This is a genomic window from Ciceribacter sp. RN22, assembly GCF_024054295.1.
Lineage (GTDB): Bacteria > Pseudomonadota > Alphaproteobacteria > Rhizobiales > Rhizobiaceae > Allorhizobium > Allorhizobium lividum.
Genome location: NZ_JAMXLD010000001.1, coordinates 1766451 through 1822038 on the forward strand (window position 1 = coordinate 1766451; position 55588 = coordinate 1822038).

At 62.8% G+C, this 55588-nt stretch carries 56 protein-coding genes and 1 pseudogene (2 of these 57 only partly in view); 34 read left to right on the plus strand and 23 right to left on the minus strand.

Annotated elements, in window-relative coordinates:
• The 3 genes from NHF53_RS08795 to NHF53_RS08805 all read right to left on the minus strand — a co-directional run.
• Positions 1-658, minus strand: partial view of a hypothetical protein gene (locus tag NHF53_RS08795; RefSeq protein ID WP_252833862.1) — the 5' portion only. 140 nt of this gene lie to the left of the window's left edge; only the first 658 of its 798 coding nucleotides appear in the window; the start codon lies at positions 656-658; its stop codon lies off the left edge, out of view.
• Positions 659-934: 276 nt separating this feature from the next.
• On the minus strand, positions 935-1546 hold the full coding sequence (locus NHF53_RS08800; protein WP_252833863.1) for a transglutaminase-like cysteine peptidase: 612 nt from the start codon (positions 1544-1546) through the stop codon (positions 935-937).
• Between the two features lie 460 nt (positions 1547-2006).
• Entirely contained in the window at positions 2007-2618 is a 612-nt protein-coding gene (locus NHF53_RS08805; RefSeq protein WP_114363166.1) for a PilZ domain-containing protein, read from the minus strand.
• Positions 2619-2940: 322 nt separating this feature from the next.
• Between NHF53_RS08805 and NHF53_RS08810 the strand changes: the two genes are divergently transcribed.
• Complete coding sequence (locus NHF53_RS08810) at positions 2941-3693, plus strand: rhomboid family intramembrane serine protease (protein WP_252833864.1); 753 nt, start codon at positions 2941-2943, stop codon at positions 3691-3693.
• A gap of 170 nt (positions 3694-3863) precedes the next feature.
• On the plus strand, positions 3864-4298 hold the full coding sequence (locus tag NHF53_RS08815) for a CBS domain-containing protein (RefSeq protein WP_252833865.1): 435 nt from the start codon (positions 3864-3866) through the stop codon (positions 4296-4298).
• A gap of 21 nt (positions 4299-4319) precedes the next feature.
• On the opposite strand, the gene NHF53_RS08820 is transcribed toward NHF53_RS08815, so the two are convergent.
• The 3 genes from NHF53_RS08820 to folE form a co-directional block, all read right to left on the minus strand.
• Positions 4320-5279 carry a patatin-like phospholipase family protein gene (locus tag NHF53_RS08820; RefSeq protein WP_252833866.1) on the minus strand — a complete coding sequence of 320 codons (960 nt, stop codon included), beginning with the start codon at positions 5277-5279 and terminating at the stop codon, positions 4320-4322.
• A gap of 104 nt (positions 5280-5383) precedes the next feature.
• Complete coding sequence (gene hisI / locus NHF53_RS08825) at positions 5384-5845, minus strand: phosphoribosyl-AMP cyclohydrolase (protein ID WP_252833867.1); 462 nt, start codon at positions 5843-5845, stop codon at positions 5384-5386.
• 28 nt (positions 5846-5873) lie between these two features.
• The gene (gene folE, locus NHF53_RS08830; protein WP_112689740.1) at positions 5874-6479 is read right to left on the minus strand and encodes a GTP cyclohydrolase I FolE; all 606 of its coding nucleotides are present in this window, start codon (positions 6477-6479) and stop codon (positions 5874-5876) included.
• 278 nt (positions 6480-6757) lie between these two features.
• On the opposite strand from folE, the gene NHF53_RS08835 reads away from it, so the two are divergent.
• From NHF53_RS08835 to thrS, 4 genes are all read left to right on the plus strand, one after another.
• Entirely contained in the window at positions 6758-7204 is a 447-nt protein-coding gene (locus NHF53_RS08835; RefSeq protein WP_252833868.1) for an iron-sulfur cluster assembly scaffold protein, read from the plus strand.
• 2 nt (positions 7205-7206) lie between these two features.
• On the plus strand, positions 7207-7590 hold the full coding sequence (gene yidD / locus NHF53_RS08840) for a membrane protein insertion efficiency factor YidD (protein ID WP_252833869.1): 384 nt from the start codon (positions 7207-7209) through the stop codon (positions 7588-7590).
• 64 nt (positions 7591-7654) lie between these two features.
• Positions 7655-8074 carry a DUF2267 domain-containing protein gene (locus NHF53_RS08845; protein ID WP_252833870.1) on the plus strand — a complete coding sequence of 140 codons (420 nt, stop codon included), beginning with the start codon at positions 7655-7657 and terminating at the stop codon, positions 8072-8074.
• A gap of 151 nt (positions 8075-8225) precedes the next feature.
• Positions 8226-10214, plus strand: coding sequence for a threonine--tRNA ligase (thrS, locus tag NHF53_RS08850; RefSeq protein ID WP_252833871.1), 1989 nt, complete (start codon positions 8226-8228; stop codon positions 10212-10214).
• A gap of 95 nt (positions 10215-10309) precedes the next feature.
• Here thrS and NHF53_RS08855 read toward each other — a convergent pair whose 3' ends face one another.
• On the minus strand, positions 10310-11254 hold the full coding sequence (locus tag NHF53_RS08855; RefSeq protein ID WP_374591052.1) for a hypothetical protein: 945 nt from the start codon (positions 11252-11254) through the stop codon (positions 10310-10312).
• A gap of 109 nt (positions 11255-11363) precedes the next feature.
• Here NHF53_RS08855 and NHF53_RS08860 point away from each other — a divergent pair, with 109 nt between their 5' ends.
• Together NHF53_RS08860 and NHF53_RS08865 are read left to right on the plus strand one after the other, a co-directional pair.
• On the plus strand, positions 11364-11948 hold the full coding sequence (locus NHF53_RS08860) for a nitroreductase (protein ID WP_252833872.1): 585 nt from the start codon (positions 11364-11366) through the stop codon (positions 11946-11948).
• The gene (locus NHF53_RS08865) at positions 11948-12562 is read left to right on the plus strand and encodes a flavin reductase family protein (protein WP_252833873.1); all 615 of its coding nucleotides are present in this window, start codon (positions 11948-11950) and stop codon (positions 12560-12562) included. The genes NHF53_RS08860 and NHF53_RS08865 overlap by 1 nt, the downstream gene beginning before the upstream one ends.
• A 7-nt stretch (positions 12563-12569) precedes the next feature.
• On the opposite strand, the gene NHF53_RS08870 is transcribed toward NHF53_RS08865, so the two are convergent.
• The gene (locus tag NHF53_RS08870; RefSeq protein WP_252833874.1) at positions 12570-13394 is read right to left on the minus strand and encodes an aldolase/citrate lyase family protein; all 825 of its coding nucleotides are present in this window, start codon (positions 13392-13394) and stop codon (positions 12570-12572) included.
• Here NHF53_RS08870 and NHF53_RS08875 point away from each other — a divergent pair.
• Positions 13393-14565 (plus strand): DUF2336 domain-containing protein, encoded by a 1173-nt coding sequence (locus tag NHF53_RS08875; protein ID WP_252833875.1) that lies wholly within the window; start codon positions 13393-13395, stop codon positions 14563-14565. The two genes, NHF53_RS08870 and NHF53_RS08875, sit on opposite strands and share 2 nt — an antisense overlap.
• Positions 14566-14571: 6 nt before the next feature.
• Here the strand turns inward: NHF53_RS08875 and NHF53_RS08880 are convergent, their stop codons facing one another.
• Positions 14572-14982: a hypothetical protein gene (locus tag NHF53_RS08880; protein ID WP_252833876.1), complete on the minus strand. Its 411-nt coding sequence runs from the start codon at positions 14980-14982 to the stop codon at positions 14572-14574.
• A 63-nt stretch (positions 14983-15045) separates the two neighbouring features.
• On the opposite strand from NHF53_RS08880, the gene NHF53_RS08885 reads away from it, so the two are divergent.
• Positions 15046-15195: a hypothetical protein gene (locus tag NHF53_RS08885; RefSeq protein WP_252833877.1), complete on the plus strand. Its 150-nt coding sequence runs from the start codon at positions 15046-15048 to the stop codon at positions 15193-15195.
• Positions 15192-15647 carry a GNAT family N-acetyltransferase gene (locus NHF53_RS08890; protein ID WP_252833878.1) on the plus strand — a complete coding sequence of 152 codons (456 nt, stop codon included), beginning with the start codon at positions 15192-15194 and terminating at the stop codon, positions 15645-15647. Before NHF53_RS08885 ends, NHF53_RS08890 begins: the two co-directional genes overlap by 4 nt.
• Before the next feature lie 37 nt (positions 15648-15684).
• Here the strand turns inward: NHF53_RS08890 and NHF53_RS08895 are convergent, their stop codons facing one another.
• Positions 15685-16884, minus strand: a complete 1200-nt coding sequence (locus NHF53_RS08895; RefSeq protein ID WP_254007924.1) for an AI-2E family transporter — start codon at positions 16882-16884, stop codon at positions 15685-15687.
• Between the two features lie 228 nt (positions 16885-17112).
• Positions 17113-19173, minus strand: coding sequence for a DNA topoisomerase IV subunit B (parE, locus tag NHF53_RS08900; RefSeq protein ID WP_252833879.1), 2061 nt, complete (start codon positions 19171-19173; stop codon positions 17113-17115).
• 203 nt (positions 19174-19376) lie between these two features.
• Here parE and NHF53_RS08905 point away from each other — a divergent pair, with 203 nt between their 5' ends.
• The 4 genes from NHF53_RS08905 (at position 19377) to NHF53_RS08920 (ending at position 23476) form a co-directional block, all read left to right on the plus strand.
• Positions 19377-20255 carry an alpha/beta fold hydrolase gene (locus NHF53_RS08905; RefSeq protein WP_252833880.1) on the plus strand — a complete coding sequence of 293 codons (879 nt, stop codon included), beginning with the start codon at positions 19377-19379 and terminating at the stop codon, positions 20253-20255.
• A gap of 142 nt (positions 20256-20397) precedes the next feature.
• Positions 20398-21168, plus strand: coding sequence for a triose-phosphate isomerase (tpiA, locus tag NHF53_RS08910; protein ID WP_114363180.1), 771 nt, complete (start codon positions 20398-20400; stop codon positions 21166-21168).
• Between the two features lie 91 nt (positions 21169-21259).
• Positions 21260-21703 (plus strand): preprotein translocase subunit SecG, encoded by a 444-nt coding sequence (gene secG, locus NHF53_RS08915; RefSeq protein WP_252833881.1) that lies wholly within the window; start codon positions 21260-21262, stop codon positions 21701-21703.
• Between the two features lie 135 nt (positions 21704-21838).
• The gene (locus NHF53_RS08920; RefSeq protein ID WP_308218640.1) at positions 21839-23476 is read left to right on the plus strand and encodes a CTP synthase; all 1638 of its coding nucleotides are present in this window, start codon (positions 21839-21841) and stop codon (positions 23474-23476) included.
• Between the two features lie 172 nt (positions 23477-23648).
• Here NHF53_RS08920 and NHF53_RS08925 read toward each other — a convergent pair whose 3' ends face one another.
• Positions 23649-24734, minus strand: a complete 1086-nt coding sequence (locus NHF53_RS08925; RefSeq protein WP_256481254.1) for a radical SAM protein — start codon at positions 24732-24734, stop codon at positions 23649-23651.
• Positions 24728-25012: a hypothetical protein gene (locus NHF53_RS08930; RefSeq protein ID WP_252833883.1), complete on the minus strand. Its 285-nt coding sequence runs from the start codon at positions 25010-25012 to the stop codon at positions 24728-24730. The genes NHF53_RS08925 and NHF53_RS08930 overlap by 7 nt, the downstream gene beginning before the upstream one ends.
• 156 nt (positions 25013-25168) lie before the next feature.
• Here NHF53_RS08930 and NHF53_RS08935 point away from each other — a divergent pair.
• A pseudogene (locus NHF53_RS08935) lies at positions 25169-25381 on the plus strand (CTP synthetase); the annotation flags it as partial.
• Between the two features lie 129 nt (positions 25382-25510).
• On the plus strand, positions 25511-25942 hold the full coding sequence (locus tag NHF53_RS08940; RefSeq protein ID WP_252833884.1) for a hypothetical protein: 432 nt from the start codon (positions 25511-25513) through the stop codon (positions 25940-25942).
• A 12-nt stretch (positions 25943-25954) separates the two neighbouring features.
• Here NHF53_RS08940 and NHF53_RS08945 read toward each other — a convergent pair whose 3' ends face one another.
• The 6 genes from NHF53_RS08945 to NHF53_RS08970 all read right to left on the minus strand — a co-directional run bounded on the left by NHF53_RS08945 (position 25955) and on the right by NHF53_RS08970 (position 32846).
• Positions 25955-27196, minus strand: coding sequence for a TadE/TadG family type IV pilus assembly protein (locus NHF53_RS08945; RefSeq protein ID WP_252833885.1), 1242 nt, complete (start codon positions 27194-27196; stop codon positions 25955-25957).
• A gap of 185 nt (positions 27197-27381) precedes the next feature.
• Positions 27382-28605, minus strand: coding sequence for a gephyrin-like molybdotransferase Glp (gene glp, locus NHF53_RS08950; RefSeq protein WP_252833886.1), 1224 nt, complete (start codon positions 28603-28605; stop codon positions 27382-27384).
• Positions 28606-29094, minus strand: coding sequence for a cyclic pyranopterin monophosphate synthase MoaC (gene moaC, locus NHF53_RS08955; RefSeq protein WP_252833887.1), 489 nt, complete (start codon positions 29092-29094; stop codon positions 28606-28608). It abuts the gene before it with no gap.
• Complete coding sequence (gene trpC, locus NHF53_RS08960; RefSeq protein WP_252833888.1) at positions 29091-29906, minus strand: indole-3-glycerol phosphate synthase TrpC; 816 nt, start codon at positions 29904-29906, stop codon at positions 29091-29093. The genes moaC and trpC overlap by 4 nt, the downstream gene beginning before the upstream one ends.
• A 9-nt stretch (positions 29907-29915) precedes the next feature.
• Positions 29916-30938 carry an anthranilate phosphoribosyltransferase gene (trpD, locus tag NHF53_RS08965; protein WP_252833889.1) on the minus strand — a complete coding sequence of 341 codons (1023 nt, stop codon included), beginning with the start codon at positions 30936-30938 and terminating at the stop codon, positions 29916-29918.
• Between the two features lie 21 nt (positions 30939-30959).
• Positions 30960-32846, minus strand: coding sequence for a peptidylprolyl isomerase (locus NHF53_RS08970; RefSeq protein ID WP_252833890.1), 1887 nt, complete (start codon positions 32844-32846; stop codon positions 30960-30962).
• A gap of 248 nt (positions 32847-33094) precedes the next feature.
• On the opposite strand from NHF53_RS08970, the gene NHF53_RS08975 reads away from it, so the two are divergent.
• Positions 33095-35752, plus strand: a complete 2658-nt coding sequence (locus NHF53_RS08975; RefSeq protein ID WP_252833891.1) for an HAD-IC family P-type ATPase — start codon at positions 33095-33097, stop codon at positions 35750-35752.
• A 58-nt stretch (positions 35753-35810) separates the two neighbouring features.
• On the opposite strand, the gene gltA is transcribed toward NHF53_RS08975, so the two are convergent.
• Positions 35811-37100, minus strand: a complete 1290-nt coding sequence (gene gltA / locus NHF53_RS08980; RefSeq protein ID WP_114363191.1) for a citrate synthase — start codon at positions 37098-37100, stop codon at positions 35811-35813.
• A gap of 277 nt (positions 37101-37377) precedes the next feature.
• Here gltA and NHF53_RS08985 point away from each other — a divergent pair, with 277 nt between their 5' ends.
• Positions 37378-39870 carry a ComEC/Rec2 family competence protein gene (locus NHF53_RS08985; RefSeq protein ID WP_252833892.1) on the plus strand — a complete coding sequence of 831 codons (2493 nt, stop codon included), beginning with the start codon at positions 37378-37380 and terminating at the stop codon, positions 39868-39870.
• On the opposite strand, the gene lexA is transcribed toward NHF53_RS08985, so the two are convergent.
• Positions 39851-40564 carry a transcriptional repressor LexA gene (gene lexA, locus NHF53_RS08990; protein WP_252834947.1) on the minus strand — a complete coding sequence of 238 codons (714 nt, stop codon included), beginning with the start codon at positions 40562-40564 and terminating at the stop codon, positions 39851-39853. The two genes, NHF53_RS08985 and lexA, sit on opposite strands and share 20 nt — an antisense overlap.
• A gap of 216 nt (positions 40565-40780) precedes the next feature.
• Between lexA and NHF53_RS08995 the strand changes: the two genes are divergently transcribed.
• The 15 genes from NHF53_RS08995 (at position 40781) to NHF53_RS09065 (ending at position 53791) form a co-directional block, all read left to right on the plus strand.
• Positions 40781-41677: a VOC family protein gene (locus tag NHF53_RS08995; protein ID WP_252833893.1), complete on the plus strand. Its 897-nt coding sequence runs from the start codon at positions 40781-40783 to the stop codon at positions 41675-41677.
• Positions 41677-42525, plus strand: coding sequence for a 3-deoxy-8-phosphooctulonate synthase (kdsA, locus tag NHF53_RS09000; protein WP_252833894.1), 849 nt, complete (start codon positions 41677-41679; stop codon positions 42523-42525). Before NHF53_RS08995 ends, kdsA begins: the two co-directional genes overlap by 1 nt.
• Before the next feature lie 176 nt (positions 42526-42701).
• Positions 42702-43976, plus strand: a complete 1275-nt coding sequence (gene eno / locus NHF53_RS09005) for a phosphopyruvate hydratase (protein WP_114363195.1) — start codon at positions 42702-42704, stop codon at positions 43974-43976.
• A gap of 146 nt (positions 43977-44122) precedes the next feature.
• Entirely contained in the window at positions 44123-44443 is a 321-nt protein-coding gene (locus NHF53_RS09010; RefSeq protein ID WP_252833895.1) for a septum formation initiator family protein, read from the plus strand.
• Positions 44444-44587: 144 nt separating this feature from the next.
• Positions 44588-45637 (plus strand): pyruvate dehydrogenase (acetyl-transferring) E1 component subunit alpha, encoded by a 1050-nt coding sequence (pdhA, locus tag NHF53_RS09015; RefSeq protein WP_252833896.1) that lies wholly within the window; start codon positions 44588-44590, stop codon positions 45635-45637.
• Positions 45638-45654: 17 nt separating this feature from the next.
• On the plus strand, positions 45655-47037 hold the full coding sequence (locus NHF53_RS09020) for a pyruvate dehydrogenase complex E1 component subunit beta (protein WP_252833897.1): 1383 nt from the start codon (positions 45655-45657) through the stop codon (positions 47035-47037).
• A 15-nt stretch (positions 47038-47052) separates the two neighbouring features.
• Positions 47053-47340: a hypothetical protein gene (locus tag NHF53_RS09025; protein ID WP_252833898.1), complete on the plus strand. Its 288-nt coding sequence runs from the start codon at positions 47053-47055 to the stop codon at positions 47338-47340.
• Between the two features lie 9 nt (positions 47341-47349).
• Positions 47350-48678, plus strand: a complete 1329-nt coding sequence (locus NHF53_RS09030; RefSeq protein ID WP_252833899.1) for a pyruvate dehydrogenase complex dihydrolipoamide acetyltransferase — start codon at positions 47350-47352, stop codon at positions 48676-48678.
• Positions 48679-48697: 19 nt separating this feature from the next.
• A complete protein-coding gene (locus NHF53_RS09035; RefSeq protein WP_252833900.1) occupies positions 48698-49351 on the plus strand; it encodes a pYEATS domain-containing protein in 654 nt (217 codons plus the stop codon).
• Positions 49348-49986, plus strand: a complete 639-nt coding sequence (locus NHF53_RS09040; protein WP_252833901.1) for an SGNH/GDSL hydrolase family protein — start codon at positions 49348-49350, stop codon at positions 49984-49986. Before NHF53_RS09035 ends, NHF53_RS09040 begins: the two co-directional genes overlap by 4 nt.
• 91 nt (positions 49987-50077) lie before the next feature.
• A complete protein-coding gene (locus NHF53_RS09045; protein WP_252833902.1) occupies positions 50078-50317 on the plus strand; it encodes a YdcH family protein in 240 nt (79 codons plus the stop codon).
• A gap of 77 nt (positions 50318-50394) precedes the next feature.
• Positions 50395-51840, plus strand: coding sequence for a dihydrolipoyl dehydrogenase (gene lpdA, locus NHF53_RS09050; protein WP_252833903.1), 1446 nt, complete (start codon positions 50395-50397; stop codon positions 51838-51840).
• A gap of 66 nt (positions 51841-51906) precedes the next feature.
• Positions 51907-52155 (plus strand): GlsB/YeaQ/YmgE family stress response membrane protein, encoded by a 249-nt coding sequence (locus NHF53_RS09055; RefSeq protein ID WP_114363203.1) that lies wholly within the window; start codon positions 51907-51909, stop codon positions 52153-52155.
• A 91-nt stretch (positions 52156-52246) separates the two neighbouring features.
• A complete protein-coding gene (lipA, locus tag NHF53_RS09060) occupies positions 52247-53212 on the plus strand; it encodes a lipoyl synthase (RefSeq protein WP_252833904.1) in 966 nt (321 codons plus the stop codon).
• Positions 53213-53341: 129 nt separating this feature from the next.
• On the plus strand, positions 53342-53791 hold the full coding sequence (locus NHF53_RS09065) for a type II toxin-antitoxin system RatA family toxin (RefSeq protein WP_252833905.1): 450 nt from the start codon (positions 53342-53344) through the stop codon (positions 53789-53791).
• A gap of 256 nt (positions 53792-54047) precedes the next feature.
• On the opposite strand, the gene NHF53_RS09070 is transcribed toward NHF53_RS09065, so the two are convergent.
• Positions 54048-55319, minus strand: a complete 1272-nt coding sequence (locus NHF53_RS09070; protein ID WP_252833906.1) for a glycosyl hydrolase family 8 — start codon at positions 55317-55319, stop codon at positions 54048-54050.
• 1 nt (position 55320) lies between these two features.
• Positions 55321-55588, minus strand: the 3' portion of a protein-coding gene (locus tag NHF53_RS09075; protein WP_252833907.1) for a CinA family protein. Its footprint extends 230 nt past the window's final position; the window shows 268 of its 498 coding nt (coding positions 231-498); the start codon falls outside the window, past its right edge — the gene reads right to left on this strand; the stop codon is at positions 55321-55323.

The following is a 55588-nucleotide window of genomic DNA, read 5'->3' on the forward strand; positions in this document are numbered from 1 at the left end:
AGAACCGGTAGAGGACGCTGAGGTCGCGGCCGACATGGATGTCCCTCTGGCAGTCGCCGCTGCTGGCCGGCGTTCCTTCGGGAGGGAGGATGCAGCGGACCGCGAAATCAGACTCTCCTGGGCGCTGGGCGGTGAGGAGGACCTCGTTGCCATATCCGGCATCGGACTTCAGGCTGTGCAGGGTAAGTCCGTGTGGCCCGTTTTCGGGTGGCCCCTCGAAAAGATGGCTGTAGATCGGCTCCACGCGTCCGGACATGTCGCGGGACATCGTGCTCTGCGACAGCTGTACGAAGATGAGTCCGTCAGGCTGGGTGACGTCGTCGAAGCGCGCGCGCAACTCACCGCGATACCCCGACATTTCCGGCCAAAGCAGGTAGAGATCGGCGCGTTCCGCGGGGCCGTCACGGCGCTGGGCCTCGAAGCGGATCGTGTTGGCGGTCAGGCGAAGCTGATCCTGCCCGATTGTTATCAGAAAGGCCTGCGTGCTGTCGCTGTGTCCCGCAAGTGCCAGTTCGGCACCCAGTCGTCGGCCGCCGAGATTGATCACAACGGAGAGCGCGGCAAGGACCGCGATGAGCGCGGTCGCCGTGTAGACGAACCGGTTGGATATCAGGGGCAGATGCTCGGAGGTTTGTCCAGGTGCAGCCGACTTCTTCATGTGACGTCCCGTCCGCCGGCAGTCGTTGATGCAGTCTGCTACGCGAGACCGAAGGGAAGGCCCGCCGACGTCGGTGGGCGGAGCATCACGCGCTGCGAATGATACAGTGCCTGAAGAAATAGTCGGATGATGGTTAATACCGCGTAAATGCAGCGGATGCGCTTGTGCTTTCGCCCGGAAGGCTAAAACCGGTCCCGCGGGGCACGGGACCGGCTTTTGGTTCGGTCAAGGGACGGGGTGGCGGAATGACCGAACCGTAAGCGCGTATCTGGCGCGTCAGTTCGAGCCGACGCTGCCGACCGCAGTCGCGCGACCGTCCTGCAGTTTGACCCAGCGGCCGGGATCGTCGGCCGATTGACGCTTCAGGTAAGTGTATTCCGTGTCCGACCAGAGCAATACCTTGTTGCGCATGTTGTCGAGAATGAAGTCGCCGCGGTCGGTGCGAACCGTCAGGACGGCGTGGCCTTCGCCGTTCGGCTGCAGGACGACCGTCATCAGGAGATCGGCCGGCGAGAAGCCGCGGTCAATAAGGAGCTTGCGCTTCAGGAGCGCGTAGTCCTCGCAGTCTCCGACCGAACGTGGGTAGGCCCAACGCTCCTCGACGCCATAGATCTCCTCGTCCGTCAGCGGTTCGATGGAGGTGTTGACGGTGTAGTTGACATCGAGAAGGGTTCGCCAGGCCTCCTCCGTCAATACCGCCGGACCGGTGTCGCCACCCTTGGCGCGGCATTCGTCCGGATAGCTCCGGCAGAACTCGTAATGCCCGATCGGCGGGTTCGCCTTGCCGACCACACGCATGTTGGACGGCATTGCCGCGGCCGGCAGCGCGATAGCGCTGCTCAGAAGGACCACCAGAACTCCAACACTCAGACTTGTTTTCTTGGTCATTTGTCGTCTCCCCGTGTTGGGAAGACAATGACAGGCGCGGTTTTACTCTGCGCAAAGATGCGAAGTAAAAATCGCCGATTACTTGAGTATAATTATGAGGAAAATAGAAGAAAATAAGAATAAATCTGTATTTGTATTTGATTATATTTTGCATAAAATTTTACATACTCTCACGTGCGCGGATGCAGGGCGTCATCCGCATGAGGCGCCAAGTGACTGAAAAGAAATAGAAATTCGTGAATTTGTGCCGCAGCTCCGGCTGTGACGGTTCCGACGATCACGCCGCGCAGGCGATGGACGCCTGCCGTCAAGCGATACCGGAAGCCGTCACGCGCGGAAAATCGAGGGACGCGAACGCCCCTTTCATGTTCAGGATTTCTTTAGCGTAATTGAAAGTGGTGAGCGCGCGGCGAAACCGGCGTGTTTCCTGGGAGGGGCAGCTCGCCGCGTCTCCGCGCGATTAGAGGAACTCGGTGAGAGCTTCGCGGGACTGCAGGGTGAGGAACTCGATCGCCACGCCCTCGACGAAATGTCGGACGACGCGGCCGCGCATGTTGCCCACGCGCACCGCCGTGCCGATCGGCGGGCGAATGTCGATGTCGATGGCAGCCCCCGAGAGCGACAGGTCCATGAGGCGGCACGGATAGCGCCGGCCGTCTTCGAGGACGAGCTCGGTGCGCGTCTGGCGTGGCGTGAGGCGATCGTGACGGCGATCCTCGGGCAGGCCGAGCTCGTGCTTGTTGGCGATCCAGGTGAGCTGCGCGGCGAGCTTCTCGCGCTTGCGGCCGGTCGCCACGATCGACATGACGAAGCCGTCCTCGGTCAGCTTGATGGTATTGCCTTCCAGGCGCCCGAGGTGGTCGATATAGGCGATGACCTTCTCGCCGGGTGCTGGACGGCCCGCACAAGCGAACCGCACGTCCCCCGGAGACATGTCGACAACCTGACAGACGTACTCGTCGTAGCTGGCGAGCATCAACCGTCCCTGAAGGCTGACGCTGACACGCTGGAACGCCCGACGCCCGGCGGGAGAAACTGCACTACCGGTCTGGGATGCCTGCGAAGTGAACATGGTGTCGATTCTTGGCGGTTCAGCTATGGTTAAATCCTTACCGCCGAGCGGTTAACAGAAAGTTTTGCGAGCGTTGTGCCAATCCGCAGCCAAGAGGTGAAACCGCCGCGGTTAATCTTGTTTTCGAAACTGGATTGCATGCTAACATTGCCTGTGGCACATCGTGCCCATTGATTTCGAAGGGTCTCCTTCGGCACCAACTGTCGAGCGCGGCTTTCCTGTGCATTCGATTGGCCGTCCGGTTATCAAGCCGGACGGCTTTTTTTTGCCCCTTGTCTGCTGTAAGGCTCCGATGGCGAGTGGTCACAGGGATGCGCCAGACATGGATGAAATGCCGAAACGGCCTTCGGGCGACGACTGGCCGGGTGGCGATTCAGCCGACGGTGGCGGGGCGCGCACGCCGGTCTTCAACATGCCGACCGGCATTCTGCTTTGCCTTGCGGGACTGGCCGCGATCTATTTCATCCAGTCGACGCTGTTGTCGCCGAATTCTGCCGAGTGGCTCGTCATAGAGTTCGGCTTCTCGCCGCTGCGTTACGTCTACGGCTTTTCCGAGCAGGGTTACGAATGGCTGTGGACGCCGCTGACCTATTCCTTCCTGCATGGCAGCCTTGAGCATCTCGCCTTCAATGGCCTGTGGCTTGCGGCCTTCGGCACGCCGGTGCTGCGGCGGATCGGCGGATGGCGCTTCGCAGCGTTGTGGGTGGTGTCGGCCGCCGGCGGAGCGCTGATGCACGCGCTCGTGAACTGGGGGCAGCCGACGCTGATGATCGGTGCGTCAGGGGTCATATCCGCACTCATGGGAGCGGCCTGCCGCTTCGCCTTCGGGCCGGGAAGATCGGTTCGTGTCCAGCCTGACCGGCCGCTCCCGAGACTTTCCATTCCCGCGGCGCTCCGTCAGCGGACGGTGCTGGTCTTCATCGCCGTCTGGCTCTTCGGCAATCTCGTGATTGCGATCGGGCTGCCGCTGGTGGGCGCGCTCTCCGGGGCGGTTGCCTGGGATGCGCATATCGGCGGCTTCCTCGTCGGTTTTTTGGGATTTGCCGCCTTCGACGGCCCGCAGCGGCGTGGCTGAACCGGTCTGACGATCGCAGAGGCGCAAACCCCTTGTTTGGCAGGGTTGGCCGAACCGTCGAACTTGTTGCAAACTTCCTTGAATAGGGGCACCATTTTCAGTGTTCCGTCGCGGCCGGGAGGGGCTGATGGCGGTCCATTGAATGCCAGCGATCTGGAAAAGGAGGAACCATGTCTGCAACGGTCAGGAGTATGCTCGAAGAGAAGGGCCGCAACGTCGTCACCATTGCGCCCGATACCACCCTTGCTGACGCCGCGCGCATCCTGGAGGAGAACCATATCGGCGCTGCCGTGGTTTGTGACGCGAAGGGAAATATCGCCGGAATCTTCACCGAACGTGACCTCGTTCGGGCCGTCGGTCGCAGCGGTTCGATCAGTCTGAGCCAGTCGGTCGCCGCCGTGATGACCAAGAACGTCCACTGCTGCAGCGAGGAGACGACCGTCAACGAGTTGATGGAGGTGATGACCGGGCGGCGTTTCCGTCACGTTCCGGTGGAGAAGGACGGCAAACTCGCCGGCATCATCTCGATCGGGGACGTGGTGAAGTCCCGCATTCGCGACATCGAGACAGAGGCGGAACAGATCAAGGCCTATATCGCCGGATAACGGGCCGCTGCCGCCGGCGGCTCAGCGGATGGAGGCTTCCTGCATCCGCTTGAGTTCGCCCAGGCGGAGCTTTGCCTCCTCATAGCCGCGGTCGATCGCTTCGCCGGCGCGGTGAAACTCCGAAAGGCCGATATCGTTGACGCGCGGTTGCAGGGCCAGATCCGGCGGGTCACCGGCAAGCCGGGCGCGCGAGATGCGATCCTGGATGATGTTGAAGGCCTGAACCATGACGCCGGTCATGCCGAGGCGGCCGTGATGCTTCCGCGGCTCTCCTTCGGGCGACGCGATTTCGCCGGCCTTGTGCTTGACGACGGCCGAGCGGCCGAAAAGGTCGTAATGGAGGTTTACAGCCATCACCAGCGGCTGCTCGTAGGCGCGGCAGACCGAAACCGGCACCGGATTGACCAGTGCTCCGTCGATCAGCGTGCGGTTGTTGCAGCGAACCGGTTCGAAGATGCCGGGAAGGGCGTAGGAGGCGCGCAGGGCCGTGATCAGCGGTCCGCCGTCGATCCAGACCTCATGGCCGGTCTTGAGCTCGCAGGCGACTGCGATGAAGGGCTTCGGCAGATCCTCGATTGCAAGCCCCTGCAGATGTTCCTGCATCCGCTTTGTGAGGCGCATGCCGCCGAGGAGGCCGCCACCGCCGATCGTGAGGTCGAGCAGGGATGCGATGCGTCGCATCGTCAGCGAGCGGGCAAAAAGTTCGAGCTCATCGAGCTTGCCGGCAAGATAACAGCCGCCGACCAGTGCGCCGATCGAGGTGCCGGCGATCATGCTCACTTCGACGCCTGCTTCGTCGAGCGCCCTGAGAACGCCGATATGCGCCCATCCGCGGGCGGCTCCGCCGCCGAGCGCGAGCGCGATCGGCGCCTTTTTCGGTGGTGAGGGAACAGGGCCGGGATCGATGACGATCGGCTCCTGGCCGCTTCCCTGCACGGGCCCCGCGGCAGACGGATTGTTCCTCGTATTCCAGTTCAGCATCTACGCACACCCTTGGCTGAACGCTCCCAATGCCTGGATTAACGCACCGGAGACTTACCAAACCGTTTAACGAAAGGGCGCCGATGTGTCGTCCTGGATCGAAGTCAGCCCTTTGATGCGTCTCCGTAGACTGCGTCCGGGTCGAAGTGCCGGCCGTGGTCGACGATCTCAAGTCGCGCTTCGCCGTCGGCCGATGTCGCACGCCTGTAGAAGCACGAGCGGCGGCCGGTGTGGCAGGTGGCATCATGTCCGGCGACCTCGACCTTCAGCCAGACGGCGTCCTGGTCGCAGTCGACGCGCATTTCCCTCACATGCTGGAGATTACCGGAGGTTTCGCCCTTCTTCCATATCTTGTTGCGGGAGCGGCTGAAATAGTGCGCGATCCCGGTTTCCAGCGTCAGGCCGAGTGCTTCGGCGTCCATGTGGGCCACCATCAGCAATTCGCCGTCGCGCGCATCGGTCACGACTGCGGTCACGAGGCCGTTGGCATCGAATTTCGGCGTAAAGGCACCCTCCGCCTCCAGCGCGCCCTTGTCTGCCGGGGGACGTTCGAACGTGATGGTCATGACCTGTCTTTCGGACGTGTTACGGGGGTCAACGGCCACGCACCATGGACATGAAGCGCGCCTGTTCGGCGGCGTTGTCCTTGAAGCTGCCGGTAAAGGTGGTGGTGAGCGTGGTGGAGCCGGATTTCTGGACCCCGCGCATCGCCATGCACATGTGCTCGGCTTCGACGAAGACAGCCACGCCGCGCGGGCTGAGGCCATGGTTGATCGCATCGGCGATCTGCGCGGTCATCGCTTCCTGCGTCTGCAGACGGCGGGCGAAGACCTCGACGATGCGGGCGATCTTCGAAAGCCCGAGCACGCGGCCGGACGGCAGGTAGGCGATATGCGCCTTGCCGATCACCGGCAGCATGTGGTGCTCGCAATGGGAAAAGAAGGGGATGTCACGGACCAGCACGATGTCGTCATAGCCGGCGACTTCTTCGAAGGTCGTGCCCAGCACGTCCTCGATGTCGGCGTCGTAACCGGCGAAGAGCTCGCTATAGGCCTTCACGACGCGCTTCGGGGTATCGATCAGCCCTTCGCGGGCGGGATCGTCGCCGGCCCAGCGCAGCAGCACGCGAACGGCTTCCTCCGCTTCCTCGCGGGTCGGCCGAGCGCTCTCCTGCGACAGTTTCTTGGCGAATGCGTCCATGCCTTCGGTCTCCCGGTCCGTCGACGGCCCGACGGAGTTTTGTGTTCTTCCAGCCTGTAAATGCGTAACTCGGCTCATGATGGCAAGCCCATATCTCTCGATTGTCCGTGGCCGTGCGCGACAAGGCTCTTGTTTTCTTTGGACCGCGTTTGCACTTCTTATATAGTGAGACCGACGCGGCATGTGAAGGAATGACGGTGCGACACACTGTTGCCGGGGCGTCGACAGTTGCCCGGAACGAGCCGCTAATAGCATCGCATTCTAAGGTTCGATAGCGCATGGACGACATTTACAACAGCAAGATCCTCGAATTTGCCGGCAATATCGCGCGGATCGGAACCTTGCCGGATGCCGATGCGGTCTCCGAAAAGCACTCCAAGCTCTGCGGCTCGAAGGTCAGGGTCTACCTGAACATGGATGGTGGCGTTGTCACCGATTTCGCCCATGAGGTGAAGGCCTGTGCCCTCGGTCAGGCGTCCTCCTCGATCATGGCGCGCCATGTCGTCGGCGCCACCGCAGACGAGATTCGCCGGGCGAGGGAAGATATGCTCGCCATGCTGAAGGCCGACGGCGATGGGCCGACGGGCCGTTTCGAGGACATGCGGTTCCTGAAGCCTGTGAAAGACTACAAGGCGCGGCACGCCTCCACCATGCTGACTTTCGACGCCGTGGTAGATGCAATCGACCAGATCGAGGCAAAACGGCCGGCCGCGGTGGCGGGCTGACGATGTGCAATGCTCCCGAGTGTGGCGGCGGTCACGATCATGAGCCGCCGGTGCGCCGCGGTCGCAATTGGTCCGGCCCCTTCGCCAGGACACCCGGCCGGCTCCTCGGCATGGGGTTCATCCGCCTTTATCAACTGACGCTCTCCGGCTTCGTCGGCAATTCCTGCCGCCACATGCCGACCTGCTCGGAATACGGCTACGAGGCGATCGCCCGGCATGGGCTCTGGGCGGGCGGCTTCCTGACGCTCTTCCGCGTCGGACGCTGCGGCCCGGGTGGTACCTGGGGCTACGATCCGGTGCCGGAGACGCTGGACGAGCGCTACGACTGGTGGGCGCCCTGGCGCTACTGGCGGGTGGGCCTGCACCGGTCGGACATAAGCCGTTGAGAGCGAAACACGGGGTGCGTCTCCACGGCTGACGCGTCCGCTGCGAGAGGGAGGAAACGACGTCATGACGGTTCCGATGGAATATCGGCAAGCCACAAGGGATTTCGAGAACTTCCTTGTTTCCGTTCGTGACCGCGCCGGCCTCGGCACCACCAACCAGGCCTTCACCATGGTGGATGGCGCGCTGCGCACGTTTCGCCGTCGCTTGGAGCCGGCGCAGGCAATTGCCTTCGCGCAGATACTGCCTGCCTGCCTTCGCGCGCTCTTCATTCGCGAGTGGGAGTTCGACGAACCGCGAAAAGCCTTCGGCACGAGGGAAGAGATGACGCGGGAAGTGAAGGCGCTGCGGCCAGACCACAATCTCTCGACCGAAAGCGCCATCGCGGATGTGGCGGCCGTTCTCAGGGAGACGCTCGGCGATGCGGTGCTGGATCAGGGCCTTTCCGGCCTGCCCGACGGGGCGAAGCAGTTCTGGTTCAGCTAGAGTATCCTTGCCTTGACCGACACGGATACTCTGGCCGGCTGTCGCCTTTACTCCCGGCGGATTTCCCGGTATCACGCGCGACGTCGCGGCTGGTCGAATCCGGCCCTTTCACCACCCGCATTCGTTGGCGGGACTGGATAAGGAGAACTTCATGTCTGCTTCCGTTTCCCTGAAATTTCCCGATGGTTCCGAGCGCAGTTTTCCTGCCGGCGCGACCGGTCGGGACGTCGCCGAATCGATCTCGAAGTCGCTGGCCAAGAAGGCCGTCGCCGTCACGCTGAACGGTGTGATGACCGATCTTGCCGATCCGGTCACCGACGGCGCGAAGATCGAAATCGTCACGCGCACTGATCCCCGTGCGCTGGAGCTCATCCGTCACGATGCCGCCCACGTCATGGCCGAGGCCGTGCAGGAGCTCTGGCCGGGAACCCAGGTGACGATCGGCCCGGTGATCGAGAACGGATTCTATTACGATTTTGCCAAGGACGAACCCTTCACGCCCGACGATCTGCCGAAGATCGAGAAGAAGATGAAGGAGATCATCCAGCGCAACAAGCCGTTCACCAAGGAAGTCTGGCCGCGCAACAAGGCGAGAGAAGTCTTCGCCGCGAAGGGTGAAGCCTACAAGGTCGAGCTCGTCGATGCGATCCCGGAGGACCAGGACCTCAAGATCTACTATCAGGGCGACTGGTTCGATCTCTGCCGCGGCCCGCACATGGCTTCCACCGGACAGATCGGAACGGCCTTCAAGCTGATGAAGGTCGCCGGCGCTTACTGGCGCGGTGACTCGAACAACCCGATGCTGACCCGCATCTACGGAACGGCTTGGGCGGAGCAGGAAGATCTCGACAACTACCTGCACATCCTGGCGGAAGCCGAAAAGCGCGACCACCGCAAGCTCGGCCGCGAGATGGATCTCTTCCATTTCCAGGAAGAAGGCCCCGGCGTCGTCTTCTGGCACGGCAAGGGCTGGCGCATGTTCCAGACGCTGGTCTCTTACATGCGTCGCCGGCTTTCCGGTACGTACCAGGAAGTCAACGCACCGCAGGTGCTCGACAAGTCGCTGTGGGAAATCTCCGGCCACTGGGGATGGTATCGCGACAACATGTTCAAGGTGACGGTCGCCGGCGAGGACCACGAGGACGACCGCGTCTTCGCGCTGAAGCCGATGAACTGCCCGGGTCATGTGCAGATTTTCAAGCATGGGTTGAAGTCGTACCGCGAACTGCCCGTCCGGCTTGCGGAATTCGGCATCGTTCACCGTTACGAACCGTCCGGCGCTCTGCATGGCCTGATGCGTGTGCGCGGCTTCACGCAGGACGACGCGCACGTCTTCTGCACCGACGACCAGATGGCGGCGGAATGCCTGCGCATCAACGACCTGATCCTCTCGGTCTACAAGGACTTCGGCTTCGACGAGGTCGTCGTGAAGCTCTCGACCCGTCCGGAGAAGCGCGTTGGTTCCGACGAGCTCTGGGACCGCGCCGAGGGCGTCATGATGGAAGTGTTGCAGAAGATCGAGGCACAGTCCGGCGGCCGCATCAAGACCGGCATCCTGCCGGGCGAGGGCGCCTTCTATGGCCCGAAGTTCGAATACACGCTGAAGGATGCGATCGGCCGTGAGTGGCAGTGCGGTACGACCCAGGTCGACTTCAACCTGCCGGAGCGTTTCGGCGCCTTCTACATCGACCAGAACTCGGAGAAGACCCAGCCGGTGATGATTCACCGGGCGATCTGTGGCTCGATGGAGCGCTTCCTCGGTATCCTGATCGAGAACTTCGCCGGGCACATGCCGCTCTGGATCGCTCCGGTCCAGGTGGTTGTCGCAACGATCACCTCGGATGCCGATGCTTACGGCAACGAGGTGGCGGACGCCCTGCGCGAGGCCGGAATGACCGTGGAGACCGACTTCCGTAACGAGAAGATCAACTACAAGGTCCGCGAACATTCGGTGACCAAGGTTCCGGTGATCATCGTCTGCGGCAAGCGCGAGGCGGAGGAGCGCACGGTCAATATCCGTCGCCTCGGCTCGCAGGAGCAGGTCTCGATGTCGCTCGGCGAGGCGGTTTCCGCGCTCTCCTGGGAAGCGACGCCGCCAGACGTCAAGCGCAAGGTCGAGGCGAAGAACGCCCGCGCCTGATCAGTCCGCGATCATGAATGAACGCCGGCAGGCTCTTCGGGGGCTGCCGGTTTTCTTTTGTGCTTTTCGTGGTGTGCGGGGAGCTGAAAGGCGTGTCAGTTCAGGATCAGTTCGACGTCGATGTTGTGGCCGGCTTCGACGGTGAAGTCCTTCTGGTAGATCTTGTCCTTGTTGCGGGCGATCGCCGTATAGCCGCCCTCGGCGAGGACCATGACCGGGAAGGCGCTGACACTTTCGGCGACCACGTCGCCGGAGGCCGTGAGAATCGACCAGGCGGTATCCGCGATCGCCTCGCCACCGGCCTCGGACACCAGCTTGAAGCTGATCTGCGAGGCGCGGTGCTGGATGGTCGCTTCCGTGAGCTTGCCGGCCTCGACCTTCAGGTCGGCCCGCACCACGGCGTTGACCGAACCGTATTCCGAAACGACGTGGTAGGTCCCGGTGTTCAACCGCACGATGGTGTTCGGTTTGACATTGGCCATCACCAGCCCGCGCTCGCCGTCTTCCTGCGTTTCCGAAGAGTAGACGCTGAATTTCAGATCGGCCGTCGGAATGCGGGTATCGTCGCCCGAGACGGCGTTCAGAAGTATGCCGCCGGCGTCGAGCACCAGGACCTGCTTGTCGACGTCGCCGCTTTCCGGAACCGTGAGTTTCTTCGTGGCGCCGGCACGGCCGAACGAGACGTTGACGAAATAGTCGCCTGGCGAAAGCTGGAAATCGGCCGATCCTCCCTCGGAACTGGCGACGAGCGGCAGTTTTCCGTCATCGGCGGGAATGGGACTGAAGACGCGCCAGGAGAGGCCCTGCTGAACCGGCTCGCCATCGCCGGTGAGCTTGGCCTCGAAGATGATGTTCTTGGCGACCGGAGGCTTCAGCGTCGCGCCAAAATCCGGGGAGAAGGCCTTGAGCTTCGGCATTTTGGCGGTGCTGTCGAGTTGTTTGAACGACTTGAACGCATCGTCCGCTCCCGTCGACGGCATCGCCGGCAGGCTGACCGCCAGCATGAGGGCCAGGCGGGCGACAAAACGATGAACTCTCATGGGATGCACAATCAGTTGACTTCCTCACCAATGGAAGCAACTTCAATCCGAATGCGATGGCAATTTCAAGACTTGTCCGTCGTGCTAGCCGAAGGGAAAGCAAATCAACATGAAAAATGACATCCGCCTTGCCGAATATCTGGCGACTCGCCGCTCCGTCCCCGCCTTCCAGATGTGTGAACCGGGACCGTCGAGAGAGGAGATCGAAGCGATTCTGACGCTGGCCGTCAGGGTTCCCGATCACGGCAAGCTGGCCCCGTGGCGCTTCATCGTCTATCGGGGCGCCGAGCGGGTACGGATCGGCGATGCGCTCCTTGCCATGGCGATGGAGAAGAACCCCGACCTGAGCGGCGAGATGCAGGCCGTCGAGAAGACCCGGTTTACCCGGGCGCCGGTCGTGATCGCCGTTGTCAGCCGTGCCGCTCCGCACCAGAAAATCCCGGAATGGGAGCAACTGATGTCGGCCGGTGCCGTCTGCCTCAACCTGCTGATGGCGGCCAACGCGCATGGCTACGTCTCGAACTGGCTTACCGAGTGGTTCGCCTATGACGAGGGTGCCTATCCCTTGCTCGGCGTGGCTCCTAGAGAAAAGGTCGCCGGTTTCATCCATATCGGCTCGACGACCTTCCCCATCACCGAGCGTCCGCGCCCGTCACTCACGGACGTCGTAACATGGGTCGGTGGAGACGAATGATGTTCTATACGACCGATACGAACCAGCACGGCCTGCCGCACGATCCATTCAAGGCGATCGTGACGCCGCGGCCGATCGGCTGGATCGGCTCGAAGGGGCGAGACGGCTCGATCAATCTCTCGCCCTATTCCTTCTTCAATGCCGTCAGCGACCGGCCGAAGATCGTGATGTTCTCATCGAGTGGACGAAAGGACACGTTGCGCAACGTCGAGGAGACCGGCGTCTTCACAACCAGTTTCGTCGGCGCAGAGATCCTGAAGCCGATGAACGAATCATCGGTCGTCGTGCCCTATGGTGTCGACGAATTCTCGATCGCGGGCCTCACGCCCGTCGCGGGCAAGCTGGTCGATGCGCCCTATGTCGGCGAGGCGCTTGCGGCCTTCGAGTGCAAGGTTACGGAAATCCTCCGGCTGAAGACGGCTGCCGGCGGATTCTCCGACAGCTACGCGGTCTTCGGCGAGGTCGTCGGCATCCATATCGATGAACGGGTGCTGCGCGATGGCCGTTTCGACGCCGCGCTGGCAAGGCCGATGGCGCGGATGGGTTACATGGATTACGCCGAGGCGTCGGCGACTTTCGAGGTCTTGCGGCCGGCGCAGCCCTCGCAAACCTGACGCTGTCTCACGAGAAGAGGCGATTGACTGTCGCGACCTGTTCCGGTCGCTCGCAGATCATCGCCGAAAACCCATCCCGCAACGCGGTCCTACACGCCTCGGACACGCGGTCCTCGTCGGCCTCCGCTCCCAGCCAGTCAATGGCGGAGACGCCGGCCGACGCCGCGCCGAGCAATATGAGCCCGCGTGCGGTCGCCAGGCCGCAGGGAAGGGGCATCGAGTCGAGGGAGGCGACTACCCCGAGGTTCGCGGCAAGAGCCGTGGGACTCCATGCAAGTGCCGCCAGACGTCCGGACTTCCCGGCAAAGCTCATCGCCGACAAGGGGCCTGTCGGATTGTCGCCGGCGAGCGCAAGGATCGCCGTGCGGCCGACCACACGGCCCGCCTTCGCTTCTTCTACCGACAACATCACATCCGCCTTCTGCACGTCCGCGCCACAGGTCGCGCCGCAGAGCAGGATTGCGTCCGGTTCGCGGGGGACGATGAGGGCGAGGGCCAGGGTGAGCGCCTCCGTGTCGTGAGCTTGCGGAACAAGCGCGAGAAGTGCGGGTGGAGTCGTCTGCGTGCCCATTCTTCGGACGAATGCTTGGACAGCATTCTCCATATTCGCGGTCTCACTCAGCCGATCTCCCCGCATGTCGATCGCAACGGCGTCGGCGCCGGCAAAGTCTCCGCGCTCGGCAAAAAGCCCCTGCAAAAGCACGGACCTGACGCGCTGGCCGCCGAGCTCAAATCGCCCGTATGTTTTCAAGGGAAACCTCGTGGTTAACGGATATGGTGAACCAATCTTAAACACTTTGGCGATAACGTGAAACCGTGGCTGAAAGGCCATGGGGACTCGCTTGCATCCGCTGGGGCTGGAATTGATCGTAGAGACATTTCTTCGTTGGGTTGAGACCGCAAGGGCGGTGGATCGCGCGCGGGCGGCCAATGCTCTTGCACGGGCGTTCCTGCGCTCGAGAATGGCCGCCGAAGAGCGTCGCGCCGCCAAGGTGGCGATGACATATCTGCTGGACGATCCGTCGCCGCGGGTTCGCCTTGCGCTCGCCGAGGCGCTTGCTGATTCACAGGAGGCGCCGCGTCCACTGATGATCTCGCTTGCGGAGGATCAGCCGGAGATCGCCTCTTTGGTGATCCTTCACTCGCCGGTTTTGAGCGAATCGGACCTTGTCGATCTCGCCGGCCGGGGATCAAGTGCAACCCGCATGCTCATCGCCGCCCGTCCGCGTATCGGCCGGGGACTTGCCGCCGCGCTCGCGGAGATCGGCGATGCGGCGGAGACGCTGGTACTGCTCGAGAACCCGTCGGCCGCGATCGCACGCTTTACGCTGAAGCGGATCGCCGAACGGCACGGCGGTGATGAGAATGTCCGGGCACTGCTGCTCGATCGCGACGACCTTCCGGCCGATGCCCGCCAGCTGCTCGTCCAGCATGTGACGGAAGCGCTTACCAGTTTCGGCCTTGTCAGGGCGGCGGTCGACAGCCGTCGCATCGATCATCTGATCCGCGAGGCGGGCGCCAGTGCGACGATCACCATTGCCGCCAACGTACTGCCCGACGAACTTCCTTCGCTGGTCGAACATCTGCGCGACACCGGCCGCCTGACGCCTGCTTTCCTCATGCATGCCCTGTGCTCGGGGCGCACCGACTTTTTCGCTGCCGGCATGGTGAGCCTGTCAGGTGTCGATGAACGACGCGTCCGGTCGATCCTCGCGACGGGGCGTTTCCATGCGGTTCGCGCGCTCCTCGAAACGACAGGGCTGCCGCGGGAGGTAAGCCCGGTTTTCGTCGAGGCGATCATGCTCTGGCGGAACGCGATCCAGGCGGCCTGTGGCAGCGAAATGGAGAGCGTTTCCGCTCGTCTGATCGAGCGTTATCGCAAAGAACCGCCGGAAAGCGAGACCGCAAGAGCGCTTCTCGACATGGTCGAGAAGCTCGCGATCATCGACCAGCGTCGTCTTGCCCGTGATTACGCGACCGGGCTTGCGCTCACGGCGGCCTGAGAAGACTCAGGGCGTCAGTTTCTTGGCGACCCAGGAATAGCTGTCTGCGACCACGTGCAGAGGTTTTTCGAACACCATCTTGATCCGTTCGGTTCCGGGCAGAACGCCGCGGATTTTCGCCACGGCCCTGGCCGTAAGGCTCTCCTGTTGCTCCACCGGCGGCTTTGCTGTGTCGGCAGGCGGCGCTTCGGCTGTCTTGGGGGCAGTTGCGGCCTCGTTTCCGGCATTCTCCGGAGGCTGGCAAACGGCGATCACCATGGGGTAGCTGGCGCCCGAATAGCCTTCGAGGACTTGCTCCGACGCGGCGTGGCAAAGCTCGATCGAAACCCATTTCTGGTCGGCCGTGTCGATATAGTGGCACTGGCTGACACTGTCGTCGCAGCCGAGAATGGTCATCATGATGGCGGCTGTTTTCATGCGGCTGGTCCCCTGAATCTGCATCGCGTTAAGATCTGTTAACGCCGGCATTCGAGCGACACCATGGCGAATGCCGATCCTGAACGGAATTTAATGAACAACGGCGTGCCCGGCCGCCACTTGATCGATGCGGCGAAAGCCGCCATTGCTTGCCTGCCTCGGCCAGTGTGCCGGGCCTTGGCCAATGTTGAAACCAGGTTTGTTCTTCCATGACCGTGACGATCACTGCCGAACCGCCCCGCCAGGCGGACGTCCTGCGCCTTCTCGAACTGTCGGACGCCTACATGGCCTCGCTCTATCCGGCCGAGAGCAATCATATGCTGGACATATCGTCATTGGAGAAGCCCGGCGTGAACTTCTTCGTCGCGCGTCACGACGGCCGTATCGTCGGATGCTGCGCGCTGGTGGAGGCGGGTGACGGCACTGCCGAGATCAAGCGCATGTTCGTCGATCCCGAGGCTCGTGGCCTGTCGATCGGCCGCCGCCTCATGGAGATGATCGAGGCGCTCGGACGGGAGAGGGGCATTTCGGCAATCCGTCTCGAAACCGGCATCAGCCAACCGGAAGCGCTCGGCCTCTATCGACGCTTTGGCTATGGAGAAATTGGGCCCTTCGGCGATTACAGGCCCGATCCTTTGAGCCTCTTCATGGAGAAGCGCCTCTGACGGCTGCCGGCGCGGGAACGGGCTTTGCGAACCGCGCTCACGGAGCCGAGGCCTTGCGGATCAGGGGCGTCTCGGGCGGGAGCTCATCGATCACCGGCTCCATGCCAGCCGCATCGCGCGGCTCGGACAGCTCGACCTCGCGCATCCATTCCCGCCAGATGGAGACGATGAGCGCCATCAGCACCGGGCCGATGAAAAGGCCGAGGAAGCCCATGGTCTTCACGCCACCGACCAGGCCGAAGAAGGTCGGCAGGAAAGGCAGCTTGATCGGTCCGCCGACGAGACGCGGCCGGACGGTCTTGTCGACGACGAAGAGTTCCACCGTGCCCCATGCGAGGAGCCCAAGCCCAGCGACATAGGAGCCTCGCGCCAGCAGGTAGGTGGAGACGAGGGTAAAGGAGAGCGGTGCGCCGCCGGGGACAAGCGCCATGACCCCGGTGAGGACGCCGAGCGTCACGGGTGACGGCACTCCGGCGAGCCAATAGGCGGTGCCGAGCACGATGCCTTCGCCGATGGCAATCAGGGTCATGCCGGTCACGGTCGAGCTGATGGTCGCAGGCACGACACGGGAAATGCGTTCCCAGCGGGTCGGGAGGATTCGCTCCCCGAGCATGTCGAGCTGGCGGGTGAAATTCGAGCCATCCCGATAGACGAAGAACAGGGCGATCAGCATGAAAAGCAGGGTCAGCACCAGGTGGAAGGCTCCATCGCCTGCCGCAATCAGCGCCCGGTAGATGTTGCCGATGTTGGCGCCGCTGACGATCTGGATGAGTTCGCCGATGGCACCCGGTGATCCGATGTGCTCCTGCCATTTTTCCCCGAGCCAGGGCCCGACGCCCGGCAGCGCGGTGATCCAGTCGGGTGGCGGCGCGCCGGAGCGGTTGACCTCGAGGGCCCAGCCGATCCACTGCCGCGTTTCGCCGATCGTATAGCTGACGGCGATGCCGATCGGCACGACCAGGAAGGCGATGATGAAGAGGATGGCGAGCGTCGCGCCGAGCGTGGTGTTGCCGCCGATCCTGCGCAGGAGCTCCTTGTAGAGCGGCCAGCTCGCGAATGCGATGACAAGCGCCGCCAGCACCGGCACCACGAAGCCGTGGAAGAAATAGATGCCGGCGATCACGATCAGGACGAGGAGCCAGCGGGCTGCGGAAATCGGCGGAATAAGGGCCGTCCGGCTCGGCGCCACCGGCCCGAGCCAGCGTGGTGCGTTCGGTTTCTTGTTGTTCTCGGTCATGCTCACGACGATAGGCACTCGATCTCTTCGGCCTTGCGATGAAGGCGTGGCCCGAGCGCCGCAGACTTGCGGGCGGGCGCTACACACTTGTTACACCACGGCAGCGTTCAAGCTCAAACAGTGCCGGGCGACGGCTGTCGACCTTATATCAGGGATGTTTGTGTCTGACTAATGACATCTCTCCCGGACCTGCGAATGCTCACCATCGGCCTCGCGGCACTCCTGCCGCTAGATGTCGAGGTTCTCGGCGAAGATCGCACGCTCCTGGATGAAGCGGAAGCGGGATTCGGGCTTCGAGCCCATCAGTGCGTCCACCGCGTCGCGGGTACCCTCGAAATCGACGTCGTCAATCTCGACCCGCAGCAGCGTGCGCTTGCCGGGGTCCATGGTCGTCTCCTTGAGCTGGGCCGGCATCATCTCACCCAGACCTTTGAAGCGGCCGACTTCGACCTTCTTGCCCTTGAAGACGCTCTCCATCAGCTCTGCCCGGTGTGCATCGTCACGGGCGTACACGGTCTTCGCACCCTGGCGGATGACATAGAGCGGCGGCACGGCGAGATAGAGGTGATTGCCGCGGATGAGCTCCGGCATTTCCTGATAGAAGAAGGTGATGAGCAGCGAGGCGATATGGGCGCCGTCGACGTCCGCATCGGTCATGACGATGATGCGTTCGTAGCGAAGGTCTTCGTCGCGGTATTTCGTGCGCGTGCCGCAGCCGAGGGCCTGGACGAGATCGGCGATCTGCTGATTGGCCATCAGCTTCTCGCGGCTGGCGTTGCCGACGTTCAGGATCTTGCCGCGCAGCGGCAGGATCGCCTGATTGGAACGATTACGCGCCTGCTTGGCCGAGCCGCCGGCCGAGTCACCTTCGACGATGAAGAGCTCGGCGCCTTCCGCGGTGTTCTGGGCGCAATCGGCAAGCTTGCCGGGCAGGCGGAGCTTGCGCACCGCCGTCTTGCGGTTGACTTCCTTCTCCTTGCGCCGCCGGAGCCGTTCCTCGGCGCGCTCGATCACCCAGTCGAGCAGCTTCGCCGCTTCGGCCGGATTGTCCGCGAGGTAATGGTCGAAGGGATCGCGCAGCGTGTTCTCGACGATGCGCTGGGCTTCGACGGTCGCGAGCTTGTCCTTGGTCTGGCCGACGAATTCCGGCTCGCGGATGAAGACGGAGAGCATGCCGACGGCGGAGATCATTACGTCGTCGGTGGTGATCTGCTGCGCGCGCTTGTTCTGCGTCAGTTCCGCATAGTTCTTGAGCCCCTTGGTGAGCGCGATGCGCAGGCCCGCTTCGTGCGTGCCACCTTCCGGCGTCGGGATCGTGTTGCAGTAGGAGTGAAGCGCGGGGTCGCCGCCATACCACGTGACGGCCCATTCCATGGCGCCGTGGCCGCCGGTCTTCTCCGTCCGTCCGGCGAAGATCTCGCGGGTGACGGTGAAGTCCTTTCCGATGGTTGCAGCAAGATAGTCCTTGAGACCGCCGGGGAAATGGAAGACGGCCTTGTCCGGGACGTCGCCGCCTTCCGGCACGAGGCTCGGATCGCAACTCCAGCGGATTTCGACGCCGCCGAAGAGATAGGCCTTGGAGCGGGCCATGCGGAAGATGCGCGCCGCCTCGAACTTCGCCTTGTCGCCGAAGATCTGCGGGTCCGGGTGGAAGCGCACGCGTGTGCCGCGGCGATTGTGGACTTCGCCGAGTTCTTCGAGGCCACCGAGCGGCACGCCGCGGGAGAAGCGCTGGCGATAGAGTTTCCGGTTGCGGGCAACCTCGACCTCCAGGCTGTCGGAGAGTGCGTTGACGACGGAAACGCCCACGCCATGGAGACCGCCGGAGGTCTCGTAGGCCTTGCCGTCGAACTTGCCGCCGGCATGGAGCTTGGTCATGATGACTTCGAGCGTCGACTTGCCCGGCACCTGCGGATGGTTCTCGACCGGGATGCCGCGGCCGTTGTCGGTGACCGTCAGGAAGCCTTCGGCGTCGAGATGGACATCGATGAAGTCGGCATGGCCGGCCACCGCCTCGTCCATCGAGTTGTCGATGACTTCGGCGAAGAGGTGATGAAGCGCCTTTTCGTCGGTGCCGCCGATATACATGCCGGGACGCATGCGCACCGGCTCCAGTCCTTCGAGCACGCGGATCGAGGACGCGCCGTACTCGTTATCGGTCGACGAAGCGGGCGCGGCGCGCGGCTTCGCGGCCTCGTTCGAAGGCTCGGATGGCGTGGTCGGGGCAGGGGTCTGCTCGGGCCTCGGGCCGAGCGGCATGCCGGCAAAGAGATCGCTGTTGTCGTCCATGGCGTCGTTCAATAATCTATTTCGTTGGGCGGAACCAGCATGGCGTCCACGCCTGATCGCCCTTGCGAATCACTTAAATTGTGCCAGAAAGGCGGCGCAGGCGCGACGTGGCCGGACCGGCGCCGCGTTCGTTCAGGCAAGCTTTGCGGTCGCCGGCCGGCAATGGCAAGGCGCGTTCCGGCAAGGAGGCGACGGTCGTCGAGATGTCCACAGCTCATTTCCGCCTTGCTCGCGCTTTCGGTGCATTGCTGTTCCTTGCAGGCGCGACGAACGCCGGTTCCGAAGCGCTCCAGCCCTTCAAGGACGAACTCTTTTCCAGCCAGACGGTGATCGAGACCGGCGATGGCGGCGACTTCAAGGTTGTCGACTATCAGGAGATGCGCGACATCAACGGCCGCGACCAGATCCCCGAACGCAGAGTGAAGTCCGCCTATGTGTCGCTCGGGGTGCGGCGCCAGCAGGTCGACGAGACCCTGGAGCTCGGCACACGGAAGCTCGCAGTCACGCGGACCGGCGTCGCCGAAGGGAGCCGCTTCACCGTGATCTTCATCCACGGACGCGGCGGCGACCGCAGGCTGGGCGCGAACGACTTCACCTTCGGCGGAAACTTCAACCGGTTGAAGAACCTCGCCGTCGAGAACGGCGGCACCTACTATGCACCGAGCGTTCCCTCTTTCGACAGCGACGGGGTAGCGGCGATCGCCGATCTGATCCGCTTCAGCGCAGCACAGTCCTCCGGAAGGCCGGCCGTGCTTGCCTGCGCCTCCATGGGCAGCTTCATCTGCTGGGGGATTGCGCGCGATGCGGCAAGCGTCGAGAGGCTCGCAGGCATGGCGATCCTCGGCGGCGCGACCGATCCGGCCTTCATCGGCAGCGCCGCCTACAAGCGGAAGCTTCCGCTGTTCTTCACCCATGGCAGCCGCGACAGCGTCTATGTGGCCGACGACCAGGTCGCGCTCTACCGGCGCCTGCATGGCGAGAAATATCCGACACGCTTTACCCTCTTTCAAACCGGCTCCCACGGTACACCCGTGCGCATGAGCGACTGGCGGGAAATCCTCAACTGGATCCTGGCCCGGTAAGGCGACAGGCGCTCGCTCCCGACCGTGGGGTCACCTATTGCGATATCGGCCGCTTTGTCCTGCAAATCCAGCGTGGCCGCTTTCCTTTCATCGCCGCATTTGCTAGTCGGGCAGGGACGTTAGAGAGGGGTAGGAGTTTGCCATGACACCGAATGTTCGTCCGCTTGTCGCCGGAAACTGGAAAATGAACGGCACGCGTGCCTCGCTCGACCAGATCAAGGCGATTGCGGAAGGCGTGAAATCACCCCTGTCGGAAAAGGTAGAAAGCCTGATCTGCCCGCCGGCGACGCTGCTCTATGTCGCGACGGCGCTCTGCGACGACAGCCCGCTGGCGATCGGCGCGCAGGATTGCCACCAGAACGTCTCGGGTGCCCACACGGGTGACATTTCGGCTGAGATGATCGCGGATTGCTTCGGAACCTACGTCATCGTCGGCCACTCGGAACGCCGCACCGACCATGCCGAGACCGACGATCTCGTCCGGGCGAAGGCGGAGGCCGCCCATGCGGCCGAACTCGTCGCGATCGTCTGCATCGGCGAGACCGAGGCGGAACGCAAGGCCGGTCGCACGCTCGACGTGCTGAAGGGCCAGCTTGCCGGATCGCTCCCGGACGCAGCAACGGCGGCGAACACCGTCATCGCCTACGAGCCGGTCTGGGCGATCGGCACCGGTCTCACACCGACGGTCGAGGACGTCCGGGAAGCCCACGCTTTCATGCGTTCCGAACTCGTGAAGCGCTTCGGTGCCGAGGGCGAGAAGATGCGCATTCTCTACGGCGGCTCGGTCAAGCCTTCGAACGCCAAGGAACTGATGGCGGTCGCCAATGTCGACGGCGCGCTGATCGGCGGAGCGAGCTTGAAGGCCGCCGACTTCCTCGCCATATACGGCGTCTATGGCGAACTCCTCGCCTGATTTGGTGCCGAGGGGCTTTCTTTGATGCGACCTCTCATGTAAAGAGCCGCCAATCCTTTCAGATTTTGCCCATGGGCAGGATGGAACATCCATGCAGACCGTTTTGATTGTCATTCATCTCATGATCGTGCTGGCGCTCGTCGGCGTCGTGCTCATCCAGCGGTCCGAAGGCGGCGGCCTCGGCATCGGCGGCGGCTCCGGTTTCATGTCGGCACGCGGCACCGCGAACGCGCTGACCCGCACGACGGCAATCCTGGCGACGCTGTTCTTCATCACCTCGCTCGGCCTTGGCATTCTCGCCCGCTACGAGGCGAAGCCGACCGACATCCTCGACCGCATTCCGGCTGGTACCTCCAACGGCTCCAACGTTCTCGACCAGCTCGGCGGCGCGCAGGCTCCGGCCTCGGGCACGACGGTCCCCGCTTCGGGCACGACTGCTCCGGCCGCCGGCACTACGGCTCCGGCCACAGGCACGCAGGGTGAGGCCCCGGCCCAGAAGCCGGCCGACCCGAACGCCGTTCCGACCGGCAACTGATCGGGCTTTCAATCTCCACTCCGGCGGGCTCTCGGGTCCGCCGGTTTTCTTTTGTCAAGTATTTCGCCTCGCCTCAGAAAAAAGACGGGAAACGATCTTTTTTGGCTAGCGGAATCAGTCTCGAAAAGGTATCCGGTGACTCCCATGGCGCGATATGTATTCATCACAGGCGGCGTGGTTTCCTCTCTAGGCAAGGGCATCGCGGCCGCGGCACTCGGAGCATTGTTGCAGGCGCGGGGCTACCGCGTGCGCCTGCGCAAACTGGACCCCTATCTCAACGTCGACCCGGGCACGATGAGCCCGACCCAGCACGGCGAAGTGTTCGTCACTGACGACGGGGCGGAAACCGACCTCGACCTCGGTCACTATGAGCGTTTCACCGGCCGTTCAGCGACGAAGACCGACAACATCACCACCGGTCGGATCTACAAGAACATCATCGACAAGGAGCGTCGGGGCGACTACCTCGGCGCGACCGTTCAGGTCATTCCGCACGTCACAAACGAGATCAAGGACTTCGTCGTCGAGGGCAACGAGGACTACGATTTCGTGATCTGCGAGATCGGCGGCACGGTCGGCGACATCGAGGCGATGCCGTTCATCGAGGCGATCCGTCAGCTCGGCAACGAGCTCCCGCGCGGCACCGCCGTCTACGTCCATCTGACGCTGATGCCCTATATCCCGGCGGCCGGCGAACTGAAGACCAAGCCGACGCAGCATTCGGTCAAGGAGCTGCAGGCGCTCGGCATTCATCCCGACATCCTGCTGGTCAGGGCAGACCGCGAAATCCCGGAAGCCGAGCGCCGCAAGCTCTCGCTCTTCTGCAACGTCCGTCCTTCGGCCGTCATCCAGGCGCTTGACGTCGCGAACATCTACGACGTGCCGATGGCCTACCACAAGGAAGGCCTCGACAACGAGGTGCTGGCCGCCTTCGGGATCGAGCCCGCGCCGAAGCCGCGGCTGGAGCAGTGGGAAGAGGTCTGCAACCGCATCCGCACGCCGGAAGGCGAGGTGACGATCGCGATCGTCGGCAAGTACACCGGCCTCAAGGACGCCTACAAGTCGCTGATCGAGGCGCTCTATCACGGCGGCATCGCCAATCGCGTCAAGGTCAAGCTCGAATGGATCGAATCGGAGGTCTTCGAGAAGGAAGATCCGGCTCCGTATCTCGAAAAGGTCAACGGCATCCTGGTGCCGGGTGGTTTCGGCGAGCGCGGATCGGAAGGCAAGATTCTCGCCGCCCAGTTCGCGCGCGAGCGCAAGGTTCCCTATTTCGGCATCTGCTTCGGCATGCAGATGGCGGTGGTTGAAGCGGCCCGTCACCTCGCCGGCATCGAGAAGGCCTCCTCGACCGAATTCGGCAAGACCGACGAACCGGTTGTCGGCCTGATGACCGAATGGATGAAGGGCAACCAGCTTGAGAAGCGCGCCGCCTCCGGCGACCTCGGCGGCACGATGCGCCTCGGCGCATACAAGGCCTCGCTCAAGAAGGGTACGAAGATCGCCGAGATCTACGGCTCGACCGAGATTTCGGAGCGTCATCGCCACCGCTACGAGGTCAATGTCGATTACAAGGACCGGCTGGAAGCATGCGGCCTCGTCTTCTCCGGCATGTCGCCGGACGGGCTGCTTCCGGAGACCATCGAATATGCGGATCATCCGTGGTTCATCGGCGTCCAGTACCATCCGGAGCTGAAGAGCCGTCCACTCGATCCGCATCCGCTGTTTGCGAGCTTCATCGAAGCGGCGGTCGAGCAGAGTCGTCTGGTCTGATAGGCGACTGCTGTCCGGCCGCATTACTTGCACAGAATGCAGTCGTCAGACCGATCCGGAAGGAGTATCCGATCGTCTCGGGGAACAAGGACACGCCTGGCAAATGGTATCAGCCGGCGTGTCATTTGCGAGGCCGTTTGACCTTCTAATCTCTGCTATGGCCTTGCTCTGGTCACTGGCAGAAGACGTGAGGGCTATCGATGCCTTCGAAGTATCGCCCGATGCCAGGGATGCAATCGACATACTTATGCACGCAGGTCTTGCAAGCATGGTATTCATCGATATAGGCACGCGACATCATTAGTTCGCGGAATCTCTCGAAAGGCCGGCTGGCGAATATCTCCCGCAACGTTGCTTGCCGTATGTTGTTTCCGGAAAAGGTGATACCGATGCGTTCTGCACCCTGGCGAACGTCGGGGAGCATGTTGGAGACCTGCTGGGACGGAAAGACGTTTCCGTCGTGCTGGACATAGAATTCAGTAATGCCCGAGAAGTCGAGCTTTGCCGGGAAGGTGACTTGCGTACCGATCTCCCGTTCGACTTCGTCCTTCAGCCTGTGCGTGATGAAATCGGGGCGTACGAGCAAGGGATGTGACTGCTGCTGTAATGCCAGCATCTCCGAAAGGACATCGGTCGCTGCCCGACGCAAGTCCGCCTCGGATATGCTGATTTGCTGCCAATTTACCGCTGCCCTTCCTCCGCCATGGATTTGTGCGATGGTCAGAAAATCGGCAGAGGCGGACTTGGCGAAGTTGAATAGGTCGGTTACCTTCCGGTGGCTCTTGCTGTTGATGGTGGCGCTCAAGCCGAGCGTGCCGGCAATACCACTCCCGCGGACATCTTCTATCTTCCGTAAGATGCGGCAAATCTTCGCGAAAGTGCCGCGCCCCCTGAAGTAGTCGTGGCTTTCGGCATCGGGTCCATCGATGCTGAGTGACAGTACGCAACCAAGCTCGAAGCAGCGCCGAATTAGCTCTGACGTCAACAGTAGACCATGTGTCGTTACCGCCGAACGAAGCCCGAGCGCGCGGCCGAATTCGATAAGCTCGACAAGGTCCCGCCGCAAGAATGGCTCTCCACCCAGAAAGGTTACATAAAGGCCACCTTCATCGGCGAACTGCCGCAGAAAGGACTTCCATTCCGATGTGGTCAAATCCCTCTCGGCTTGCCCCAAGAACATCGACGCCTGGCAATGAAGGCATCTCAGATTGCATTCGCCCGTGATGTCTATTCGGACGACTTCCGGATAGCTTACCATCCGGTGCCAGGTGCTCCATTGCCGCTGTTGGCCATCGGAATAAGACCGGCCGTGCGAACGTCGGCCGCCGCCGCCTTCACTTCGAGAACGTGCGCCTGATCGACAGTGTAGGCCCGGATCTTCGCGACGCTTTCGAGGAAATATTTGCGGAAACGTGGGGTTAGGTCGGAGATGTTTTGCTTGTTCAGCATTTCTTCCGCGTCGGGCGAACTTGCATATTCAAACATAAGCTTTGGCGTCGCTTTGAGGGCATTTACAAATTCGGCAGTCGTCGGCATTGCTATTCTCCCCGAATTGAAACGATCACGACTAAGAGTATACAGGGTAATACTTGCATTTGCAGCGCAAGGTTGTCAATCGCATTTGATTCTGCCGTCTTTGGTTGTCTTTGCAATGCGTTTGCGATTTGAGCAACATTGGGCGGAACTGCGGCCAATCCATGCTACAAGGACCGGCTGGAAGCATGCGGCCTCGTTTTCTCCGGCATGTCGCCGGACGGACTGCTTCCGGAGACGATCGAGTATCCGGATCATCCGTGGTTCATCGGCGTGCAGTATCATCCGGAGCTGAAGAGCCGTCCGCTCGATCCGCATCCGCTGTTTGCGAGCTTCATCGAGGCAGCGGTCGAACAGAGCCGTCTGGTCTGACGAACGGCCATATCGCCGAGACTATGACGAAACCCGGCTGCGACAGCCGGGTTTTCTATATGCAGGCGTCGAAGCCAAGGTCCATGCAAGCCTCCTGCGACATTCTACTCGCAACCCTTGGAGGTTCTCATGCGTATCGCTGCAATGCTCACGTTCTCGTCGCAGGACCTTCCAGGTACGGCGATGTCCCGGAGTTCGGGAGACGACACCTTCTCCGCGCTTCTGGATGAGAAGAACAATCCTGGTCCCTTCGTCGGCGAGGAGGACCTAGAGGCACGCAAGAATGAACACGAGGCCCGGCAGAAGGCGGAAGAGAGTGCCGCTCGGGCTGACGTCATTTCGCAATTCCTCGAATACTCGGAGATGACTCTCGTCGAGAGGATCCGCGCGACCTATCTCTCCGACCACAACCTAACGGAAGAACAGCTTGCGGCGCTGCCGGACGACCAGCGCAAGGCGATCGAGGACGAAATAGAGGAGGCCGTCAAACGGCAACTCGGTTTCGAAGGCGAGAGCGGCGGTTCATCGGCGATGGTCGCCGCCGAAGGCGATCATCGCTGACGAGACTGCGCGTCAGTTGACCAGCCGGGCGCCCGCCGCGGTGCCGCCCGAACCGCCGCCCGACGAGGCAAAGGGCTCGATCTGCCAGTTGGCGGCGTTCATGATCATGCTGTTCACGACCATCGAAATACGGTTCACCTGATTGGTGGTCGAGTTGTAGGTGACGTCGCGGTTCGGCAGGTAGATTATGCCTTCCAGCGTCTCGCCGAGTGATCCGTTGAAGATGTACTGCTGCGAATAGAGATTGTTTGCCGGGTTGCTCGTCTTCTCGAACATCAGGATGCCTTTGTAAGTACCGCTGGTCGGCGCGATGCCGCGGAACTTGACGCCGCCGTTGATGCGGATCTCGCTGTACACGTTGGGGAAATAGAAGGTCACGCCCTCGGCGACCACAGTCGCGTTGCTGTTGATGATCATCCGGCCCCGGATGATGTGCAGGCCGGGTTCGAACGTGATCGTCGGACTGCCATTGAAGCCCGTATCGCAATGGAGGCCGGGCTTCAACGAGACCACCTGGTCGTTGATCCAGCCGCTGCTGGTGCAGTTGGAAGGCACGCTCGGCTCGGGCAGCGCGCCGGCATAGGGATCTGGATCGACGGAACAGCCGACCTGCATGTTGGAGATGGTTCCGCCGTTCTTGATGTAGTTGGTGCCCTTTACGCAGAACTTTGCGGTATCGATCGTCGAACCGGCATTCATGATGAAGGCGGGGGCGGCCTTCGAATGGACGTGGATCTCGCAGGCCTTGGACGTGATGTTGGCACCCGAGTTGATCAGCACGTCCTGGCCGCGACTTGCTAACACGTAGATGCAGGGGCCTCCGGCCGTCGCCGACGTGGCAGCGATGGCCGTCGCAGTGACTGACACGTCGAGGGACGAAAGGCCGATAAGGCTCAGGAACGGGCTGTCGCTGTTGCCGGCATACACGCCGCTGAGACTGCCGTCGCTATTTCTGGTGAGCGTCAGGGCCTTGCCGTAGTCGACGCCCGCATCCCCGCCTGAGGCCAGGAACTGCTTGGCCGTCTCGAACTGGCGACCGGTGTCCGTCTCGTGCACTGCGGCCAGCACCGCGCTATCGAGCAGTCCCTGCAGCCGCTCCTTCTCGAGATAGGCGCTGGCCACATCGATTGCGCCGCCGGCGACCAAAAGGAGCACGGTCACGAGGAGGGCCGTTATGATGCCGAAGTTTCCGGAGCGGTTTTGGAGTAGTCCTCGAAAGACGTGAAGAAGAAGCGAAAGTCTGTTCGTCTGCATTATCTTGCTATCTAAAAAGCCATTCATGAAAAGATGAACGCCGGTGGCGGGAGCCAACTGGAGATCATTCTCACAGCCTGACAGCTGGTCGTGAAGATTCGACCAAGATATATGGTTATCGATATTGAACGATATGGTCCCGAGCCGGGCGGCTCAGAGGTTTCGCTCGTCGGAGCGCATGCCGCTCAGCCTTCGAGCGGCCTCAGCAGCAGAACGGAACAGGGGGAGCCTGGGGCAAGTTCCGGCGCATGCGGTGGCCGGATGATCAGGCAGTCCGAATTGGCGAAGGTCGTCATCATCGACGAGTCCTGCTTTTCATATGCCTCCGCGACGAGACGACCTTCGTCATCCCGGGTGAGCCGTGCCCGCAGGTGGTCCTGCCGCCGGTCGTTGGCGCGCAGGACGTTCGCCGTTCTCGCGATCGCTTCACGGTTGCGCGGCGCCCGGCGTGCGAGTTTGCAGACCAGCGGTTCGAGGAACAGCAGGCCGCAGACCATGCTCGAAACCGGATTCCCGGGGAGGCCGAGGACGTGTATGTCTCCGAGCGAACCGACCATCAGCGGCTTGCCCGGCCGCATCGCGATCTTCCAGAAATCGAGGCGCATCCCGGCGTCGACCAGCGTCTTTTGAACGAGGTCGTGGTCGCCGACCGATGCACCGCCGAGCGTCACGAGAGCGTCGGCTCCCGCCTCCTGAGCCTTGCGGACGGCGGCGGTGATCTGCGCCTGATCGTCAGGCACGATGCCGAGATCAATGACGTCTGCGCCGTTCTCATGCGCCAGTGCGGCAATGCCGAAACTGTTTGATCCGACGATCTGGTCGGGGCCGGGCCGTTCTCCCGGCCGCACGAGTTCGTCGCCGGTCGCCAGAATGGCGACGAGCGGGCGCCGATAAACGACGACCTCGTGATGGTTCAGCGCCGCGGCAAGCGTCAGGCGTGCGAAGTCCAGGGACTGCCCGGCCGTAAGGACCGTTTCCCCCTCGGCGAAGTCCTGCCCGCGGGGCCGGATATGACGGCCTGCAATGGCAGCAAAAGTCGTTCGGATGCAGCCGTCTTCGAGCTTTTCGGTGTCTTCCTGGATCAGGACGGCATCGGCGCCTGCCGGCACCGGCGCTCCCGTGAATATCCGCACGGCTTCTCCTGCGCCGACCGTCCCGTCAAAACCGTGGCCGGCGGAGGCCGTGCCGATCACGCGAAGAATGGCGCCGGGGACGGCGGCATCCCTGCTCCTCAGCGCATAACCGTCCATGGCGGATGCATCGAACGGAGGCTGGGTCAGCCTCGCGGCAAGGCCTTCGGCGAGCACGCGGCCGGCCGCGTCATGGAGGTTGAGAACTTCGGTCCTGCCGATCGGTATCGCCGCATCGAGGAGCCTGGAACGCGCTTCGCTGACCGAAAGAAGGGTCATCTACGAGGCCTCGGGATTGCGATAGTGTCCGGATTTCCCGCCGGTCTTTTCGATCAGTCGGATGCCGCCGATTTCCATGCCCTTGTCGGCGGCTTTCGCCATGTCGTAGATCGTCAGGCACGTGACCGATACGGCGGTCAGCGCTTCCATCTCGACACCTGTCTGTCCGGTGAGCTTGACCGTCGCGGTGACCCTGAGACCGGGAAGCTGCGGTTCCTCGTCGATGTCGATGGTGACCTTGGACAGCATCAGCGGGTGACAGAGAGGGATCAGATCGGATGTCCGCTTCGCCGCCATGATGCCGGCGATACGGGCGGTACCGATGACGTCACCCTTCTTGGCGTTTCCTTCGCGGATCAGTGCAAGGGTCTCCGGCTTCATGCGGATCCGGCCCTCGGCGACGGCGATGCGAACGGTTTCGGCCTTGTCACCCACATCGACCATGTGGGCTTCGCCCGAGGCTGCGATGTGTGTGAGACCGTCAGTCATTCCGCCGCCATGACCCCGGCGCCACCGCCGAGCAGCGCCTTCGTCGCGGCCGTCACGTCGTCCTTGCGCATCAGGCTCTCGCCGACGAGGAACGTGGTGATGCCGCTCTTCTTGAGGCGGACGCAGTCGGCATGGGTGAAGATGCCGCTTTCGCCAACCAGCAGCCGCTCGGGCGGCACCATCGCAGCAAGCCGTTCGCAGACGGCGAGGTCGACCTCGAAGGTCCTCAGATTGCGGTTGTTGATGCCGATCATCGGCGAGGTCAGCTTCAGGGCTCTTTCGAGTTCCGCCTCGTCATGGACCTCGATGAGCACGTCCATGCCGAGTGCCATCGCTTCGGCCTCTAGCATCGCCGCATCCGCATCGGAAAGCGACGCCATGATCAGGAGAATGCAGTCCGCACCCCAGGCGCGGGCCTCATGCACCTGGTAGGCATCGAACATGAAGTCCTTGCGCAGCGCCGGCAGCGTGCAGGCATCACGGGCAGCCTGGAGGAATTCGAGCCTGCCCTGGAAGCTCGGCGTGTCAGTGAGCACCGAGAGGCAGGCCGCCCCGCCGGCCTCGTAGGCCGCGGCGAGTGCCGGCGGATCGAAGTCCGGGCGGATCAGCCCCTTGGAAGGACTTGCCTTCTTGATCTCCGCAATCAGCCCGAAGAGGCCGGCTGCGCGCTTTTCCGCCAACGCGCGGAAGAAACCGCGGGGAGCCTCCCGGTCGGCGGCGATCGCCTTGAGCTCGGCAAGGGGAACCGCCGCCTTCGCCGCGGCAATCTCCTCACGCTTGTAGACTTCGATGCGCTTCAGGATATCGGTCATGGCGCGAGCTTAGCCCTGTGCGACGGAATTGGAAACCTCGATCAGCTTGTCGAGCGCCGCAGCCGCTGCACCCGAATCCAGCGACCGGCTGGCGAGCACCATACCCTCGCGGACGTTTTCCGCCTTGCCGGCGACGACGAGCGAGGCCGCAGCATTGCAGAGCGCCACGTCGCGATAGGCGGTCCTGGCGCCGGCAAGCACATCACGCAGCGCGGCCGCATTGACGACGCCGTCACCGCCGCGGATCGCCTCGAGCGGAACGACCGGGACGCCGAAATCCGCAGGCGTCAGCTCGAAGGTGGTGATCTCGCCGTCCTTCAGTGCGGCGACCATGGTCGGACCGGTCGTCGTGATCTCGTCGAGGCCGCTTCCATGAACGACCCAGGCGCTCGTCAGTCCGAGATCGCGGAGCGCCTCGGCGCCGGGCACCAGCCATTCGGGCGAATAGACACCGAAGAGCTGCCGCTTGACGCTGGCGGGACTCGAAAGCGGGCCGACGATGTTGAAGATCGTGCGGGTGCCGAGTTCGACGCGTGCCGGGCCGACATGGCGCATGGCAGGATGATGAAGCTGGGCGAACATGAAGCCGATGCCCGCCTCACGAATGCAGCGCGAGATGGTTTCCGGATCGATGTCGAGCTTGACGCCGAGTTGCGAGAGCGCGTCGGCGGTTCCCGATTTCGAGCTCAACGCCCTGTTGCCGTGCTTGGCGACCGGAACACCGGCGCCGGCGACGATCAGCGAGGCGAGGGTCGAGATGTTGTAGGTATTGGTGCCGTCACCGCCGGTCCCGACGATGTCGATGGCGTCTTCGGGGGCTTCGACCGGAACCATCTTGGAGCGCATGATCGAGACGGCGCCGGCGATCTCGTCGACCGTCTCTCCGCGCACGCGAAGCGCCATCAGGAAGCCGCCGATCTGGGCCATACTGGCCTCGCCCGACATCATGACTTCGAAGGCGTCGCTGGCTTCGCTACGGCTCAGCACCTGGCGCATTGCGACCTTGGCGATGAATGGTTTCAGTCCGGACATGCTGTCGTTTTCCCCCAAGGTCTAGCGAACCATCGCCTGCTCGGCGAGCGTGCGATTGATGGTCACGCCGTATTCGCTCTGCAGACGATTGACCATCTGGTCGAGGATATCGTCACCGGCGGCCTTGGCAAGCGCAAGTACCTGGGCGTCATCATCACCGAGGATGTTTGTCGTCGGCTGTTCGCTGACCGTGGTCACCTTGAGCAGGATCTGCGTTTCCGGGTCGGCGCCGGGAGCTGCCGTAACGGTGCCGTTCGGACCGGAGAAAGCTGCGGTCACGGCCGCGCGTCCGAGGATCGGGTCGTCGCTCGCGCGGCGAATGCCGCTCTTGGTTTCGACGGCGAGGCCGAGTTCCTTGCCGAGCGCTGCAATGGTCTCACCCTTTGCGAGACGGCCCTTGAGGCTCTCCGCCTTGGCGCCGAGGGTGATCTTCTGCTGTTCGGCTGTCCAGTCGGCCGTTGCCTTCTCGCGAACTTCGTCGAGCGTGCGGTCGCGTTCGGGCACGATCTCGCTCACGTCGAACCAGAGATAGCCGTCGCTGCCGATGTTGAGCGGCAGGGCCTCGGTGCCGACATCCGTCTTGAAGACTTCTGCCAGCAATTCGTTGCGGGTCGGAAGCGTGACCTCGGCTTCAGCCATGTCGCGGCCGCGTCGGTCGACGGGCTTGACGCTGACCGGCTTCAGCTTCAGCTGCGTGGCAGCTTCGGCAAGCGTGGAGCCGGAGGCGCGCAGATCCTCGAACTGGTCGTGGATCGTCATGATGTCTTCCTGGGCGGCGGCCTCGGCGAGCGCCTTGCGGATGTCGTCCTTTACCTCGTCCAGGGTGCGCGTGCGGCCTTCCTTGATGTTGGTGACGCGCAGGATGACGGGCCCGAAGGTTCCTTCGACAACCGGCGTCGTGCCGCCTTCCGCGGTGACGGCGAAGGCAGCGTCCGCAAGGGTCTGGTCGGGCATCTGCTCGCGGGTGAAGTCGCCGAGCAGCACGTCGCTCGCCGTCTTGCCCTGGTCGGTGACGAGCTGGTCGAACGGCGTTCCGGAGGCGAGTTCGGCTTGCGCCGCCTCGGCCATCTCGCGGGTTTCGAAGGTCAGCTGTTCGACCGTGCGTGTGCCGGGGATCTCGTAATTCTTCTTGTGGGCCTCGTAGTCCTGCTTGATCGCCTCGTCCGAGATGGAGGAGAGATCGGCGATATCGGACGGTTCGAGCTTCACATAGGAGAAGCTGCGATACTCCGGCGCCCGGTAGCGGCTCTTGACGGTCTCGAACCAGGCGCCAAGCGCCTTGTCGTCCGGCGCAGCGATCGGCTCGATATTGGCCTTGGTGAGCAGGAGATAGTCGAGCGAACGGTTCTCGTCACGGTAGCTCTTCAGCGCGTCGACCAGCACCTTCGGCGGCTCGAAGCCGTCAGCCGTCGCCTCTACGATCTGGCTGCGGACGGCAACCTTCGAACGTTCGCTGATGTAGTCGTCCTCGCGCAGACCGGCATTGCGCAGTCGCGACGTGAAGAGCTGACGATCGAACTGGCCGGACGGCGAGTGGAAGGCCGGGTCGTCGGCAATCAGCTTGGCAAGGCGGTCTTCGGAGAGCCCGAGGTTCATCTCTTCCGAAAGCTGGTCGAGGGCCGCACCTGCGGCAAGCTGGGCGAAGACCTGGTTCTCGACGCCCAGCGCGCGCGCCTGTTCGGAGGTGATCTGCGTGCCGAAGCGGCGGCCGAGATCGGCAAGCTGCCGCTGGTAGGCAAGGCGGAACTCGTTGACCGAAACGTTTTGATCGCCGACGGCGACCACCGTTTCGGAAACGCCGCTCATCAAGGATCGTGATGCGCCCCAGATGCCGAAGGAGACGGCGAGAATAAGCAGAAGGAATTTCGCCACCCAAGTATGGGCGGCCTTTCGCATGACGACGAGCATCGGGACGCAAACCTCATTTCTTTTGCTCGCCATTCGGCGAAGCAGATGACGTTCCATAAATCAAACCCGCAAGGAAATGAAGGCGTGATCTCGGAAATCTGGGCCGGCGGCGCGGGGGCGAGGCAGCGGGTATCCGTCCCGCGCTGCCGATCTTGGTCGTCTGCCTATGACAAATATCAATGTTCGATGCGCACAGCTCTTTCTATAGTGGGGCACAGACGCGGATCGGTCGAACGAGGAACCTCCAGGTGACAGCTCAAGCAGAGACACCGGTGAGCATCCGGCGAGAAGGACTGACCTCGCAGGAGGTTGTGGCTGCACTCGAAACCTATGGCGCAAACGTGCTGCCGGTCGGCAGGCCGCCTTCGTTTTTGAAGGTGCTGCTCATGCAGTTCCTCAGCCCCCTCATTTACATCCTCATGGTCGCGGCGGTGGTTTCCGCCTTCGTCAGCGAGATCACTGATGCGCTTTTCATCGCGGTCGTCCTGGCGATCAACGGCATCATCGGCGCCGTGCAGGAGTATTCTGCGGGGCAGTCCGCGAGCGCCCTTCGCGCGCTGGAGGAGCCGCGAGCGACCGTCGTCCGCGACGGCATTCGTCAGGTGATCGATGCAACCGGACTGGTGCCGGGTGATCGTGTATTGCTGGAATCCGGACAGCGCGTTCCCGCCGATATCCTGCTCGACGCATCCGAGCACCTGCAATGCGACGAGGCCACCCATACGGGGGAATCGCGACCCGTCTACAAGTCCACGGATGATCCTGTCTTTGCGGGGACGATCGTCGCTCGCGGCCGGGGAGAGGGTCTGGTGACGGCGACCGGCAGCCGCACTGAACTCGGCCGGATCGCAGACGCCATTCGCGAGCGCACGACGGCCAAGCCGCCACTCATGATCCGCATGGAGGAATTCACGCGCCGGATCGCAGTCGCCGTCGGCGTCGCGATCCTCTTCCTTTTCGCGGTCGGCTGGTGGCGCGCCATGCCGGTGGGCGATCTCTTCACCATGTCGATCGGCCTCGCCGTCAGTGCGATCCCTGAGGCCTTGCCGATCGCTATCTCGGTCGCACTTGCGATCGGCATGCGGCGCATGGCCCGCGTCAACGTCATCGTCCGAAATCTGCCGGCGGTGGAATCGCTCGGCTCCTGCACGATGATCGCGACCGACAAGACCGGCACGCTCACCCTGAACGAGCTGACGGTGACGGATATTCGCCTGCCCGACGACAGTCACTGGGTTCTGGAGGCCGGATCGCATCCGTTGTCGGGCGGCATCAAGAGCCGTGACGGCGGCAAGGATGGCCCGAATGCCGCCGTGCGGCGGCTGCTCGGCGTCGGGAGCCTGCCGAACGAGGCGGAGATCAGTGTCGACGGCGCCGAAACCTGGCGGCCGGTCGGCGATACGGTGGACGTGGCGCTGCTTGCCGCAGCCCACAAGGCCGGCATCAGCCGGTCGATCCTTCTCGAGAGATTTCCGCTCGAACGGCGCATTCCTTATGAGCCTGAGCAGAAATACGCCGCCTCCTTCCACCAGGTCGAGGATCGTATGCAGGCCTTCGTCAAGGGCGCGCCGGAACTGCTGCTGTCGATGTGCAAGACGATGGAGACGACCGAGGGTGCCGTGCCGATCGACCGCATCCATGTGCACCGCCAGATCAAGGAGATGGCCCGCGAAGGGCTGAGAGTGCTCGCCTTCGCCGCCGGAGAGATCGGCGTTTCCGGCGACGGCGAATACGGCGGGCATCTGCTGATCGACCTGAACTTTCTCGGCCTTGTCGGGATGCAGGATCCGATCCGCCCGGAAGTGCCGGCCGCGCTCGACGCCTGCCGCCAGGCCGGTATCGGGGTCGCCGTCATCACCGGTGACGACCCGACGACGGCGAGCGTGATCGCCCGCCAGGCGGGCATGCGGTTCGAGGAGGCGGACGTGGTGACAGGCGACGAGATCGCCGACGCCGTCGCCGCAGGCGAGAGCGTGCTCGACGGGATCACCCGGCACGGACGCATCTTCGCGCGCGTGAAACCGGACCAGAAGCTCGCGATCATCCGCTCTCTCGCCCGCAACGGCCACTATGTTGCCGTGACCGGCGACGGCGTCAACGACGCGCCGGCGCTCAGGCACGCCCATGTCGGCGTGGCGATGGGGCACGGCGGAACCGAGGTTGCCAAGGAGAGCGCCGACATCATCCTCACTGACGACAATTTCGCCTCGATCGTCGCCGGCATACGGGAAGGGCGTGTCGCCTACAACAACATCCGCAAGGTGATCTTCATGCAGATCTCGACGGGTGCCGCCGAGGTCCTGCTCTTCCTGCTTGCCATGGTGCTCGGCGCGCCGATGCCGATGACGGCCGTGCAACTGCTTTGGCTCAATCTCGTCACCAACGGCGTGCAGGACGTGGCGCTGGTGACCGAGCCCGCGGAAGGCGACGAGTTGCGTTCGCCGGTGCGGCGGCCGGGAGAACCGATCTTCGACCGGCTGATGCTTCGACGCATCGTTCTGGCGACCCTGGTCATGGGCGGCGGCGGCTTCGCACTTTTCTACTGGGCGACGACGTCCGGTTTGTCGCATTTTGCCGCGAGCAACCTCCTGCTGTTGCTCTTCGTACTCTTCGAAAACGTCCAGTGTATCAACAGCCGCTCTGAGCGCCGTTCGGTCTTCCGGCAGTCGCATTTCTCGAACCCGTTCCTGCTGCTCGGGGTCCTGGGTTCGCAGGCGCTGCACATCGGCGCCATGTATGTGCCGGGCGTCAACGACCTCCTGGAAATCGCGCCGATTTCGCTGGAGCAGTGGCTGTTGCTGCTCGTCGCCACAGCACCGCTTCTCGCGGTGAGTGAAGTCGACAAGTGGCTGTTGCGCCGGCAGGAGTCGATGAAGCGCGGCAACGACGACAGCAAAGCGCAATAAGAAAAGGCCCGGAAGACCTTGGTCTGCCGGGCCCTGTGTTACTGCCTTGACTGCGTTCTCAGCGTTGCGAAACCGGAACGTAGTCGCGCCTCGGTGCGCCGGTGTAGAGCTGGCGTGGACGACCGATACGCTGCTGCGGATCCTCGATCATCTCGTTCCACTGGGCGATCCAGCCGACGGTGCGGGCAAGCGCGAAGAGAACGGTGAACATGGTGGTGGGGAAGCCGAGCGCACGCAGCGTGATGCCGGAGTAGAAGTCGACGTTCGGATAGAGCTTCTTCTCGATGAAGTAGTCGTCGTTGAGGGCGATCTTCTCGAGTTCGAGTGCGACCTTCATCAGCGGGTCGTCGCCGTGACCGGTCGCTTCGAGGACCTCGTACATGGTCTTCTGCATGATCTTCGCGCGCGGATCATAGTTCTTGTAGACGCGATGACCGAAGCCCATCAGGCGGAACGGGTCGTTCTTGTCCTTGGCACGGGCGATGAATTCCGGAATGCGATCGACGGAGCCGATTTCCTGCAGCATGTTGAGGGCTGCTTCGTTGGCGCCGCCGTGGGCCGGACCCCAGAGGCAGGCGATGCCGGCTGCGATGCAGGCGAACGGGTTGGCGCCCGACGAGCCGGCGAGACGGACGGTCGACGTCGAGGCGTTCTGCTCGTGATCGGCATGCAGGATGAAGATCCGGTCCATGGCGCGGGCGAGCACCGGGTCGACCTTGTAGTCGTCGCAGGGTACTGCGAAGCACATGTGCAGGAAGTTTGCCGCGTAGTCGAGGTTGTTCTTCGGGTAAACGAAGGGCTGCCCGACGTGGTACTTGTAGGCCATGGCGGCGATCGTCGGCATCTTGGCAATCATGCGCAGCGACGCGACCATGCGCTGGTGCGGATCGGTGATGTCCGTCGAGTCGTGATAGAAGGCCGAAAGTGCGCCGACGGTACCGACCATGACCGCCATCGGATGGGCGTCGCGGCGATAGCCGGAGAAGAACTTGCTCATCTGTTCGTGCACCATGGTGTGGTGCGTGACGCGGTAGTCGAAGTCCTTCTTCTGGGCCGCGGTCGGCAACTCGCCGTAGAGAAGCAGATAGCAGACTTCCAGGAAGTCACCTTTCTCGGCGAGCTGTTCGATCGGATAGCCGCGGTGCAGCAGGACGCCGGCATCGCCGTCGATATAGGTGATCTTGGATTCGCAGGACGCAGTCGAGGTGAAGCCCGGATCGTAGGTGAAGGAGCCGGTGTGCTTGTAGAGGGCCCCGATGTCGATGACACTCGGCCCGATGGTTCCTTCCTTCACCGGAAGGTCGACCTTCTTGTCGCCAAGTGCCAGTGCTGCGCTTTTTTCCGTCATGCTAATCCTCCGAAATTGGCGGTCCGGCGCCTTCGAAAAGGCGTCGCAGGTTAAGCGTCCCGAGTTAGCTATATGATCCAGACGTTAATGCCAAGCTAGCCAAAGGGCAAATTGTGCGATGCGAAATGCCAGCAACATATCGTGATTTCCGCGGCTCATTGTTGTGCCATCAGAGGGCGTTTTCGACTTTCGTCCGCTCGCTTTGATTGCTACTGTCGCATTGCGATGTCGGTACCGGGGTGCCGTCATCCGGTGTCCGATCGGGGCTGGAGCCGTCTTGGAAAAGATCGCGGAAGACCGCGCCGGGACCGGGGCAGGGGAAGGGCCGGCGATCGCTGTTGCCATCTCCCTCGACGCGGTGGTTATCGCGGAACCGCGCTCGGCTGGAGCACTCGTCGTCCGACAGGCGACGGGTCGGGAGAGCGTCGTTGCGCGCATTTTCCGTGCAGCCACGGCCATCTCGTCGTCGGGCCGCGCGGCGATCGGTCGCGAGGAGGCGTTCGGGCATATCTTCCTCTTCGTGCCCGTCGCGCTCGGGGTGGGCGCTGTCATCTGGTTTGCCTTACCTCTGACCTTGCCGATTGCAGCACCCATGCTTTTGTTGGCGGTCTCCACCGTCTTCGCGGTGCTGTCGCGCTTCGGCAGACCTGCTGCATATCGGACATGGTCGGCGCTGGCGCTCTGTGCCGCCGGAATGCTGCTTGCCGATGCCGAGGTCCGCAGGCTGCAGACGGTCATTCTCGACACACCGGTCACGACGCAGGTGACGGGACGGGTGCTCCGGCGGGAGGCGGGTGCGGGCGGCGACTGGCGCTATCTGGTGCGCGTCGAAGCGACGGCGGAGCCTGCGATCAGGCGAGCACCGGAAGAGGTCGTGCTCATGACCCGCGCCCGCCACGAGCCGTTTGCGCTCGGTGAGAGGCTGCATGGCAGAGCGCGGCTGTCGCCGCCTTCCGGCCCTGCCTTGCCCGGTCTCGATGACTTTTCGTTCGCCAGCTACTTTGGTGGCATCGGCGCAGTAGGCTACTTTCTTGGAGCGCCGACGCGTGCGGAGGGGGCGCCGGCGACCGGAGCCCGCGCATGGTGGGAGGCGGCCGAGCAGACGCTTCTTGTCGTCCGCGACGACATCACGCAGCGAATCAGGAGAACAGTTCCGGGCGACGCCGGCGGCTTTGCCGCCGCGATCCTCACCGGCGACCGGCGATCGATGTCGGCGGCGACGACGGAGGCGCTGCGCCTTTCGGGACTGGCGCACATCACAGCGATTTCCGGCCTCCACATGGCACTTGCCGCTGGCATTTTCTTTGTCGGCCTGCGCAAGCTGCTCAGCCTCTCGCCGGCAATCGCCCAGTCCTGGCCGATCAAGAAGATCGCTGCCATGGCCGCGCTGGCCGCTACCTTCCTCTACCTGATGATCTCCGGCTCGCAGGTCTCCGCTATCCGCGCTTTTCTGATGACGGCGATCATGCTGGTTGCCGTCCTGTTCGACCGCCCGGCGATCAGCCTGCGCAACCTCGCACTGGCGGCGATCGTCATTGTCGCCGTTTGGCCGTCACAGGTGCTCGGTGCGAGCTTCCAGATGTCGTTTGCCGCCACCGCAGGACTGATTGCCGGCTACGATGGCTGGCGACGGGGTGCAGCGCGGCAATCGCGCTACGCGCCGGACTTCCCCGGTCGGAAGATCCTTTCCTTCCTGTGGAATTTCGCGGCGGGCACCTTCGTGACGTCGCTGATCGGCGGACTGGCGACGGCGATCTTCGCCGTCGCCCATTTCCATCGACTGGCACCTTACGGTCTCGTCGCGAATCTCGCGGCAATGCCGATCATCTCCGTGGTGGTGATGCCGGCGGCGCTTGCGGCAATGCTGCTCATGCCGTTCGGCCTCGATACGCCCTTTCTAATTCTCGCTGGCGAGGGCCTCGAGATCGTCATCGTGATCGCGACCACGGTTGCGAGCTGGAGCGAGGGGACATCCTTCGGCCGGTTCGGGGACTGGTTTCTGCCGCTCGCCTCCACGGGGCTCCTGCTGCTCACCCTGCTGCATACGCGGCTGCGCTGGATCGGTGCGGCAGTGCTTGCCGCGGTGATCGGGCTTGCGATCCTCCTGCCGGCGGAAGACACCGCCGACCTCATCGTCTCGGAGGACGGACGGCTGGCGGGGCTGCCCGCTGTCGACGGCAGGACGATTGCGACCAACCGCAGCAAGCCGGCGGACTTCCTCTTCTCCCAATGGCAGCACGCGCTTGCGCGTCCCGATCATCTCGGCCCGCTCCGCAGCGCAGACGATCCTGTCACCGAAGTCCGGGCGACCGGAACGGACCGGTTTTCCGCAGGACAGATCCGGACCGTTCGCGAGACGATGCGGCGGCAGTTCGAAGCGGCGATCCCCGGCCGCTTCCGCTGCACCGGAAAGTCCTGGTGTATCGCACGGCTTGAGAAAGGATGGCGCGTCGCGACGGTCGAGGATCAGGCACTTCTCGGCGTCGCATGTGACGTCGCCGACCTCGTGATTACGCCGCGTCGTCCACCCTTCGGCGTCTGCCGCTCCGGCGCGAGGATGATCGATGCCGAAGCGCTACGGCGCATGGGCGCAACCGAGTTCTATCTTGGAAATTACGACGATCGGGACATCCGCCAGCGCACGGCGTTCACCACTCTCGACAGGCCGTGGCAGCGGCATCGCCTTTACGATTGGCGAACCGGCAGCTTCGCCGACGAACAGCCCGCGAAGCGCGCTCCCATGGCACAGGTCAGTGATAGCGGCGGATGAGACCGACGAGCTTGCCCTGGATCTTGACACGATCGGGGCCGAAGATGCGGGTTTCGTATGCCGGGTTCGCAGCCTCGAGCGCGATCGAATCGCCCCGGCGGCGGAAGCGCTTCAGCGTCGCCTCTTCGTCATCCACGAGTGCCACGACGATGTCGCCGGGCGTTGCGTTGCTGGCGTTGCGGATGATGACCGTGTCGCCGTCGAGAATGCCGGCCTCGATCATCGAATCACCCTTGACCTCGAGCGCATAGTGCTCGCCTGAACCGAGCATCTCTGCCGGAATGGTGATTTCGTGGGTGTTGTGCTGGATCGCCGAGATCGGCACGCCGGCCGCGATGCGGCCCATGACGGGGACGGCGACGGAACTCGAGCGCTCCTCTGCAGGCGGCTTGGCGGCAGGCGCCGGCTGTCCCTTGCCGAGGCTTCCCTCGATCACGCTCGGCGAGAAACCCCGCCGCGGCTGCAGGCTGGAGGAATAGGCTTCCGGCAGCTTGATCACCTCCAGCGCCCGGGCCCGGTTCGGCAGACGCCGAATGAAGCCACGCTCCTCGAGCGCCGTGATGAGGCGGTGGATGCCGGATTTCGAGGCGAGGTCGAGCGCGTCCTTCATTTCGTCGAACGACGGCGGCACGCCCGATTCCTTCATCCGCTCGTGAATGAAGAGAAGCAGTTCCTGTTGCTTGCGCGTCAGCATGATCCAGAGCCCCGTCGTATGAAACAAATCCAGAACATACACTATCTGTTCCATATGTGTTCCGCAAGTACTTAAATATTGGTAAGCAATTGGAGCTCCGGCGCATTTTTCCCGTGCATCCACCCGTTCCGGGCTGCTGCCGGGCGGGGGCTGGTTCGCCTTGCAAAGGGAAGGCAAATCGCGCACATCAAACGTGACCGACAAGGAGGGAGCGGAATGTCCACTGCCATCGAGGCGCCGCGTGGCGTCGATCACATCGTCTTGCCCGTGCACGGGCTGAAGGCTGCGCGCGAGCGGCTCGGCGTGCTCGGCTTCACGGTCGCCGCCGATGCGCTGCATCCCTTCGGCACCGAGAACGCCTGCGTCTTTTTCTCCGACAAGACCTATCTGGAGCCACTCGCCGTGGCGAGCCGGGAGGCGTGCGAAGAGGCCGCCCGCAAAGGCAACGTCTTCGTCGCCCGCGACCGCGCCTTCCGCTTCCGCATGTCGGACGGCGAGGGACTGTCGGGAATAGCGGTTGCCTCGACGGATGCGGCCGCGGACCATGCGATCTATACCGAGCACGGCCTCTCCGCGGGCGAAATCCTGCACTTTTCGCGGCCCTTGAGGTTGCCGGATGGCACCGAGGCGACGGCCTCGTTCAGGCTTGCCTTCGCCGCGGACCTGCGCGCGCCCGATTTTCTCCTCTTCTCCTGCGAACGGGTCAATCCACTGCCGGCGGATCGTGCGGCGCTCGAACGCCACGACAATGGCGTGACGGGCGTCTCGGCGGTCGTGCTGACGGAGGAAAACCCCTCCGACTTCCAGGAGGTGCTGGAAACCGTCTTCCACCAGCGAGAGATCGAGGCGCATTCCTTCGGTCTCGTCGTCCCTTCGGCAAACGCGAAGATCGAGGTGCTGACACCTGCCGGTCTCACCGGCTATTTCGGGCTCGACGCCCCGAATGCCGGGCGTGGGCTCATGGGGGCGGCGATCGTCTTTCGGACAGTCGATATCGGCGTGACAGAACGCTTGCTGGCTGCTAATGGCGTTCGCCATGCACGCAAGGATGGTCGCCTGATCGTGCCGCGTGAAGCGGGGCAGGGCGCGCATTTCGTATTCGAGGAAGTTTGATGAGCAATCCGACCAATTCCGAAGTCGTCGTCGGCGAAGGTGCCGCCAAGGTCGTCTTCTCCAATTCCAAGCGCTTCTCGCTGATCGCCGGTCCTTGCCAGATGGAAAGCCGCGATCATGCCTTCATGATGGCCGGTGCGACCAAGGAGATCTGTGACAAGCTCGGCATCGGGCTCGTCTACAAGTCGTCCTTCGACAAGGCCAACCGCACGTCCTTGTCCGGCAAGCGGGGCATCGGCCTCGAAAAGGCGATGGAAGTCTTCGTCGATCTCAAGAAGGAATTCGGCTTTCCGGTGCTGACCGACATCCACACCGAGGAGCAATGCGCGATCGTCGCCCCTGTCGTCGACGTTCTGCAGATCCCGGCCTTCCTCTGCCGCCAGACCGATCTTCTGGTCGCTGCCGCGAAGACCGGTCGGGTCATCAACGTCAAGAAAGGCCAGTTCCTCGCCCCATGGGACATGAAGAACGTGCTCGCCAAGATCACCGAAAGCGGCAATCCGAACGTGCTTTTGTGCGAGCGTGGCGCTTCCTTCGGATACAATACCCTGGTCTCGGATTTTCGCTCGCTGCCGATCATGGCGGCGATGGGCGCGCCCGTGGTGTTCGACGCCACCCACTCGGTGCAGCAGCCCGGCGGGCAGGGCGGTTCGACCGGCGGGCAGCGGGAATTCGTGGAGACGCTGGCGCGTGCCGCGGTTGCCGTCGGCGTTGCCGGCCTCTTCATCGAGACCCATGAGGATCCGGATAATGCCCCGTCTGACGGCCCGAACATGGTGCCGCTGAACGACATGCCGCGACTCCTCGAAAAACTGCTCGCCTTCGACGCGGTCGCCAAGGGCGCCTGATTCCGCAAGGCATTGTCTATATAGAGCGCCGGCCCCGGTGGAGCCGGCGCTTTTTGTTGCCGCCTCCTCTTTCCGGCCGCCGGGCCGGCGATGTCACACTGCGTGCATTGTATTTTTCCCGTCTTCGATTAAGACAGGCGCCATCCTCAATCCCACCCAGCACCAGGGAGGCGCTCATGACTGCAATCACCGACATCATCGGCCGCGAAATTTTGGACAGCCGCGGCAATCCGACCGTCGAGGTCGACGTCTATCTGGAAGACGGCAGCATGGGCCGTGCAGCCGTTCCGTCGGGCGCCTCGACCGGCGCGCATGAGGCGGTCGAACTGCGTGACGGCGGCAGCCGCTATCTCGGCAAGGGCGTCGAGCGCGCCGTCGAGGCCGTCAACACCGAGATCTTCGACGCGGTCGGCGGGCTGGATGCGGAAAACCAGATCCAGATCGACAAGGTGATGATCGAGCTCGACGGTACGCCGAACAAGTCGCGCCTCGGCGCCAACGCCATCCTCGGCGTTTCGCTCGCCGTCGCCAAGGCCGCCGCGGAAGCTTCCGGCCTGCCGCTCTATCGCTATGTCGGCGGTCCGAACGCCCATGTGCTGCCGGTCCCGATGATGAACATCATCAACGGCGGCGCCCATGCCGACAACCCGATCGACTTCCAGGAATTCATGATCATGCCGGTCGGCGCCGAAACGATGCGCGATGCCGTCCGCATGGGCTCGGAAGTCTTCCATACGCTGAAGAAGGAACTGGCCGCCCAGGGGCACAACACCAATGTCGGCGACGAAGGCGGTTTCGCGCCGGGCCTCGAAAGCGCGCCGGCCGCCCTCGACTTCATCGTGAAGTCGATCGAGAAGGCAGGCTATCGTCCGGGCGAGGACATGTATCTTGCGCTCGACTGCGCCTCGACCGAGTTCTTCAAGGACGGCAAGTACGTGCTCGAAGGCGAGGGCCGCACGCTCGAGCCGGAAGCCATGGCGGAATACCTCGCCGAACTCGCCGCCAAGTATCCGATCATCTCGATCGAGGACGGCATGGCCGAAGACGACTGGGATGGCTGGAAGGTCCTGACCGACAAGATCGGTTCCAAGTGCCAGCTCGTCGGCGACGACCTTTTCGTCACCAATTCCTCGCGTCTGCGCGATGGCATCCGCATGGGCGTCGCGAACTCGATCCTCGTGAAGGTGAACCAGATCGGTTCCCTGACCGAGACGCTCGACGCTGTCGAAACCGCGCACAAGGCCCGCTACACGGCGGTCATGTCGCACCGTTCGGGTGAAACCGAGGATTCGACGATCGCCGACCTCGCGGTTGCCACCAATTGCGGACAGATCAAGACTGGCTCGCTCGCCCGCTCCGACCGGCTCGCCAAGTACAACCAGCTGATCCGCATCGAAGAAATGCTCGGTCCGCAGGCCCGTTACGCCGGCTCGTCGATCCTGCGCGGCTGACGTTCGAGCTTCTAGACGCTGATTGGCCCGTGTCCCGCAAAGGGGTGCGGGCCAACTTTTTTCCGCGTACCCGTTATGGTCAACGATCGATTAAGCAATCGCCGCTAGTTTGATCGAAAATCGTTTTGCGTATCAGGGCTCGCTCGATGTGGACCAGGCAGCACAAGAACCGGAAACTCGGACGCTTCGTCCTTCCGCTCGTGACCGTCGCATTCCTCTCCTATTTCGGTTATCATTCGATCCATGGCGATCGCGGGCTGATCGCAGCGGAGGAGTTCGAGAAGCTGCGGTTCAAGCGCGATGCCGAGTTGGCTGAACTCGTATCGCGTCGCAAGTCGCTCGAGCGGCAGGTCGAATTGCTGAGCGACGGTTCGCTCGAACGCGACATGATCGATGAGAAGGCGCGCTACCAGCTCAACGTATCGCGCCCTGACGAGATCGTGATTTTCAACGATCAGATAAATTAACCGAAATCCAGTTAATTACTGTTTTCAATTATAATTCAATATGATGTCGTGAATGCGAGCCATGCATTTCTGGCATTGCGGCCGCGCGCTTTCTTGCCTATCCTTCGCGCCGACGTAAATTCGACAACACCTAGGGAGGGACGAATGGCGCCGCGAAAACCTGCGACCGCGAGCGGTCGTAAGCCGACGACCAAGTCTGCCGCAAAGAAAGAATTGACCGAAGGGCTGGTTGCGGAATTCGACCGCCAGAGTGAGCTTGACGCCTATCGCGAAATGCTCCTCATCCGCCGCTTCGAGGAAAAGGCCGGCCAGCTCTACGGCATGGGCTTCATCGGCGGCTTCTGTCACCTCTATATCGGCCAGGAGGCCGTCGTCGTCGGCGTCCAGATGGCGCTGAAGGAAGGCGACCAGGTCATCACCGGCTATCGCGACCACGGCCACATGCTGGCCTGCGGCATGAGCGCACGCGGCGTCATGGCCGAACTCACCGGCCGTCGCGGCGGGCTGTCCAAGGGTAAGGGCGGCTCGATGCACATGTTCTCCAAGGAGAAGAACTTCTACGGCGGTCACGGCATCGTCGGAGCGCAGGTGTCGCTCGGCACCGGTCTCGCCTTCGCCAACAAGTACCGCGAGAACGGCAATATCTCGGTCGCCTATTTCGGCGACGGCGCCGCCAACCAGGGCCAGGTCTACGAAAGCTTCAACATGGCGCAGCTCTGGAAGCTGCCGGTGATCTACGTGATCGAGAACAACCGCTATGCCATGGGCACCGCGGTCTCGCGCGCCTCGGCACAGACCGATTTCTCGCAGCGTGGCGTCTCCTTCGGCATTCCCGGCATCCAGGTCGACGGCATGGATGTGCGCGCGGTCAAGGCTGCGGCCGAGCAGGCTGCGGCCTATGTCCGCTCCGGCAAGGGGCCGGTCATCCTCGAAATGCTGACCTACCGCTACCGCGGCCACTCGATGTCCGACCCGGCGAAATACCGCTCGAAGGACGAGGTGCAGAAGATGCGTTCCGAACACGACCCGATCGAGCAGGTGAAGAACCGGCTCATGGAAAAGGGTTGGGCGAGCGAGGACGAACTGAAGGCGATCGACAAGGACGTCCGCGACATCGTCGCAGACAGCGCCGATTTCGCCCAGTCCGATCCGGAGCCGGACGTATCCGAGCTCTACACCGATATCCTGTTGTGAGTGGGGAGGGTTAGCCCATGTCAGTCAATATCCTCATGCCCGCCCTGTCTCCGACGATGGAAGAGGGCACGCTTTCCAAATGGCTCAAGAAGGAAGGCGACAAGGTCACCTCCGGTGACGTGATCGCCGAAATCGAAACCGACAAGGCGACGATGGAAGTGGAAGCGGTCGACGAAGGCGTGATCGGCAAGATCCTCGTCGACGCCGGCACCGAAAACGTCAAGGTCAATACGCCGATCGCCATCCTGCTGCAGGAAGGCGAGAGCGCTGCCGACCTCGCGGCCGCGTCGAAGGCCGAGGCCGCTCCTCAGGCAGTTGCGCCGCAGGTCGAGCAGCCGGCTCAAACCGGCTCTGCCGCAGCACCCGTTCCGGCGCAGCCGGTTGCCGCCGCCGACCCGGACCTTCCGGCCGGCACCGAAATGGTCACGATGACGGTGCGTGAGGCGCTGCGCGAGGCGATGGCCGAGGAAATGCGCCTGAACCCGGACGTTTTCGTCATGGGCGAAGAGGTCGCGGAGTACCAGGGTGCCTACAAGATCACTCAAGGCCTGCTGCAGGAATTCGGGCCGAAGCGCGTCGTCGACACGCCGATCACAGAGCACGGCTTCGCCGGCGTCGGCGTCGGTGCTGCCATGGCAGGCCTTCGCCCGATCGTCGAATTCATGACGTTCAACTTCGCCATGCAGGCGATCGACCAGATCATCAACTCGGCGGCCAAGACGCTCTACATGTCGGGCGGCCAGATGGGTGCACCGATCGTCTTCCGCGGCCCGAACGGGGCTGCTGCCCGCGTCGGTGCCCAGCACAGCCAGGATTATGCCGCCTGGTACAGCCAGATCCCGGGCCTCAAGGTCGTCATGCCGTATACGGCTGCCGACGCGAAGGGGCTGCTGAAGGCCGCGATCCGCGATCCGAACCCGGTGATCTTCCTCGAAAACGAGATCCTCTACGGCCACTCGTTCGAGGTGCCGAAGCTCGATGACTTCGTCCTGCCGATCGGCAAGGCGCGCATCCACAAGACCGGCAAGGATGCGACCGTCGTCTCCTTCGGCATCGGCATGACCTATGCGGTCAAGGCGGCGGAAGAACTGGCGAAGGAAGGCATCGACGTCGAGGTCTTAGACCTGCGCACCATCCGCCCGATGGACATTCCGACCGTCATCGAGTCGGTCAAGAAGACCGGCCGTCTGGTCACCGTCGAGGAAGGCTATCCGCAGTCCTCCGTCGGTACCGAGATCGCGACCCGCGTCATGCAGCAGGCCTTCGACTATCTCGACGCGCCGATCCTGACGATCGCCGGCAAGGACGTGCCGATGCCTTATGCCGCCAACCTCGAGAAGCTCGCGCTTCCAAACGTCGGCGAGGTCGTCCAGGCGGTCAAGACCGTCTGCTACAAGTAACGGGAGGGGCGAGAGATGCCACTAGAATTTGTTTTACTCCCAACCGCAGGCGCCGTGATTCTTTCTCTAGCTGTTTGGTACTTCGTTCCCGCCTGGGACGATGTTCTCATGACTGCTGCCGGAGTTTCGTCACTGTTGCTCGCATATTTCGGTTTAGATTTGGCGTGGCAGCTTGCTTTGAGGGCTTCTGATGGTGCCACTGTGAATCTCAAATACGGTCTCGCGATTTCAGCTGTTGTGCCAGCTGTTGTGACCACCATGCGGGGCATTCTTCGTTTATTTCGAGCCGCTAAGGCTGGGTGAGGTATAGAGATGCCTATCAAAATTACAATGCCGGCCCTCTCCCCGACGATGGAAGAGGGCAATCTTTCCAAATGGCTGGTCAAGGAAGGCGACAAGGTCAGCCCCGGTGACGTGATCGCCGAGATCGAGACCGACAAGGCGACGATGGAAGTCGAAGCCGTCGATGAAGGCACGCTGGCGAAGATCGTCGTGCCGGCCGGCACCGAGGGCGTCAAGGTCAATGCGCTGATCGCCATCCTCGCCGGCGAAGGCGAGGACGTGAGCGCGGCGGCCGCCGGCGGCGGTGCCGCGGCACCTGCGCCGAAGACGGAAGCCGCTCCCGCGGCGACGCCGGCTCCGGTTGCAGCACCCGCTGCCGACAAGGCGCCGGCGCCCTCGGCACCGGCACCCGTCGCGGCAAGCGGCGAACGCGTCTTTTCCTCGCCGCTCGCTCGTCGTCTCGCCAAGGAAGCGGGCATTGATCTTTCCGCTGTTACCGGCAGCGGCCCGCACGGCCGTGTGGTGAAGAGCGACATCGAGAAGGCGGTTGCCGGCGGCGTCGCCAAGGCGGCGCCTGCTGCTGCCGCGCAGGCCGCACCGGCTCCGGCGCTTGCCAAGGCACCGTCGGACGATGCCGTGCTCAAGTTCTTCGAGCCGGGTTCCTACGATCTGGTGCCGCATGACGGCATGCGCAAGACGATCGCCAAGCGGCTCGTCGAATCCAAGCAGACGATCCCGCATTTCTACGTGACGGTCGACTGCGAACTCGACGCGCTGCTTGCCCTGCGTGCCCAGCTCAACGACGCGGCGCCGCGCAAGGATGGCGCTCCGGCCTACAAGCTGTCGGTCAACGACATGATCATCAAGGCCCTGGCGCTCTCGCTGCGGGATGTTCCGGACGCCAACGTCTCGTGGACGGAAAGCAACATGGTCAAGCACAAGCATGCCGATGTCGGCGTGGCTGTCGCGATCCCGGGCGGCCTGATCACCCCGATCATCCGCAATGCCGAGCTGAAGTCGCTGTCGGCCATCTCCAACGAGATGAAGGACCTCGGAAAGCGCGCCAAGGAACGCAAGCTGAAGCCCGAGGAGTACCAGGGCGGCACCACCGCGGTCTCCAACATGGGCATGATGGGCGTCAAGCATTTCGCAGCCGTCGTCAACCCGCCGCATGCGACCATCCTTGCGGTCGGCGCGGGCGAGGAGCGGGTGGTCGTCAAGAACGGCGAGATGAAGATCGCCAATGTCATGACAGTGACGCTTTCCACCGACCATCGCTGCGTCGACGGCGCACTCGGGGCCGAGCTTCTCGGCGCCTTCAAGCGCTATATCGAGAACCCGATGGGCATGCTGGTATAAGTCCGGGAAGGCGAAGCCAATGGCTACTCTAGTTGAACTCGCAAAGGTAATGGCGGAACTAGCGTGGCCACTCGCTTTTGTCGTTTTCGTATGGCGCTTCTATCAACCCGTAAAGCAGATTTTGGAGGCTCTTAGGCAGCAAATTATACGAGGAGCCACTGTTAAGTATGGAGAAGTGGAGCTTAATGGGGTTTCTATTTCCGATTTTCCACTAGCTGACTCTTCTTTTTATACTGTTTCCGCTGCTGATGAGGAAATTTTCAAAAAGAGACATGAAAACTATTCTTCTTCAAAGAACATATTCTTAGTGCATCGCGTTAAACTGACAGGCGAGGTGCATGGGTCGGTCAGTCTGCCAATCTATGATGTTTCCGTCTATCTCGTAGGCCATAAGCATTACGGTGCCCTCAATGAGGTTAAATCTGTCGAATATTATTTCGGAGAATACTTCCGTGAGGACGGCAATCACCAGTTCGGTTCCAAGTATGTCGTGAGAAATTCCCGGAATGGTTTCGCGGTGAGAACAACTGCTTACGGGCCCACTCTTTGCGAGGCGCGCGTTCAGTATCACGATGGCAGTGAGGCTCTGCTCAGCCGCTACGTAGATTTTGAGGGTACTGGCTACAAGTATGACGCTGAAATGGTCAGCAAGGCAGATGGTGCAAATAGATGAAATCCGTTCTCGCCTACGGTGACAGTCTGACCTGGGGCTACGATCCCGTCGCGCTCGGTCGTCATGCCCATGAGGATCGCTGGACGAGCGTTTTGCAGAAGGCGCTCGGGCACGGCGTCAGGGTCATCGCCGAAGGCCTGAACGGGCGCACCACCGCCTATGACGACCATCTGGCGGATGCCGAGCGCAACGGCGTGAAGCTGCTGCCGAGCGTGCTGGAGAGCCACAAGCCGCTCGATCTCGTCATCGTCATGCTCGGCACCAACGACATGAAGCCGGGCGTGGCGGGCACGGCGATCGCGGCGGTCAAGGGCATGGAGCGGCTGGTCAAGCTCATCCGTCTCCACGACTGGGGCTTCGATTTCGAGGCCCCGGAGATCCTGGTCGTTTCGCCGCCGCCGATCTGCGAGACGGCGAACGCGCCGTTTGCCGCAATGTTCAAGGGTGCGATCGAGGAATCGGCGATGCTCGCCAGTCTCTACCGCGACATGGCGGATGATCTCGGTTGCGGTTTCTTCGATGCCGGCTCGGCGGCGAAGACGACGCCGCTCGACGGCATCCATCTCGACGCGGAGAACACCCGCTCGGTTGGGCGCGCGATCGAACCGGTCGTGCGAATGATGCTCGGACTGTGAACGGCTTTCGGAGAAATTTGACCAAGATCAAGGAGAGCGTCTGACGAGCGTATATGGCTCACTTCGTAAACCTTCACGAGGAGAAGAAGTTATGTCGAATACGCCGCACGAAATCCAGGACGAGTTTCCGGAACTTGTCGGGAAGATGCACGAGCTCAAGGTGAGCGACGAGCATTTTGCCCAACTGCTCGAGGACTATCGCGAGATCAATCGCGCCATCCACCGGGCAGAGACGGAAGTGGAACCTGTCGGTGATGCGCAGATGGAAACGATGCGCAAAGAGCGGATGGTTCTGAAGGACGAGATTTACGGGATGCTGACGAAGGCGTGATCGCCGGAGGCTTCGTCCCTAGGAAGGGCTTCCCGCGACCGGGGAGCCCGTTCCCGACAAAGAGGAGATGAAGGCCCGTGTCCAACGCTTATGACGTCATCATTATCGGTTCCGGCCCCGGCGGCTACATTGCGGCGATCCGCGCGGCTCAGCTCGGGCTGAAGACGGCCATCGTCGAACGCGAGCACCTCGCCGGCATCTGCTCCAACTGGGGCTGCATCCCGACCAAGGCGCTGCTGCGCTCCGCCGAGATCTACCACTATGCCAAGCACCCCGGCGACTACGGCGTGAAGATCGAAGGCACCGTCACGCCCGACCTGAAGGCGATCGTCGCCCGCTCGCGCGGCATTGCCGCCCGCATGAACGGCGGCGTCGGCTTCCTGATGAAGAAGAACAAGGTCGACGTGATCTGGGGCGAGGCGAAGCTTTCCAAACCCGGCGAGATCGTCGTCTCCAAGACGACAAAGGCGATCCAGCAGCCGCAGGCGCCGCTGCCGAAGAACACACTCGGCGAGGGCACCTATACGGCGAAGCACATCATCGTTGCGACCGGCGCCCGCCCGCGCGCGCTGCCCGGCATCGAGCCGGACGGCAAACTGATCTGGACCTATTTCGAGGCGATGAAGCCGGAAGAAATGCCGAAGTCGCTGCTCGTCATGGGCTCAGGCGCGATCGGCATCGAATTCGCCTCCTTCTACCGCACGCTCGGCGTGGACGTCACCGTCGTCGAGGTGATGAGCCAGGTCATGCCGGTCGAGGACGCGGAAATTTCCGCGCTCGCCAAGAAGCAGTTCGAGAAGCAGGGCATGAAGATCCTGCTGGAAGCCAAGGTCGCCAAGGTCGAGAAGGGGGCAAACTCCATCACCGCCCATGTCGAGAAGAAGGACGGCTCGATCGAGAAGATCACCGCCGACCGGATGATCTCCGCCGTCGGCGTGCAGGCCAATGTCGAGAACATCGGCCTCGAGGCGCTCGGCGTGAAGACCGACCGCGGATTCATTCAGATCGATGGCTACGGCCGCACCAACGTTCCCGGAATCTACGCGATCGGCGACGTTGCCGGCCCGCCGATGCTGGCCCACAAGGCCGAGCACGAGGCCGTGATCTGCGTCGAGAAGATCGTCGGACTGCCGAACGTCCATCCGATGGACAAGGGCAAGATCCCCGGCTGCACCTATTGCCATCCGCAGGTCGCCTCGGTCGGCCTGACGGAAGCCAAGGCCAAGGAACAGGGCCGCGACATCCGCGTCGGCCGTTTCCCCTTCGTCGCCAACGGCAAGGCGATCGCGCTCGGCGAGGACCAGGGTCTCGTCAAGACGATCTTCGACAAGAAGACCGGCGAGCTCCTGGGGGCCCATCTGGTCGGTGCCGAAGTGACCGAACTGATCCAGGGCTTCGTCGTGGCGATGAACCTCGAGACGACCGAGGAAGAGCTGATGCACACGATCTTCCCGCATCCGACCATTTCGGAAACGCTGAAGGAAAGCGTGCTCGATGCCTATGGCCGGGCGTTGAACGCCTGAGTGTTGTGATGCCGGCAACGGCATCGTATATGAAAGTCGATATTGACCGACAAAGGGATTGGGGCAATGCAGGGTTTGGGTTGGATTTTGACGATTGTGATCGGCGGCCTCGCCGGCTGGCTCGCGGGCAAGCTGATGGACGCACGCTTCGGCATCCTGATGAACATCGTACTCGGCATTGTCGGCTCGGTGGTCGCCAATGCCGTTCTTGCGCAGTTCCACATCTCGGTGGCGGGCGGTGCGCTCGGCTATCTCATCACCGGCTTCCTCGGCGCAAGTCTCCTCTTGTTCGTCGTCAAGCTCGTCAGGCGCTGACACGGTGACGCCGGCATAGCCGTCCTCGGGTGGCATGCCGGGTCGCAACACGGGTTTCGGAGCCGCCTGAAGCGGCAAAAGGCAGGTAGACATGGTTACGATCCTCGACCGGATGACCCCTGAGGAAAAGCGCGTCCGGCATCCGGAGAAGGCCCACAGGCCGGACACGGAAGTGCTGCGCAAACCCGAATGGATCCGCGTCAAGGCACCGACCTCGAAAGGCTATGCGGAGACGCGCGATCTCGTGCGCTCGCACAAGCTGGTGACGGTCTGTGAGGAAGCCGGCTGCCCGAACATCGGCGAATGCTGGGACAAGAAGCACGCCACCTTCATGATCATGGGCGAGATCTGCACCCGCGCCTGTGCCTTCTGCAACGTCGCGACCGGCAAGCCGAACGCGCTCGATCCGGACGAGCCCGAGAACGTCGCCAAGGCGGTGAAGCAGATGGGGCTCAGCCACGTCGTCATCACCTCCGTCGACCGCGACGATCTGGAAGACGGTGGCGCCGAGCATTTCGAGAAGGTGATCTGGGCGATCCGCGCCGCTTCCCCGGAAACGACGATCGAGATCCTGACGCCGGACTTCCTGAAGAAGCCGGGCGCGCTGGAGCGTGTCGTCGCCGCCAAGCCGGACGTCTTCAACCACAATCTGGAAACCGTTGCCGGCAACTACCTGACGGTCCGCCCCGGCGCGCGTTATTTCCACTCGATCCGGCTGTTGCAGCGGGTGAAGGAACTCGACCCGACCATGTTCACCAAGTCCGGCATCATGGTCGGTCTCGGCGAGGAGCGCAACGAAGTGCTCCAGCTCATGGACGATCTCAGGACCGCTGACGTCGACTTCCTGACGATCGGCCAATACCTGCAGCCGACCCGCAAGCATCACAAGGTCGAGCGCTTCGTCACCCCCGACGAATTCAAGTCCTACGAGACGGTCGCCTATTCGAAGGGTTTCCTGATGGTGTCGGCAAGCCCGCTCACGCGCTCATCCCATCACGCCGGCGACGATTTCGCACGGCTTCGGGCGGCGCGGGAGAAGCTTCAGGCCGCGCGCTGAGGTTCCCTTCCGTAGGTTCGGTTGCGGGATCGGCGACCGGTGTCGAGGATACGGTCTTGCTTTTTGAAACCAGCGTTCTCCGGAGAGTGGCTTCTTGCCAATCCGGATAAAGCTGATTAGCTCTCGGTCATGCCCCAGTTCGAAACCCGCCGTATCGTCAAGCACTCGCCCGGCCAGATGTATGCGCTCGTCGCCGATGTCGAGCGCTATCCGGAATTTCTGCCGCTATGCGAAGCGCTCACGATCCGCACGCGGCGGGAGCGGGACGACAAGACGCTGCTCGTCGCCGACATGACCGTCGGCTACAAGGCGATCCGCGAAACGTTTACGACCCAGGTGCTTCTCGTGCCGGCTGAGCACGTGATCGACGTCAAGTATATCGAGGGTCCGTTCAGATATCTTGACAACCGCTGGCGTTTCGAGCCGGCGGGCGAGGGCGGTTGCTCGGTGCATTTCTTCATCGATTACGAGTTCAAGAGCCGCATCCTCGGCGCAGTCATGGGCTCGATGTTCGACCGCGCCTTCCGGATGTTCTCCGAAGCGTTCGAGAAACGGGCGGACGAGATCTACGCCGCCTAGGCATTTCCGGTCAATTCGGGGCCGGTTCCGTTTCTCGATTGGCGCGCGCGATCCGGTGGTGAGCCGGTCGCAGCGCGATGCGCGCCATCGGGCGCCTGTCAATCGGAAACCCGAAGGGACGGGCGCCTTTGCGGCAATACTGGCGCAGAGCCCCTCTGCCGTATCTATGGATATGCGCTTCGTGTCTCTGCCTGATCTTGCCGCAAATTCGCTCTGTCAGGACGACTCCGAATTAGCCGGAAATGCTCTCGTGCGCTCAGGGCCTGGCCCAGTGGCCGGTGACGGCGATCATCGCCATCAGTTTCAGCGTATTGCCGAAGTAGTCTTCCTCGGCGATGGGCCTGCTCTCCATTGCGGCCCACAGGGCATCGAGCCAGTCCTGATTTTCGGAATCGATCATGGCCGAAACGGTCAGCATAGAGATGAAGGCCATTTGGTCGTGGCCAGCGTCCGGCGCGGGCTTTCCGTTCAGTCGGTAGGTGTCGGCGAAGCGCTCCGGCCGGCCCTCGGTCGTCTGTCTTGCCCAGGCATTCAGTGGGCGCAGAGCCTTGTGTGCCCGCTCGTCGCCGGTGAGCAGGAAATCCAGACCGACCCGCCACGGATAACGGGCGGCATTCCACGAATAGGCGCCATCGTAGTCGCCTTCGAGAAAGCCGCTCGGCGCGGGTTTCGGCTGGTCCGGAAGGCCAATGAGGAAGTCGGGCATGAGGCCGGTGCGGGGGGAGTATTTCTCGCCGACGGTGGCCATGACGCCATAGATCGCGTCGCGCAGGTCAAGCCAGCGCCTATCACCCGTTCGTTCGGCGAAGGCGGCGAAATGGGACTGCATGAAGTCCGACGAACGCGTCGTCGCGGCGTAGGTCGCGCCGTCTCCCGTCTTGGCCCAATCGCCGATCAGCAGAATATTGCCGGGCTGGCCGACTTCATGGGCCAGAATGGCGGCGAGCATGTGCCGCGCCTCGGCGCCATAATGGAACGTACCGTCATTGCCCCAGCGGCGTTCGGCGAGCAGCATGGCATAGGCGATGTCGAGATCGCCGTCGGTCGCGCTGCTGGTGCCCCGGACGTCCTCGCCGGCGTCCGTGCAATCCGCCACCTGATTCCAGGCCATCAGGCCCGGATCTGAACGGGCCGGATGGTCGTGGAAGAAGCGGACCATACCGTCGAACAGGCGATGGGCGTCGTCATCGAAATCCGCCATCATGACGGTCGCGAGCATGCCGTAGCCATGGGCCTCGGAAACCGTGATCGTCGTCTCGGCCGAGCCGCCATAGGTGGGCTTGCCGTCGCCATCGGTACGCACCAGGACGCGACCTTCGCCGCAGCCTTCGCGAAGATAGACCGACTTCCACTGTCCGTAGAATTTTGTGAGTGCCCGATCGAGTGTCGCTTGGTCGGGTCTCGGCGCAATGGATCCCGGCGCATAGGGTGAGGATGCGGCCGGCACGGTCGACGCCGTCAGGCAGAGCGCCAGGGCTGCCTGTGGCACGGTGCCGGCGATTTCCCCGATCAAGCGTGTCCAGAACATCTCAGCCCGCGGCCTCGATCAGCATTTGAAGCGCGGTGCGAACCGTCGCTAGGCGAATTCCACTCCGGCCGAGATCGCCGTAGCGCATTTCACGGTGAATGACCCGGCCGTCGCGGCGCCGTGCCGCGATGTGCACGAGACCGACGGGCTTTTCGGCACTGCCGCCGGTCGGGCCGGCAACGCCGGTCACCGCGACCGCCAGATCCGCCCCCGAGCGGCGAAGTGCGCCGGCCACCATCTGCAGCGCCGTCTCGCGGGAGACTGCGCCG

Bases quoted from the DNA above. Each gene is read 5' to 3' on its own strand.
- NHF53_RS08800 (WP_252833863.1), bottom strand. From the start codon at position 1,546: ATGACCAAGAAAACAAGTCTGAGTGTTGGAGTTCTGGTGGTCCTTCTG.
- NHF53_RS08805 (WP_114363166.1), bottom strand. From the start codon at position 2,618: ATGTTCACTTCGCAGGCATCCCAGACCGGTAGTGCAGTTTCTCCCGCC.
- NHF53_RS08810 (WP_252833864.1), top strand. From the start codon at position 2,941: ATGGATGAAATGCCGAAACGGCCTTCGGGCGACGACTGGCCGGGTGGC.
- NHF53_RS08815 (WP_252833865.1), top strand. From the start codon at position 3,864: ATGTCTGCAACGGTCAGGAGTATGCTCGAAGAGAAGGGCCGCAACGTC.
- NHF53_RS08820 (WP_252833866.1), bottom strand. From the start codon at position 5,279: ATGCTGAACTGGAATACGAGGAACAATCCGTCTGCCGCGGGGCCCGTG.
- hisI (WP_252833867.1), bottom strand. From the start codon at position 5,845: ATGACCATCACGTTCGAACGTCCCCCGGCAGACAAGGGCGCGCTGGAG.
- folE (WP_112689740.1), bottom strand. From the start codon at position 6,479: ATGGACGCATTCGCCAAGAAACTGTCGCAGGAGAGCGCTCGGCCGACC.
- NHF53_RS08835 (WP_252833868.1), top strand. From the start codon at position 6,758: ATGGACGACATTTACAACAGCAAGATCCTCGAATTTGCCGGCAATATC.
- yidD (WP_252833869.1), top strand. From the start codon at position 7,207: ATGTGCAATGCTCCCGAGTGTGGCGGCGGTCACGATCATGAGCCGCCG.
- NHF53_RS08845 (WP_252833870.1), top strand. From the start codon at position 7,655: ATGACGGTTCCGATGGAATATCGGCAAGCCACAAGGGATTTCGAGAAC.
- thrS (WP_252833871.1), top strand. From the start codon at position 8,226: ATGTCTGCTTCCGTTTCCCTGAAATTTCCCGATGGTTCCGAGCGCAGT.
- NHF53_RS08855 (WP_374591052.1), bottom strand. From the start codon at position 11,254: ATGAGAGTTCATCGTTTTGTCGCCCGCCTGGCCCTCATGCTGGCGGTC.
- NHF53_RS08860 (WP_252833872.1), top strand. From the start codon at position 11,364: ATGAAAAATGACATCCGCCTTGCCGAATATCTGGCGACTCGCCGCTCC.
- NHF53_RS08865 (WP_252833873.1), top strand. From the start codon at position 11,948: ATGTTCTATACGACCGATACGAACCAGCACGGCCTGCCGCACGATCCA.
- NHF53_RS08875 (WP_252833875.1), top strand. From the start codon at position 13,393: ATGGGGACTCGCTTGCATCCGCTGGGGCTGGAATTGATCGTAGAGACA.
- NHF53_RS08870 (WP_252833874.1), bottom strand. From the start codon at position 13,394: ATGGCCTTTCAGCCACGGTTTCACGTTATCGCCAAAGTGTTTAAGATT.
- NHF53_RS08880 (WP_252833876.1), bottom strand. From the start codon at position 14,982: ATGAAAACAGCCGCCATCATGATGACCATTCTCGGCTGCGACGACAGT.
- NHF53_RS08885 (WP_252833877.1), top strand. From the start codon at position 15,046: ATGGCGAATGCCGATCCTGAACGGAATTTAATGAACAACGGCGTGCCC.
- NHF53_RS08890 (WP_252833878.1), top strand. From the start codon at position 15,192: ATGACCGTGACGATCACTGCCGAACCGCCCCGCCAGGCGGACGTCCTG.
- NHF53_RS08895 (WP_254007924.1), bottom strand. From the start codon at position 16,884: ATGACCGAGAACAACAAGAAACCGAACGCACCACGCTGGCTCGGGCCG.
- parE (WP_252833879.1), bottom strand. From the start codon at position 19,173: ATGGACGACAACAGCGATCTCTTTGCCGGCATGCCGCTCGGCCCGAGG.
- NHF53_RS08905 (WP_252833880.1), top strand. From the start codon at position 19,377: ATGTCCACAGCTCATTTCCGCCTTGCTCGCGCTTTCGGTGCATTGCTG.
- tpiA (WP_114363180.1), top strand. From the start codon at position 20,398: ATGACACCGAATGTTCGTCCGCTTGTCGCCGGAAACTGGAAAATGAAC.
- secG (WP_252833881.1), top strand. From the start codon at position 21,260: ATGCAGACCGTTTTGATTGTCATTCATCTCATGATCGTGCTGGCGCTC.
- NHF53_RS08925 (WP_256481254.1), bottom strand. From the start codon at position 24,734: ATGGTAAGCTATCCGGAAGTCGTCCGAATAGACATCACGGGCGAATGC.
- NHF53_RS08930 (WP_252833883.1), bottom strand. From the start codon at position 25,012: ATGCCGACGACTGCCGAATTTGTAAATGCCCTCAAAGCGACGCCAAAG.
- NHF53_RS08940 (WP_252833884.1), top strand. From the start codon at position 25,511: ATGCGTATCGCTGCAATGCTCACGTTCTCGTCGCAGGACCTTCCAGGT.
- NHF53_RS08945 (WP_252833885.1), bottom strand. From the start codon at position 27,196: ATGCAGACGAACAGACTTTCGCTTCTTCTTCACGTCTTTCGAGGACTA.
- glp (WP_252833886.1), bottom strand. From the start codon at position 28,605: ATGACCCTTCTTTCGGTCAGCGAAGCGCGTTCCAGGCTCCTCGATGCG.
- moaC (WP_252833887.1), bottom strand. From the start codon at position 29,094: ATGACTGACGGTCTCACACACATCGCAGCCTCGGGCGAAGCCCACATG.
- trpC (WP_252833888.1), bottom strand. From the start codon at position 29,906: ATGACCGATATCCTGAAGCGCATCGAAGTCTACAAGCGTGAGGAGATT.
- trpD (WP_252833889.1), bottom strand. From the start codon at position 30,938: ATGTCCGGACTGAAACCATTCATCGCCAAGGTCGCAATGCGCCAGGTG.
- NHF53_RS08970 (WP_252833890.1), bottom strand. From the start codon at position 32,846: ATGCTCGTCGTCATGCGAAAGGCCGCCCATACTTGGGTGGCGAAATTC.
- gltA (WP_114363191.1), bottom strand. From the start codon at position 37,100: ATGACGGAAAAAAGCGCAGCACTGGCACTTGGCGACAAGAAGGTCGAC.
- lexA (WP_252834947.1), bottom strand. From the start codon at position 40,564: ATGCTGACGCGCAAGCAACAGGAACTGCTTCTCTTCATTCACGAGCGG.
- NHF53_RS08995 (WP_252833893.1), top strand. From the start codon at position 40,781: ATGTCCACTGCCATCGAGGCGCCGCGTGGCGTCGATCACATCGTCTTG.
- kdsA (WP_252833894.1), top strand. From the start codon at position 41,677: ATGAGCAATCCGACCAATTCCGAAGTCGTCGTCGGCGAAGGTGCCGCC.
- eno (WP_114363195.1), top strand. From the start codon at position 42,702: ATGACTGCAATCACCGACATCATCGGCCGCGAAATTTTGGACAGCCGC.
- NHF53_RS09010 (WP_252833895.1), top strand. From the start codon at position 44,123: ATGTGGACCAGGCAGCACAAGAACCGGAAACTCGGACGCTTCGTCCTT.
- pdhA (WP_252833896.1), top strand. From the start codon at position 44,588: ATGGCGCCGCGAAAACCTGCGACCGCGAGCGGTCGTAAGCCGACGACC.
- NHF53_RS09020 (WP_252833897.1), top strand. From the start codon at position 45,655: ATGTCAGTCAATATCCTCATGCCCGCCCTGTCTCCGACGATGGAAGAG.
- NHF53_RS09025 (WP_252833898.1), top strand. From the start codon at position 47,053: ATGCCACTAGAATTTGTTTTACTCCCAACCGCAGGCGCCGTGATTCTT.
- NHF53_RS09030 (WP_252833899.1), top strand. From the start codon at position 47,350: ATGCCTATCAAAATTACAATGCCGGCCCTCTCCCCGACGATGGAAGAG.
- NHF53_RS09035 (WP_252833900.1), top strand. From the start codon at position 48,698: ATGGCTACTCTAGTTGAACTCGCAAAGGTAATGGCGGAACTAGCGTGG.
- NHF53_RS09040 (WP_252833901.1), top strand. From the start codon at position 49,348: ATGAAATCCGTTCTCGCCTACGGTGACAGTCTGACCTGGGGCTACGAT.
- NHF53_RS09045 (WP_252833902.1), top strand. From the start codon at position 50,078: ATGTCGAATACGCCGCACGAAATCCAGGACGAGTTTCCGGAACTTGTC.
- NHF53_RS09055 (WP_114363203.1), top strand. From the start codon at position 51,907: ATGCAGGGTTTGGGTTGGATTTTGACGATTGTGATCGGCGGCCTCGCC.
- lipA (WP_252833904.1), top strand. From the start codon at position 52,247: ATGGTTACGATCCTCGACCGGATGACCCCTGAGGAAAAGCGCGTCCGG.
- NHF53_RS09065 (WP_252833905.1), top strand. From the start codon at position 53,342: ATGCCCCAGTTCGAAACCCGCCGTATCGTCAAGCACTCGCCCGGCCAG.
- NHF53_RS09070 (WP_252833906.1), bottom strand. From the start codon at position 55,319: ATGTTCTGGACACGCTTGATCGGGGAAATCGCCGGCACCGTGCCACAG.